We start from the raw sequence: 51,668 nt of genomic DNA, 5'->3' as shown, positions 1-51,668 counted from the left end.
CCGAGGGCGGTCCCCGCCCCGACGTCGTGCTGATGGACCTGCAGATGGGTTCCGGCATGCACGGGGTGGAGGCCACCCGGCGGATCACCGCGCTGCCCGATCCTCCGGCGGTGCTGATCCTGACCACCTACAACACGGACGCGGACATCCTCTCCGCCGTCGAGGCGGGCGCGACGGGCTACCTGCTCAAGGACGCCCCGCCGGAGGAGCTGGCCTCAGCGATCCGCGCCGCCGCCAAGGGCGACACGGTGCTGGCGCCGCCGGTCGCGGCGCGGCTGCTGGGCCGTTCCCGCGCCGGAAGGCCGGTGCTGTCGCCGCGCGAGCTGGAGATCCTGGAGCTGCTGGCGGAGGGCCTGCCCAACCGTCAGATCTCCAAGCGGCTCTTCATCAGCGAGGCCACGGTGAAGACCCATCTCGTGCACATCTACGACAAGTTGGGCGTCGACAGCCGCACCTCCGCGATCGCCGCTGCCATGCAGACGGGGCTGATCCGGGCCCGGTAGTCGGCCGGGCGGCCGGATCAGCCCCGCGGGGCGCGCTGAGATCAGGAGTCGCCGATCAGGAGCGGCCGATCAGGAGTCGCCGATCAGGAGTGGCCGCCGCTCGCGGACGCGGGCGGGTTGTTGTGGGCCGTCGGCGACGCCAGAGCCTCGGCGCTGGCCGAGGGCATGCTCGCCAGCGGCTTGCCCTTGTTGGCGTTGTCCACCCACGCGGTGAAGTTGGCCGGCGAGATGTCCTGGCTGTTGTAGGTCGGGTAGGCGGGCGTGCCGTTGAGCAGCACCGTCGGGGTCGAGTTGTAGCCGGACTTGTCGAAGTCCGACTGCACCGCCGTCACCCAGCTGCCGTAGGAGTTGTTGTTGACGCAGGCTTCGAAGCCGGGCGAGTCCAGGCCGGGCACCTGCTTGGCCAGGCTGATCAGGATGGACCTGTCGGCCCAGGCGTCGACCGTCTCCTGCGGCTGGTTGGCGTAGAGGACGTCGTGGTAGTCGTGGAAGCGGCCGACGTTCTGGGCGCAGGCCAGCGCGTTCGCGGCGTTCTTCGAGCCCTTGCCCCCGTCGTGGCGGTCGATGAACGAGGCGATGTGGTACTGGATCTGGATCTTGCCCTGGGCCAGCAGCTGGTTGATGGTCGCCCTCATGCCCGTCTCGAACTGCTCACAGGCAGGGCAGCGCGGGTCCTCGTAGATGGTGACCGTGCTGGGCGCGGCGGTACCGCCGACCGGGACGAGCAGCCTGGTGTTGCCGACGGTCCCGCCGGGTGCGTCGGTTCCGGCGTTGTAGCTGCTGGTGCGACCGTTCTGCACCACGATGCCGATCACGACCGCGGCCGCGATGACGACCAGCGCCGTGAGGATGACGGCGAGTTTGCGCTTCTTGCGGGCCGCGACCTCTTCCCTGGCGCGTTCCTCCTGCATGCGCTCGCGGGCGCTGCGCTTGCCGACGTCGTTCTTAGTGCTCATCAGATCTTCTGTTCTGTCGGACTGTTGACGTAACCGGGATCCGCCCCGACCGTCGGTCATGCGGCCAGCCAGCCGTCGAGCGACAGCCGCGTCCTCGGGTGCCGGATCAGCCAGCCCGCCAGCAGCAGGAAGCCGCAGTCGCGGAGGATCTCCTGCCAGTACTGGGTCTGCGAGGCGGCCACCGAGCCGCCGCCGCCGAAGCAGCCGCAGTCGATGGAGATCCCGCGGGCCCACACCGAGGCGATCGAGGCGATGTAGACGAGCAGCAGCACGGCCGAGAGGGCGGCGGCGATCCGCGTCCCGAGGCCGACCAGGAGCAGCAGCGCGAGCGCCAGCTCCAGGAACGGCAGGCCGTAGCCGAACGGCTTGACCAGCGCCTCGGGCAGGATCCGGTAGACCCGTACGGCCTGTGCCGCGGCCTGCGGATCGGAGATCTTCGCCAGCCCCGCCCAGGCCCACACGATCGCCAGGCCGATGCGCACGGCCGTGCCGATCGAGGCCGCCACAGCGGTCACCCTCCCTGCTCCGGGCGCTCCTCGCCCGGCCCGGTCGATTGGGAGCAATCCTGCCTTATGTTCCTTAACGGGCATGCGTCATTCTCCGCGATTCGCAGCATTCTCCACATAGCGCTGGAGCGCTGACGGGTCGTCGAGCAACTCCGGATGCACCCACAGGTCGACCTCGCCGCCGTTCAGAAGCATCGACGGAGTGCCGTGGTGCACCCCCGCGGTGTCGTAGAGGTGCTGCGCGGCGTCGACCCACGGCTTCCAGTAGAGCGTGCGCACCTCGGAGTCGAACGCCGCCGACCGCAGGCCGGGAACCTGCGCGGCCAGCGTCAGCAGGCGATCGGTGGTGAACCCGTCCACCTCCTCCTCGCCCTGGTTGGCCAGGAGGAGGGCGTGGAACAGCGGGAATCCCCCGTGGGCGAGCGCGGCGCGCGCGGCGTCGGCGGCGGCCACGGCGCCGGAACCAGACAGGCGTTCGTCGAGTGAAGACTCGATCACGTAGTGGACGAGCACGCGGTGACGGGCGATCAGCTCGCGCAGCGTCGGACCCTGCCGTGCCTCGAAGGCGGCGGTGTCGGAGCAGCGGTAGTCCTCGAAGAGGGTCAGCTGCACCGGCGCGTCCGGGTAGCCGACGTCGACGGTCACCCCGTCCGGGTCCAGGAAGGCCGGCAGAGCGAGTGCGACGGAGCGGTCCGGCAGGTCCACGAAGGCGGGCTCGGGGCTCGTGGCGGAGGCCGGCGCGGAGCCGGGTCCGGGTCCGGCTCCGGACCCGGACCCGGGCTCGGGCTTGGCAGCACCAGAAGCAGCGGCGGGCGTGGGCTTGGCCTGCGGCGCGGAGGACGGGACCGCGGGGTGGTGGTGGCGATGGGCACGGTGGTGCGCCCTCGCCTCTCCCAGCGCCTGGTTGACGGTCGATTCGGCGGCGACCGCGACGCTGAGCGCCACCGCCGCGAGAGCGGCCCGCGCCGCCCTGCTGTGCTGGGGGTTCGGCACGGGTCCTCCTCGACGGGCGTCACGAGGGGCAGAACCGGCTTTCGACGCACGCCCCGAGCGCGATCATCAGCGAGCCCGCCGGGCGTGTCCGGGCACGCCACGCGTCGCTTCACCTGATCGAGGGAGCGCGCTCAGCAAGACGGAGGGGGCGTGGACCCAAGTCCACGCCCCCTCCGGATAGCACCTCTGGCGGCTGCCTGTCCGGTCGCCCGAACGCCCGTCAGCCGTCAGCGTCAGCCGTCAGCCGTCAGCGCTTGCGCACGCCCTGGGCGAGCTCGGCGGTCAGCTCGCGGACCGCTGCGTAACCCGCCTCCGGCGAGGACGCGTCCAGGATCCGCTGCACGAAGGCCGAGCCGACGATGACGCCGTCGGCGAAGGCGGCCACCTCGGCCGCCTGGACGGCGTTGGAGACCCCGAGGCCGACACAGACCGGCAGCTCGGTGGTGGCCCGGGTACGCGCGACCAGGTCCTCGGCCATGTCACCGACCTGGGCGCGGGTGCCGGTCACGCCCATGACGGCGGCCGCGTACACGAAGCCGGTGCCCTTGGCGGTGATGACCGCCAGCCGCTCGTCACGGCTGGACGGCGCCACCACGAAGACGGTCGCCAGGCCCTGCTCAGCGGCAGCGGCGAGCCACTCGTCGGCCTCCTCGACGGGCAGGTCGGGCAGGATGCAGCCCGCGCCGCCGGCCGCGGCGAGGTCGGCGGCGAAGCGCGCCTGCCCGTACCGGTCGACCGGGTTCCAGTACGTCATGCACAGCACCGGAACGGTCGGGTTGGCGGCGGTGACGGTGCGGATCGTCTCCAGCACGTCCTTGGTCCGCACGCCCCCGCGCAGCGCGATGTCGTCGGCGGTCTGGATGGTCGCGCCGTCCAGCACCGGGTCGCTGTGCGGCAGGCCGATCTCGACGACGTCCGCGCCGCCGTCGATGAGCGCCTGCACGGCCTGCGCGGCGCCCGCGACGGTCGGGAAGCCGGCCGGCAGGTAGCCGATCAGGGCCGCTCGGTTCTCCGCCTTCGCGGCGGCGAGGGTCTGGTCCAGCAGTGCGTTCGTCACTTGGCACCACCAGCGGCATCGGCAGCGGAATCGTCGAGCAGCCCGAAGTACTGGGCGGCGGTGTGCATGTCCTTGTCCCCGCGGCCGGAGAGGTTCACCAGGATGACCGCGTCGGGGCCGAGTTCCCGGCCCAGCTTCAGGGCGCCGGCCAGCGCGTGGGAGGACTCGATGGCCGGGATGATGCCCTCCGTGCGGGAGAGCAGGCGCAGCGCCTCCATGGCGTCGGCGTCCGTGCAGGGCCGGTACTCGGCGCGGCCGGAGTCCTTGAGGAACGCGTGCTCCGGGCCGACGCCCGGGTAGTCCAGACCGGCGGAGATCGAGTGGGACTCGATCGTCTGCCCGTCCTCGTCCTGGAGGACGTAGGTGCGCGAGCCGTGCAGCACGCCCGGGTCGCCCTTGGTGAGCGTCGCCGCGTGCTTCGGCGTCTCCACGCCCTCGCCGGCCGCCTCGATGCCGATCAGGCGCACGCCGGCGTCGGGGATGAAGTCGTAGAACACGCCCATCGCGTTGGAGCCGCCGCCCACGCACGCGACGACGGCGTCCGGCAGCTTGCCGGTGCGGTCCAGCACCTGCGCGCGCGCTTCTTGGCCGATCACCCGGTGGAAGTCGCGGACCATCATCGGGAACGGGTGCGGACCGGCGACGGTGCCGAACAGGTAGTGGGTGGAGTCGACGTTGGCCACCCAGTCGCGGAACGCCTCGTTGATGGCGTCCTTCAGCGTGCGGCTGCCGGACTTCACCGGCACGACCTCGGCGCCGAGCATGCGCATCCGGGCGACGTTCAGCGCCTGGCGCTGGGTGTCGACCTCGCCCATGTAGATGGTGCAGTCCATGCCGAAGAGCGCGGCGGCGGTCGCGGTGGCGACGCCGTGCTGGCCCGCGCCGGTCTCGGCGATGAGGCGGGTCTTGCCCATGCGCCTGGTGAGCAGCGCCTGGCCCAGCACGTTGTTGATCTTGTGCGAGCCGGTGTGGTTGAGGTCCTCGCGCTTGAGCAGGATGCGGGCGCCGCCCGCCTCCGCCGAGAAGCGGTGGACGTCGGTCAGCGGGCTCGGGCGGCCCGTGTAGTCCTTGAGCAGGGTGTTCAGCTCGGCCGCGAACGCCGGGTCGGCCTTGGCCTTCTCGTACTCGTCGGCCACCTGCTCGACGGCGGCGACGAGCGCCTCCGGAATGAAGCGGCCACCGTACGCGCCGAAGTAACCGCGCGCGTCGGGGACGGATGTCACGTCGGACATGAGTGTTCCCTTGGGGATGTGAACGGACGTGGGCAGGCGTGCGCGAAGCGGCGCACCCACGTCGAGACCATGGTCTCAGTGGTGCGCGACGCTCCGCACGCGCTGCCATCGCCGCCCGGGAACCTGGCCCGGCTCGGCACCGATCACGTACCGCACGCGACGCCCGAGGACGCGCCGAGCGGGCGCGCGACACCCGCGCGGCTTGCAGCCGCGCTGCAGACCGGCGTAGCCGGGCTGGTGGAGGGCGTCGAGGGTCACGTGTCCGATCCTAGCGGGAAGGGTGGGGCGCACTGCCCAGAGGCGCGCGCCCGCGGGGGCGCGAGATCAGCGCCCGTGCCGCAGCGCCGGGTGCGCGCCGGCGGCGACGAGGTCCGCGACGGCGGCCTTCGGGTCCTTGCCGGTGACGAGGGACTCGCCGACCAGGACCGCGTTCGCGCCCTCGTTCGCATAGGCGATGAGGTCGTGGGGACCGCGGACACCCGACTCGGCGACCTTCACGACGTTCGACGGGATCGCGTGGGCCACGTTGGCGAACGTGTTGCGGTCGACCTCGAGGGTCTTCAGGTTGCGGGCGTTCACGCCGATGATCCGCGCTCCGGCGTCGACCGCGCGGGCGATCTCCTCCTCGTCGTGGACCTCGACCAGCGGGGTGAGACCGATGGACTCGGCCCGCTCGATCAGGGAGACCAGCGCCTCCTGGTCCAGCGCGGCCACGATCAGCAGGGCCAGGTCGGCGCCGTAGGCGCGGGCCTCCCACAGCTGGTAGGAGGTGACGATGAAGTCCTTGCGCAGCAGCGGGGTGTCGACCGCCGCACGGACCGCCTTGAGGTCCGCCAGCGAGCCGCCGAAGCGTCGCTGCTCGGTCAGGACCGAGATGGCGGCGGCGCCGCCGGCCGCGTAGTCGCGGGCCAGCGCCGCCGGGTCGGCGATCGCGGCCAGCGCGCCCTTGGACGGGCTGGAGCGCTTGACCTCGCAGATGACCGAGACGCCCTCGCCGCCCAGGGCGGCCACGCCGTCCTTGGCCTCGGGGGCCTTGGCCGCGAGCTCCTTGAGCTCGTCGAGCGAGACCCGGGCCTGACGCTCGGCGAGGTCCTCACGGACTCCGGCGATGATCTCGTCGAGCACGGTCACTCGGGGCCCCCATTCGTCGGGTCGGTTGGTGGTCTCGCACAATTCGGCGTCTCTCGGATGCCTGTCTGTGCATGACCTGGATCGATGGTATCCGTCCGGCCGCGTCGAACCTGAATCGAGAGGCCGCCGGTCTCGCTCTCCGGACAGTTCCGAAGGCCTTACGGAGCCAGAAAAGCGCCGGTGGGAAGGTTGCGCACAAGGGTGAACGCGAGGACGAGGACCGCCGCCGCGAGCAGCCACGGACGGCCCACGCGCAGCGCGGGACGGGGGCGTCCGCGCACGGCCCGCAGCGCCCACAGGGTCCAGAAGGAGACGGTCAGACCGCACAGGGCGACCACGAGCACGTTGTCGTGCAGGGCGGTGCCGAGCTCGCCACGGGTCAGCGCGTGGACGGCGCGCAGTCCGCCGCAGCCGGGGCACCACCAGCCGGTCAGCGCCAGGAACGGGCAGACCGGGTAGTGACCGGGCCGGTCGGGATCCACGACGCCGACATACGCCGTCGCGGCCGCGCCGAGGCCCAGCAGCCCCAGCGGGACGCGGGCCGATGCCGATGCCGATGCCGAGGTCTGCACCGGAGGCGACGCCGGAGTGTGCGCCGAGGCCGCAGCGCCCGGGCCACCGGGGTCGCGGGGGTCACCTGGGACGGCTGTCACGCCCCGATTCTGGTACCGGACCGGCGGCGGTCCCGGAAGGGCGCGCCGCCGTGTCGGCAGAAGCGTGTCGGCGGAAGAACGCTCCGCGAGGAGCCCCTCAGCGTCGGCTCAGGCGGAGACGCTGCTGGAGATCGCGTCCTTGGAGGTCGCGACGGCGTGGGTGTCGGGCTTCTTGCCGAAGCCGGCCGCCGACAGGACCTTGCCGACCACGGCGCCACCGGCGGCGACCACCAGGCCGATGATGACGAGGACCGGGATCGAGTAGACCATCGCCACGCCCGCCAGCATGAAACCGACGAAGGAGACGGTGACACCGGTCCAGGCGGCGACGGTGTGTCCGTGGGCGTTTGCCGACATTAACTGCTCCTAGATCTGGGACTCTCCCGCCCGGGGAGAGTTCTTCCGCTCCATTGTCCCGTATCGGCGAGCTCAGCTCGCAGTGGGGTCCTCGCCGCGGTCCAGCGCCTTCCACAGGTCGGCCGGGCTCGACTGCCCTGCGGACGCCGTGGCCGAGGACCCGCCCCGCGGTCCGGCGGCGGACCGCTTGCCGGCCGGGGCGTCGTACCGGGCCGACATGCCCGGCCAGGCGGCGCCGCGCAGCGTCGTCAGCACCCCGGCGACGACGACCAGCAGCCCGCCGAGCGCCGCGATCCACGGCCACGCCGAGTGCGTCACCGAGCCGACCGTGACGTCGGTGAGGCCGACCGAGCGGGCGGCCTTCTCGTCCAGGGCGCCGGTCTCCGAGCCGAGCGCGGCGGTCGCGGCGAAGACCGCGCCCGCGCCGGCGAGCGTGACCAGGCCGCCCAGCACTCGGCGCGCCGTGCCGCGCACCGCGAAGACGGCGACCACCGAGGCGAGCGCGACCAGCGCCATGGCGCCGGGAACGCCGCTGACCTCGCTGCCGTGGGCGGTGACGGTCCTGGTCGCGCCCTGCGCCTGGACCGTGCCGGAGACCCACGTCTGCCCGGACGCGACCAGCAGCAGCGTCGCCCCCACGACCGAGAGCAGCAGCGTCACCGCGAGGGTGCGGCGCCAGGACGTCGCGGGCCGCTGCTCGGCGGCCTGCTCCGCGGTCTGCTCCGCGTCCTGTCCGGCGTTCGACTGGGCTGCGGTCCCGGCAGCCGTCTGGTCTGCGGCCTGGACTGCGGTCTGGACTGCGGTCTGCTCTGGGGTCTGCTCGGGGCTCACCGCTCCAGTGTGCCCTGCGCCGCCGGACCCGCCGGACGCAGGGTCGCCGCGGCGGCGACGGCGCGGAGCACGGCGGCGGCCTTGTTGCGGCACTCCGTGTCCTCGCTCGCCGGATCGGAGTCGGCGACGACGCCCGCGCCCGCCTGGACGTAGGCCCTGCCGCCGCGGATCAGCGCGGTGCGGATGGCGATGGCGGTGTCGGAGTCCCCGGCGAAGTCGAAGTAGCCGACGCAGCCGCCGTAGAGACCGCGGCGGGTGGGCTCGAGCTCCTCGATGATCTGCATGGCGCGCGGCTTGGGCGCACCGGAGAGCGTCCCGGCGGGGAAGCAGGCGGTGAGCACGTCGAAGGCGGTGCGATCGGGGGCGACCCGGCCGGTGACGGTGGAGACGATGTGCATGACGTGGCTGTAGCGCTCGACGGTCATGAAGTCGACGACCTCGACGCTGCCCGGCGCGCAGACCCGGCCCAGGTCGTTGCGGCCCAGGTCGACCAGCATCAGGTGCTCGGCGCGCTCCTTGGGATCGGCGAGCAGCTCGGCGGCGAGCTCCGCGTCGCGCTCGGGCGTGGCGCCGCGCGGACGGGTTCCCGCGATGGGGTGCAGCATCGCCTCCCCGTCCTCGACCTTGACCAGCGCCTCCGGGCTGGAGCCGACCACGTCGAAGGGCTCCGCGTCCGGGCCGGGGGCGCCGAAGCGGAAGAGGTACATGTACGGGCTGGGGTTGGTGGTGCGCAGCACCCGGTACACGTCCAGCGCGCTCGCCGGGCAGTCGACCTCGAACCGCTGCGAGGGGACCACCTGGAACGCCTCGCCCGCGCGGATCTTCTCCTTCACCGCCTCGACGGCCGCCCGGTAGGGCGCGCCGCCGAACGGCGAGACCGCCGTGACCGCGGGGGCCGGGGTGAGCACGGCGGCTCCGGCCTCGGTCGGCCGGGCCAGGTCGGCGGTCATCCGGTCGAGCCGGGCGACGGCGTCGACCCAGGCGGCGTCGACGCCGGTGGGCTGGTCGTCGCGGTTGACGGCGTTGGCGATCAGCAGCACGGAGCCGTCGGTGTGGTCGAGGACGGCGACGTCGTCGGCGAAGAGCATGGTGAGCTCGGGCAGCCGCAGGTCGTCCGGCGCGATCTCGGGCAGCCGCTCCAGCCGCCGCACGATGTCGTAGCCGAGGTAGCCGACCATTCCGCCGGTGAACGGCGGCAGTTCACCGCCGGCGTGCAGGTCGCGCGGTCCGCGCAGGGCCTCGATGGTGGCGCGCAGCACCTGGAGCGGGTCGCCGGACGTCGGGACGCCGACGGGCGGGGTGCCGATCCAGCGGGCGTGGCCCTCGGCGTCGACGGTGAGCTGGGCGCTGCTGCGGACGCCGACGAAGGAGTAGCGCGACCAGTGGCGGCCCTGCTCGGCGCTCTCCAGCAGGAAGGTGTTGGGACGTTCCCCCGCGAGCTTGCGGTAGACGCCGACGGGCGTGTCCCCGTCGGCCAGCAGCCGCCGGGTCACCGGGATCACCCGGCGGTCCACGGCGAGCTTGCGGAAGGTGTCGAGGTCGGGGGTGACGCTGCCGCTGGTCATGCCCAGGAAGCGTACCGGCTCGGCGTCCGCCGGGCCGTGCCGTCCAGGCCCCGGGAGGGAGGCTGCCTCAGCCGCCGGTGACCGGGAGCGTGCCGGCGTCGAAGCAGGTGCGGTCGCCGGTGTGGCAGGCCGCGCCGAGCTGGTCGACCTTGACCAGGAGGGTGTCCCCGTCGCAGTCCAGCGCCACGGACTTGACCAGCTGGACGTGGCCGGAGGTGTCGCCCTTGACCCAGTACTCGGACCGGCTGCGGCTCCAGTAGGTGCAGCGGCCCGTGGTGAGCGTGCGATGCAGCGCCTCGTCGTCCATCCAGCCCATCATCAGCACCTCGCCGGTGTCGTACTGCTGGGCGACGGCGGGGACCAGCCCGTTGGCGTCGCGCTTGAGGCGGGCGGCGATCGCCGGGTCGAGCTCGGTGGTGTTCGGGGCGGCGGGTGTGGCGGACATACGACCAATGCAACCACAGTGACGCACCCTGTCGCGGACACGGCCGGAGGCGGCATGCTGGGGCGCATGGGGCTTGCTGGGGGGTTCGGACGGCTGCGCGGCTCTCGTTTCGGCCTGGCCGCGACGCTGGTGGCGGTGCTCGCCGCGGTGGCGCTGGTCCTGGTCTTCGCGCTGCGCTCGAAACCGGCGACACCGCAGGCGAAGGCGTCGCCGTCACCGACGAAGGCCGCGCCGTCCCCCTCGCCGTCGCCCTCGCCCACGCTGCCGAACACCTTCGCCTACATCTCGCTCCAGCCGGGCGACTGCTTCGACTCCCCGGCCTTCAGCAAGTCGCTCACGCTGCTGGTCAAGCGCGCCTGCACGGGCCCGCACGACGCCGAGGTCACCCGGCTGACCACGCTGCCGGACGGCCTGACCGACTACCCGACGATCGTGCACAGGTCGCTGGAGCTGTGCGAGCCGCTGAACGCCGCGGCCTACCGGAAGCAGAGCGTGAAGGAGCTCCAGTACTACCAGCTCTATCCGAGCCTGGCCGAGTACAAGGGCGGGCGGCACACCGTCACCTGCGCTCTCTCCGGCGGCAGTTACCAGGGCGCGCGGAAGTTGACAGCACCGCTCCAGCGCTGAGTGCGGGCAAGTTGGTCTAGTCCTATTGACGCGGACCCGGGAACGCTGTTTGGTGGACCCGCCAGGCCTGGACGCATCAACTCCCCCACACCCCCGCACCCTTGGGGCATCCCCGAAGGGAACACTGTCATGCGCTTGGCGAGACTCACCGGCTCAGCGTGCGCGCTCGCGCTCGCCACCGCCGGAGCGGTCGGCCTGCTGGCCCCCACCAGCAGCTCCGCCGCGACGAGCGTCTACTCCGTGGCGCCGTACGTCGACATGTCGAACGGCCAGGAGGGCATGCTCGACACGGCGATCACCGGCCACCACCTCAAGGCGTACACCGCCGCCTTCGTGCTCGGCGAGGGCTGCAACCAGATCTGGGGCGACACCCTCCCCATCGGCGCCGACTCCTACACCGACCCGGAGATCGCCAAGGCGAAGTCCGAGGGCGCCTCGGTGATCATCTCCTCCGGCGGCGCCAGCGGCGAACCGCTCGCCTGGACCTGCACCACCCAGAGCAGCATCGACGCCGGCTACCAGGCCATCATCAACGACTACGGCGTCAACCAGCTCGACTTCGACGTCGAGGGCGCGGCCGTGGCCGACACCGCCTCGGCGGCCCGCCAGATGCAGGCCATGAAGGACCTCAAGGCGTCCAACCCGGGCCTTCAGTTCTCGATGACGCTCCCGGTGCTGACGAGCGGCCTGACCGGCGACGGCGTCAACATCCTCAAGGCGGCGAAGAACGCCGGGATCAAGATCGACGTGGTCAACATCATGGCCATGGACTACTACGCGGGCACCGGCACCGAGATGGGCCAGGGCGCGGTCTCCGCCGCCGAGGCCACGCTCGCGCAGATGCAGTCCGTCGACCCGAGCTACAGCTACGCCAACCTCGGCATCACGCCGATGATCGGCAAGAACGACGACGGCTCGACCTTCACCCTCGCGGACGCGCAGACGGTCGAGAACTTCGCCGCCCAGAACGGCGTGGGCCGCCTGGCCTTCTGGTCGGTCGACCGCGACCAGCCGTGCAGCGGCAGCGCCAACTCGCTGTCGACCTGCAGTGAGATCAGCCAGAACAGCCTCGCCTTCACCGACGCCTTCGTGCCGTACGAGGGCAGTTCGGGCGGCGGTGGCGGTGGCGGGAGCTCCAGCGACTTCTCGCTGTCCCTCTCCCCCGGCTCCGCGTCCGTCGCCCAGGGCGGCAGCGCGACCGCGTCCGTCGCCACGGCCGTGACGGCCGGCAGCGCGGAGAGCGTCAGCCTCGCCGCCTCCGGTGCTCCGTCCGGCGTCAGCGTCTCGTTCAGCCCCGGCTCCGTCACCTCCGGCGGCAGTTCGACGATGACGGCCACGGTCGGCTCCTCGGTGGCGGCCGGGACCTACCCGATCACCGTCACCGGCACGGCGGCCTCGGGCAGCCACACCGCGACCTACTCGCTCACCGTCACCTCCTCCGGTGGCGGAGGCGGCGGCTCCGGCGCGCTGACCAACGGCGGGTTCGAGAGCGGCAGCCTCAGCCCGTGGACCTGCCAGTCCGGCAGCGCCGTGGTCTCCTCCCCGGTCCACTCGGGCAGTCACGCGCTCCAGGTGGTCCCGTCCTCCAGCACCACCGGCGAGTGCGACCAGAGCCTGACCCTGCAGCCCAACCACAGCTACACGCTGACCGGTTGGGTCCAGGGACCGTATGCCTACATCGGCGTCAGCGGCGGCGCGAGCGCCAGCACCTGGTCCAACAGCAGCAGTTGGAACCAGCTGACGGTCTCCTTCACCACCGGCAGCAGCGGCGCCGTCACCGTCTACGTCCACGGCTGGTACGGCCAGGGCGACGTGGTGGCGGACGACTTCTCGGTCGCCTAGCGGGCCCCGGCGTCGTCACGGTGCCCGGCCGCCTCGGCGGCCGGGCACCGGCGCGCGCGGCTCAGTCCGAGAAGTCCTGCGTCATGTAGACCGTTCCCGAGGCGGTCCGCTGGACCACGATGCCGATGTGGCGGAACGAACTGCTCAGGATGTTGCGGCGGTGGCCGTCGTTCGGCGGCTGCTCCGCCAGCATGCTCCGGGTGAGGCCCACCGCCATCTGGGCGATCGCCGCGTCGGTGTCCGCCATCGGGCCGCCCTCGCCTATATTCTCGCCGCAGGCGCCCCAGTGGACGCCCGCGTCGGTGATCCGGGTGCCGAGGTCGGCCTCGCCTGGGCACTGGTGCGACAGGCCGCAGCCGCTCATCATCACCGCGTTGTGCGCTCCGGCGCTGGCGGTGAGGCCGCTGGTCAGCGTGTAGGCGGGCAGACCGGCCTGGGCGCGGGCCTGGTTGATCACCGCGAGCACCTGCTGGACGGCGTAGGAGGAGCCGGGAACCGACCGGGTCGACCCCGAGCCGCCCGACCCGGCGGGGGCCTGCGGGGTCGGCGCGCCCGGGTTCGACGCCTGAGCGGGCCCGCTCGCCCCGGAGCCCGCCTTGGGGCTCGGCTTGGCGCTGTGCGTCGGGGTCGGGGTCGGCCGGGCCGACGGCGTCGGCGAGGCGGACGGCGACGACGCCCCCGTGCCCGACGCGGCGGACGAGGCGCCGTCGGCCGAGTCGACCGCGGCCGCGCCGACCGCGGGGGCGGCCTGCGGGTTGCCGACCGGGCTCTGGGAGGCGGCCGGGTACAGCGCGACTGCGCCGACCGCGCCCGCTCCGACGACCGCGGCGGCGACCACGAGCGGGGTGAACGACCAGCGCGCCCGTTTGCGGTGCCGACTGCCGCCGTGCGCCACGCGCCCCTGGGACGCCCGGCGCCCGGTGCGGGGTCCGACCGCCCGCCCCTCCGTGTCCTCGGTCCCTCGCCCGTCCATCTGCCAGTCCATGCGCACCCCTGTGTCGTCCCTGTGTCGTCGGTCCGGTTTCGTCCTGTCACATCGGAGACCCGCCAGCGCGATGCCAGGTCACACAAAATGACGATCGGATCCGCGACCGGCTCCCGCAGTCCGGACCCCCCCATCGGCGGCCGTTCGCTCTACGCTTGGGTCATGTCGAATCTGGGGCGGCGTGAGCGCCTGCTGCTGGCCGATCTGCTGGAGGGCGTCGGCCCGGACGCGCCCACGCTGTGCGAGGGCTGGCGCACCACGGACCTGGCCGCGCACGTGGTGGTGCGGGAACGGCGGCCGGACGCCGCCGGGGGCATCCTGATCAAGCCGCTGGCCGCGCGGCTGGAGCGGGTGCAGACGGAGTACGCGGCCAAGCCCTACGCGGAGCTGGTCGAGGCGATCCGGGTGGGGCCGCCCGCTTACTCGCCGTTCCGGCTCCCGGGCGCGGAGGAAGCGGGCAACACCGTGGAGTTCTTCGTCCACGGCGAGGACGTGCGGCGCGCCCAGCCGGGCTGGTCGCCCCGCGTGCTGGACGCGGAGCTGAGCGAGTACCTGTGGAAGCGCCTCGCCGGAACGGCCCGCCTGAACGGACGGCGGTCGCCGGTCGGCCTGGTGCTGCGCCGCCCGGACGGGCAGACGGCGGTGGCCCGCAAGGGCGCCCCGGTCGTCACGGTGACCGGCGAGCCGGGCGAGCTGCTGCTGTTCATGATGGGCCGTCAGAGCGAGGCGCACGTCGAGTACGACGGGCCCGAGGACGCCGCGGCGCAGGTGCGCGAGGCGAAGTTCGGCATCTAGTGCCGCGCCCGCCAGCCTTTGCCCGGCCAGCCGCGGCGTCGTGGGAGCACCTCCCAGCCGAAGGCTGGGGGAGCGTGCAGCTGCCAGGCGGCGGACCGCCCTCGTACTGGATGGACTTGGGCGGTTCGCCAACGCAGCAGACGGGCGTGCCAGGCGTAGCGGCAGGGCAAAGGTTGGCGGGCGCGGCACTAGCCGTCCCCTTGCTCGTCCCGCGCGCGCAGCGCGATCTCCAGTTCGAAGCGGGCGTCGGCGTCGGCGAGTGCCGGGCCGAAGACGCGCTGCACCTGGTGGAGACGCTGCCGCGCGGTCTGCGGGTGGATGCCGAGCCGGGCGGCCACGTCCGGGGCGCTGCCGCGGTCGGACTGGAGCCAGGCGAGCAAGGTGTCGCCGAGGCGGCGGCGCTGCTTGGGCGTCAGTTCGTCCAGGGGGCGCAGGCGTCGCGCGGCGATCAGGCGGACCAGGGCCGGGTCGGCGAGCAGCAGCAGCGCGGCGAGATGGGACTCGCCGTCGACGGGACACGCGGACGTCCCGGGCGGGCGGGCGCGCAGGGTGCGGGCCCAGCGCAGCGAGTCGCCGGCCTGTTCGGGCGGGACAGTCGGGCCGATGACGCCGCCACGCATCTCCATCAGGGCGCGGACCTGCCCGTCGCGTAGGTACAGGTCGGGCTCGGGGATCACCAACCAGGGCTCGGGTCCGTCGAGTTCGGCAAGCACGAGGTCGGGCAACGGCGGTCTTCGGCCGCCCGTCGGCCGGTTGTCGGAGTCCGGCCGCAGCGCGACCGCGCAGAGCTCCCAGGGCAGCGGCCAGTCGGCGAGGTCCGCGGCGGTCTCCAGTTCGGCGCGGCTCCCGCCGCGGGCCAGCAGCGCGAGCAGGTGCGAGCGGGAGCGGCCGAGCGCCCCGGCCTCGTCGGCCTGGGCGCGGGCGTAGCCCTGGACGGACGCGGCGGCGAGCTCGTCGATATGCGCGAAGATCGCCTCCGCCAGCACCACCAGCTGCTCGGTGCCGAGCCCGACCCGTCGGGCGACACGCGCGTAGCGGCGCCAGGCGACGCGCGCGCCGAGGCGGTAGGCGGCCTGCAACGCGTCGAGGCTGCGCCCTTCGGCGAGCTCGCCGCGGCCGAGCGCGCGGTAGACGCGCATGCGTTCGGGATTGTCGCTCCGCGCACCCTCGATCAGTTCGGTGAATTCGGCGAGCGCGGTCTCCACTCCGTGCTGGATTCCCGCGCCGAATTGACCCGCGAGCGGCCGGGAGAATTCCGGGACCTGCTTCCTGATCTCCCTGATGATTTCCGCGGCGATCGTCTGCTGCTCCCGGCGCAGTTCTGCCGCGAGCCCTCTGGGCAGGGCGTTCCACGGGCCGCTCAACGACTGCTCCCTTGCTGCTCCCTCCGACGTTACCGGCCAGTATGCGGCGATGTTACCGGCTGGTCAATAGGCGTGGACGTGCGCGTTTCACTAGGTTTCGTGAGTGTTTCGAGACCAGGCCGGACGAGTTGCGCACGCTCTCGTGCACGATTCGCCTTCGCACTGTTTTTCTTCTTGACCCCGCCCCGCCGCCGGCCCCACCATCACCGCCGGAATTGACGCGCAATACCGGACCGGGACGGAGTCCACGATGCGTAGCAGAACCCGAATCAGAACCCTTGGCGTGACGACGGCCGCCGTGATCGGAATCGCCGCCCTCGCGGCGCAGCCCGCCGCGGCCGCCTGGTATCCCGTGAACTTCCACTTCGCCACCGGATTCACCGCCGGCTTCTTCTTCCCCGGCAGTGCGCCCGCCGGGGCGAACGACTGGAGCTGCCGGCCCTCCGCCGCCCACCCCGAGCCGGTCGTCCTGGTCCACGGCACCCTGGAGAACCAGAACGACAACTGGGGCGGCGCGGCGCCCCTGCTCGCCGACAACGGCTACTGCGTCTACACCTTCGACTACGGCGGCCCCTCCGCCTCCTCCCCGGTCCAGGGCGTGGACTCCATCGAGGGCGGCGCCGCCGTGCTCGCCTCCTTCGTCGACCAGGTGCGCGCCGCGACCGGCGCCGCCAAGGTCGACCTGGTCGGCCACTCCCAGGGCGGCATGATGCCGCGTTACTACATCAAGAACCTCGGCGGCGCGGGCAAGGTGGCCAAGCTGGTCGCGCTCTCCCCGAGCAACAACGGCACCACGCTCGACGGGATCACCGAACTGGCTAGCAAGCTCGGCGCGTTGGAGCCGGGCAACGCGTTCCTCTCGGGCCCCTGCGACGCCTGCGTCGAGCAGGAGGTCGGCTCGCCGTTCCTCACCGCGCTGAACGCCGGGGGCGAGACCGTGCCCGGCATCGACTACACCGTCGTCTCGACCGAGGACGACGAGGTGGTGACGCCCTACACCAACGCGTTCCTGCCCGCCGCACCGAACGTCACGAACATCACCGTCCAGGACCAGTGCGCGCTGGACCAGTCCGACCACCTGGAGATCGCCTACGACCCGGTCGCCCTGACCGACATGCTCAACGCCCTGGACCCGGCCCACCCGCAGCCGATCCCGTGTCAGATCGTGCTGCCGGTGACCGGGCCCGTGATCGGCTAGGCCCTGTCGGGCCCGGCCCACCGGCCCGCCGCCGACGCGCGGCTACTTCTTCGACATCTGCTGCGTCGCCTGGTGGAGCGCCGCCTCGCCCTCGGTGTCGAGGTGCGGCAGGATCCGGTCCAGCCACCGGGGCACCCACCAGGCGCGCCGCCCGAGCAGCGTCATCACGGCCGGGACCAGCAGCAGCCGGACGACGGTGGCGTCCACCAGGACGCTGACGGCCAGGCCCAGGCCCAGCATCTTGACCACGATGTTGTCGCTCAGGATGAAGGCCGCGAAGACGCTGAACATGATCAGCGCCGCACAGGTGATCACGCGGGCGGTGATCTCCAGACCGTAGGCGACGCTGTCCTCGGCCCGCCTGGTCCGGATCCACGCCTCATGGACCCGGGACAGCAGGAAGATCTCGTAGTCCATGCTCAGTCCGAAGATGATCGCGAACATCATCATCGGCACGTAGCTCTCGATCGGCACCTTCCCGGAGACGCCCAGGGCCGTGCCGCCCCACCCCCACTGGAAGACCGCGACGACGACGCCGTAGGAGGCGCCGATCGAGAAGAGGTTCAGCACGGCCGCCTTGACCGCGACCAGGAGGCCGCGGAAGACCGCGAGGATGATCAGGAAGGCGAGGCAGACGACGACCACGATGATCAGCGCCAGCCGGGAGCTGATGATCTCGGTGAAGTCCTGCTGGGCGGCGGTCACCCCGGTCACGTAGGTCGTGGCCACCGTCCCCGAGGCGCCCTGCGGCAGTGAGACGTCCTTGAGGTGGTTGAACAGATGGGTGGTGTCCGCGGCCTGCGGCCGCTGGGTCGACAGCGCCGTGCCGGTCAGCACGTTGCCGTTGCTGGTGGGCTGGAGCGGGCTGATGCTGGCCGCGTTCGGGACGCCCGTGAGCGACTTCTGCAGGTTGGCGAGCAGCGTGGAGCGCTGGCTCGACGGCACGTTGGTCTGGTCGATCACGAGAGTGAACGGCCCGTTGGCTCCCGGCCCGAAGCCCTGGCTGATCAGGTCGAAGGCGCGGCGGTCGGTGAAGGAGGTCGGGTCGGCGCCGTCGTCGATGTGGTCGAGCCGCATCGAGAACAGCGGGATCGCCAGGATCCCCAGCACCACCACGCCGCTGGCCAGGAACCACCACGGTCGGCGTTCGACCCGCTTGGCGTAACGGTGCCAGAAGCCGTGCTGCTCCTCCTCGGCCTTCTCCGCCTTCGCCCCGGCGTCGTCGCCGGCCACGGGGCCGCCCTCGGCCACCGGGGTCTTCAGGCAGAACCGGTCGATCCGGCGCCCGATCAGCCCGGCCAGCGCCGGCACCAGGGTGAGCGCGCCCGCCACGGCGGTGACCACCGTGACCGCGGCGGCGATGCCGAGCCGTCCGATGAAGCTGAGGCCCGACACGTACAGGCCGGCCAGCGCCACGATGACGGTGCAGCCCGAGACCAGGACCGCGCGCCCGCTGGTGGTGACCGCGATGCCCGCCGCGACGTGCGGCTCCACCCGGTCCATGATCAGCTGCCGGTAGCGGGTGATCAGGAACAGCGCGTAGTCGATGCCCACGCCGAGGCCGATCATGGTGGCCAGGGTCGGCGAGACGCTGGCGAAGTCGATGGCGGCCGCGAGCAGGCTCAGGCAGCTGAGGCCCACGATCACGCTGATCAGGGCGGTCACCAGGGGCAGGCCGGCCGCGATCAGACTGCCGAAGCCGATGACCAGGACCACGATGGCCACCGCGAAGCCGATGGCCTCACTGGTCAGGTCCTTCGCGTGGGGTCTGGCCGCCTCGCCGAGCGGTCCGCCGTACTCGACGTCCACGCCGGCCGAGCGCAGCGGCTGGACCGCGGCGTCGACGCTGTTCAGGTAGTCGCTGCCCAGCGCGGTGGGGTTCTCGTTGAAACGGACGGTGATGTAGCCGATCGTGCCGTTGCTGGACAGCGCTCCTGTCGGGGTCGTGCCCCCGGAGGAGTTCGGCTGCGGCAACGGGTTCTGCACGGACAGCACGTGGTCGAGCTTCTGCAGGTTGGCGACGACCTGGTTCACCTCGGTGGTGAAGTCCGTCAGCGGCTTCGCGTCCTGCATGACCACCGTCGAGCTGGTGCCGCCGATGCTCGGGGCGTTCGCCTGGAGGACGTTCGCACCCTTCTGCGACTGGGCGTCGGGGAGGTTGAAGTCGTCCGAGTAGGTGCCGCCGAAACTGTTCTGCAGTCCGTGGAGCACGCCCAGGACCGCCAGCCACACCACGATCACGATGATCGCGTGGCGTGCGCACCATTCGCCGAGTCGCTGCAGGATTCCTTTTCGCACCTGTTCAGTATCAGAGCGTCACCATCCGGTCCCGCAATTCGGACACGGCCGTTCGGTGGTCGCTCCTGACACCGCCTCAGAGCCGAACGGGGTGCCCGGCCTCGTGCAGGGACCGCTTCACCTCAGCGATCGTCAGATCGCCGAAGTGGAAGACGCTCGCGGCCAGCACCGCGTCCGCGCCCGCGCCGACAGCCGGGGCGAAGTCGGCGACCTTGCCCGCGCCGCCGCTGGCGATGACCGGGACGGAGACCGCCTTGCGCACGGCGGTGATCATCTCCAGGTCGTAGCCGTCCTTGGTGCCGTCGGCGTCCATGGAGTTCAGCAGGATCTCGCCCGCGCCCAGCTCGGCGGCGCGGGTGGCCCACTCCACCGCGTCGATGCCGGTGCCGGTACGCCCGCCGTGCGTGGTCACCTCGAAGCCGGACGCCGTCTCCGTCCCCTCCCCCACGCGCCGCGCGTCCACCGACAGCACCAGCACCTGGCGCCCGAAGCGCCGCGCGATCTCGCGGATCAGCTCGGGCCGGGCGATGGCCGCGGTGTTGACCCCGACCTTGTCCGCACCCGCGCGCAGCAGCCGGTCGACGTCGTCGACGGTGCGCACGCCGCCGCCCACCGTCAGCGGGATGAAGACCTGCTCGGCGGTGCGGCGCACGATGTCGTACGTCGTCTCCCGGTCGCCGGAGGACGCGGTGATGTCCAGGAACGTCAGCTCGTCCGCGCCCTGGGCGTCGTAGAGCTTCGCCAGCTCGACCGGGTCCCCGGCGTCGCGCAGGTTCTGGAAGTTGACGCCCTTGACCACCCGCCCGGCGTCGACGTCGAGGCAGGGGATCACGCGGACCGCGAGGGTCATCAGGGAAGCTCCAAATTCTTCTTGTACGCGTCGACCTCGACCTCGACGCTCATTCTCGAGTCGACGAGGGCGTTGATGACGACCATCGTGCAGGCCGGCCGGACCTCCCCCAGGATGTCCCGGTGGGCCCGGCCGACCTCGTCGGTGTCACGGGCGTGGGTGACGTAGAGCCGGGTGCGGACCACGTCCGCCTTGCCGAGGCCGAAGCGGGAGAGCGCGTCCAGGGCGACCCCGAAGGCGGCCACGGTCTGGTCGTAGGGGGAACCCTCGAACCGGACCGAGCCGTCGTCCCAGGCGGTGCAGCCGGAGACGAAGACGAAGTCCCCTATGGCGACGGCGCGTGCGAAACCGTACTGGTCCTCCCAGGGGGAGTAACCGCCCACGTGCCGTCGATCCTGCGTCATCCCGCGACCTCCATCGGTGTCAGGACACTGCTGCGAGAGCCTCTTCGAGCGTGAACGCCTGCGCGTAGAGGGCCTTGCCCACGATGGCCCCCTCCACACCTTCGGGCACCAGCGTCGCGATGTCACGCAGGTCCTGAAGCGAGGACACGCCGCCGGAGGCGACGACGGCCCGGTCGGTGGCGGCGCAGACGTTGCGCAGCAGCTGGAGGTTGGGGCCGGTCAGCGTGCCGTCCTTGTCCACGTCGGTGACGACGTAGCGGGCGCAGCCCTCGGCGTCGAGACGCGCCAGCGCCTCGTACAGGTCGCCGCCCTCGCTGGTCCAGCCACGGCCGCGCAGCGTGGTGCCGACCACGTCCAGGCCCACCGCGATCCGGTCGCCGTACTCGGCGATGACCTTGGCCACCCACTCCGGGGACTCCAGCGCCGCCGTGCCGAGGTTGACGCGGGCGCAGCCGGTGGCGAGCGCGGCGCGCAGCGAGGCGTCGTCGCGGATGCCGCCGGAGAGCTCGACCTTGACGTCCAGTCGCCCGGTGACCTCCGCGAGCAGCTCACGGTTGTCGCCGGTGCCGAAGGCGGCGTCGAGGTCGACCAGGTGGATCCACTCCGCGCCCGCGTTCTGCCAGGCCAGGGCGGCCGCCAGCGGCTCGCCGTAGGAGGTCTCCGAGCCGGACGCGCCCTTGACCAGGCGCACGGCCTGGCCGTCGCGGACGTCGACGGCGGGAAGGAGAACAAGCTTGGAGGTGTCGCTCACAGCGTGTCGATCCAGTTCTTGAGGAGGGCGGCGCCGGCGTCGCCGGACTTCTCGGGGTGGAACTGCGTGGCGGAGAGCGGGCCGTTCTCCACCGCGGCGACGAACGGCTCGCCGTGCTCGGCCCAGGTCACCTTGGGCGGGCGCAGCTGCTCGATCGGGTCCATCTCCCAGTGGCGGACGCCGTAGGAGTGCACGAAGTAGTAGCGGGCGTCCTCGGGCAGACCGGCGAAGAGCACCGAGCCCTCGGCCGCCTCGACGGTGTTCCAGCCCATGTGCGGCACGACGGGCGCGCGCAGCGGCTCGACCGTGCCGGGCCACTCGTCGCAGCCCTCGGTCTCGATGCCGTGCTCGACGCCGCGGGCGAAGAGGATCTGCATGCCGACGCAGATCCCCAGCACCGGGCGGCCGCCGGCCAGACGGCGGCCGATCAGCCGGTCGCCCTTGACGGCCTGCAGGCCCTCCATGCAGGCGGCGAACGCGCCCACGCCGGGCACGAGCAGCCCGTCGGCGTTCAGCGCCTCGGTGAAGTCGGAGCTGATCACGGCGTCCGCGCCGACGCGCTCGAGGGCGCGCTGCGCGGAGCGGACGTTGCCGGAGCCGTAGTCGAGGACGACCACGCTCTTGGCGGTCATGTACGTACGTCCCTTCCGGGTCAGATGCGCAGGAGGCCTGCGGCCAGGCTCATCACGGAGCAGATCGCGAGCAGCACGATGACGCCCTTGGGCAGCTTCTGCTTCCAGAAGGAGTACGCGCCGCCGCCGAGGAACAGGCCGAGGAAGATCAGAACAAACGAGGTGCCGCTCACAGTGCGCCCTTGGTCGACGGGATGATGCCCGCCGCGCGGGGGTCCAGCTCGCTGGCGTAGCGCAGAGCGCGCGCGAGCGCCTTGAACTGGGCCTCGACGATGTGGTGGGCGTTACGTCCATACGGTACGTGGACGTGGAGGGCGACCTGCGCCTGGGCCACGAAGGACTCCAGGATGTGCCGCGTCATCGTGGTGTCGTAGGAGCCGATCATCGGCGCCATGCCCGCGGGCTCGGTGTGCACCAGGTAGGGGCGGCCGGAGAGGTCCACGGTCACCTGCGCCAGCGACTCGTCCAGCGGGACGGAGGCGTCGGCGAAGCGGCGGATGCCCACCTTGTCGCCCAGCGCCTGCCGGAAGGCGGCGCCGAGCGCGAGGGAGGTGTCCTCGATGGTGTGGTGGGTGTCGATGTGCAGGTCGCCGTCGGTCTTGACGGTGAGGTCGAAGAAGCCGTGGCGGCCGAGCTGGTCGAGCATGTGGTCGTAGAAGCCGACGCCGGTGGAGATGTCGGTCCTGCCGGTGCCGTCCAGGTCTATCTCGACCTTGACGGAGGTCTCCTTGGTGGTGCGCTCGACGCGGCCCACACGGTGCTGGTCGCTGCGGGACATTTAGCGGTTCTCCTTGAGGACAGTGCGGACGGCGTCGAGGAAGGCGTCGTTCTCGGCGGGGGTGCCCGCGGTGACCCGGAGCCGTCCGGGCACGCCGTTGTCGCGCACCAGCACGCCCTGGGCCAGGATCGCCTGCCAGATCGCGTGGGTGTCCTCGAAGCGGCCGAACTGCACGAAGTTGGCGTCGGAGTCGGTGACCTCCAGGCCCATCGCGCGCAGTTCGGTGACGATGCGGTCGCGCTCGGCCTTGAGCTTGTCGACGTAGCCGAGCAGGACGTCGGTGAACTCCAGCGCGGCCAGGGCCGTCGCCTGGGTCACCGTGGAGAGGTGGTACGGCAGCCGGACCAGCTGCACCGCGTCGACGACGGCCGGTGTGGCGGCGAAGTAGCCGAGGCGCAGGCCCGCCGCGCCGAAGGCCTTGGACATGGTCCGGGTGACCACCAGCAGCGGGCGGCCGTCGAGCAGCTCCAGCAGCGAGGGCCGGTGCGAGAACTCGACGTACGCCTCGTCGACGATGACCAGCGTCGGCTTGACGGCCTGGGCCGCGTCGTAGAGGCGGATCACCGTCTCGCGCTCCACGGCCGTGCCGGTCGGGTTGTTGGGCGAGCAGACGAACAGCACGTCCGGGCGCTCGGCCTGCAGCGCGGCCTCGGCGGCCTCCACGTCGATGGTGAAGTCCTCGCGGCGCGGGCCCTCGATCCAGCGGGTGCCGGTGCCCCGCGAGATCAGGTCGTGCATCTGGTACGTCGGCGAGAAGCCGAGCGCGGTGCGCCCGGAGCCGCCGAAGGTCTGCATCAGCTGCTGGATGATCTCGTTCGAGCCGTTGGCGGCCCAGACCTGACCCTTCGTCACCGCGTGCCCGGTGGACGCGGACAGGTACGCAGCCAGCTGCGTGCGCAGCTCGACCGCGTCACGGTCCGGGTACCGGTTGAGGTCCCGCGCGGCGTCCGCAACGCGCTCGGCGATACGGGCGACGAGGTCCTCGGGCAAGGAGTACGGGTTCTCGTTGGTGTTCAGCAGCACCGGCACGTGCAGCTGCGGCGCGCCGTAAGGGGACTTGCCCTTGAGCTCGTCGCGGATGGGCAGGTCGTCGATGTTGGTGATGTCACTCACTGGTTGGGCACACTCCAGTCGAAGCGGGCACGAATCGCGTCACCGTGGCCCGGCAGGTCCTCCGCGTTGGCCAGCGTGACCACGTGCCCGGCCACCTCGGCCAGGGCGTCGCGGTCGTAGCTGACCACATGGATGCCGCGCAGGAAGGACTGGACGGAGAGCCCCGAGGAGTGGCAGGCGCAGCCGCCGGTGGGCAGGACGTGGTTGGACCCGGCCGCGTAGTCGCCGAGCGAGACCGGCGCGAACGGGCCCACGAAGACCGCGCCCGCGTTGACCACACGTGCGGCGACCGCCTCGGCGTCGGCGGTCTGGATCTCCAGGTGCTCGGCCGCGTAGGCGTTGACGATCTCCAGGCCCTGCTCCAGGTCGCGCACGAGCACGATGCCGGACTGCGGGCCGGCCAGCGCGGTCGCGATCCGCTCGCTGTGCTTGGTCGCCTCGACCTGCTGGGGCAGTTCGGCCTCGACGGCCTCGGCCAGTTCGACCGAGTCGGTGACCAGGACGGCGGCGGCCATCGGGTCGTGCTCGGCCTGGCTGATCATGTCGGCGGCGACGTGCCGCGGGTCGGCGGTGGCGTCCGCGAGGATCGCGATCTCCGTCGGCCCGGCCTCGGCGTCGATGCCGATCCGGCCCTTGAGCAGCCGCTTGGCCGCGGCCACCCAGATGTTGCCGGGGCCGGTGACCAGGTTGACCGGACGGCACTCCCCGGCGCCGTAGGCGAACATCGCCACGGCCTGGGCGCCGCCGACGGCGTACACCTCGTCGACGCCGAGCAGCGCGCACGCCGCCAGGATCGTCGGGTGCGGGAGCCCCCCGAACTCTTTTTGCGGCGGCGAGGTCACGGCGAGGGACCTGACCCCGGCCTCCTGCGCCGGGACGACGTTCATCACGACCGAGGAGGGGTAGACGGCCAGGCCGCCCGGCACGTACAGGCCGACGCGCTCGACCGGCACCCAGCGCTCGGTGACCGTCCCGCCGGGGACGACCTGCGTGGTGTGGTCGGTGCGGCGCTGCTCGCGGTGCACCAGGCGGGCGCGGCGGATCGACTCCTCCAGCGCGGCCCGGACGGCGGGGTCGAGCGTCTCCAGCGCGGCTGTGATCGTCGCCTTGGGGACGCGGATGTCGGTCAGTCGAACCCCGTCGAAGCGCTCCGTGATCTCGATCAGCGCCTCGACGCCGCGATGATGGACGTCCTCGCAGATGGGCCGCACCTTCTCCAGGGCGGCCTCGACATCGAGCTCGGCGCGCGGCAGCACGGCGCGCGGGTCCTCGGTGGAGCTGCGGAGGTCGATTCGAGAAATCACGCTGTCAAGTCTAGTGAGGCGTGGGAAAAGACTGCCGTTGCATATCACTCTCTGATACGCGTGTTGAGACACGCGGTGACGTCGGCGGTCCGGAGCGGCCCGTGGCGGCCCGCAGCACGCCCCGAAGTGACCGACGACACGTTCGGCCGCGCCGGACTCGCCGGCACCCGGCGGTGGGGGCAGCGTGGATCAGGTCTCCGGTCCCCGAGCCGGAGACATCCGGACGCCCGTACCGGCGAGCTGCCCCGAGCGCGACCCGGTACGGGTACCGGGACCCCGCTCCGAAACCCCGGCACAGCGACCCGCCGGTAGCCCTTACGCTTGCGCACTGTGACGGAACGGCTCCCCCTCTTCCCGCTGGGCTCGGTGCTCTATCCGGGGCTGGTGCTTCCCCTCCACGTGTTCGAGGAGCGCTACCGTCGGCTGATGGCCGACCTGACCGCGCAGCCGGAGCCGCACCGCTTCGGCGTCGTCGCGATCCGCGACGGCCGCGAGGTCGCGCCCACGGGGGTCGACGCCGACTCCCCGGCGCTGGCCGGCCTAGGCCCCGACCCGCACCGGGCGCTGTTCGAGATCGGCTGCGTCGCCGAGATCGCCCAGCTCCAGTCGCACCGCGACGGCCGCTACGAGCTGATCGCGACCGGCACGACGCGTTTCCGCATCCTGTCCATCGACGCGACCGGCCCCTATCTGACCGCCGAGGTCGAGGACGTCCCCGAGGAGACCGGTCCCGAGGCGAAGGTCCTGGCCGCCGGGGTGGAGCGGGTCTTCCGCACCTACCGCAAGCGCCTGGCCGGCGCGCAGGAGAGCACCGTCGCGGGCGAGCGGGAGCTGCCGGACGATCCGAACATCCTGTCCTACCTCGTGGCCGCGGCGTCCGTGCTGGACACCAGCGACAAGCAGCGTCTCCTCGCCGCCGGCTCGGCCAGCGACCGGCTGCGCGCGGAGCTCCGCCTGCTCAGGCGCGAGGCGTCGGTCCTCGCCAAGCTCCCCTCCCTCCCGGCGGTGGAGCTCACCCGGCAGGCCTTCAGCCCGAACTAGTGCCGCGCCCGCCAACCTTGGCCCGGCGAGCCGCGGCGCCGGCCAGGCCCAGCCCTCAGCCCGAACAGGAGTGCAGCGCAGGTGGCGAAGAAGAGCAAGGGCGGGCAGGGCACGCCCGCGACCGTCGCCCTGGAGAAGGCCGGAGTCGGCTTCCGCGTGCACGACTACGTGCACGACCCGGCGGCCGAGTCGTACGGCGGCGAGGCGGTGCAGGCGATGGGCGTCGCGCCGGAGCGGGTGTTCAAGACGCTGGTGGCCGACGTCGACGGCGCGCTCGTGGTCGGCGTCGTGCCGGTCGCGGGGCAGCTGGACCTCAAGGCGCTGGCCGCCGCCCTGCACGGCAAGCGGGCCGCGATGGCCGATCCGGCCGCCGCCGAGCGCAGCAGCGGCTACGTGCGCGGCGGCATCTCCCCGCTCGGCCAGCGCAGGGCGCTGCCGACCGTGCTGGACGCGTCGGCGCTGGAGCACCCGACCGTCTTCGTCTCGGCCGGACGCCGCGGCCTGGAGGTGGAGCTCGCCCCGGGCGACCTGGCGACGCTGACCGGGGCCGTCGTCGCGCCGATCAGCCGACGCTGACCTGCGCGGCGGCGCTGGTCACCGGCACCGACCAGTCCTTGCCCGCGAAGTACCAGGCGTAGGTGCCCGTCGTGGTGGCCTTGGTCTCGGCGCGCATGTAACCGTGCGAGTCGGTCTTGGTACGGGCGACTATCCTCCACGCCGAGCCGCCCGCCGCCTTGAAGCGCAGTTGCACCGGCTGGTACGGGTTCCACACCCACAGCCAGGTCTTCCAGTTGGGCTGCATCAGCTGGCCCTCGATGTCCAGCAGCGTGCCCGGAGAGGCGGTGGGCTGGGTGCCGGTGAGGGTCGCGTAGCCGGCCTTCTTGATGAAGAACTTGCCGGCCGTGTCGGACTCGAAGCGGTCCCCGTCGTTGGCGGTCGCCGTGGCCTGCACGTACCACCGGCCGGCCATGTTGTCGTAGACGTCGTGGTCGGCCAGGTTCACGGTGAACGAGCCGGTGCAGACCGAGACCGTCCTGTTCTTCGCGACGCAGGACGCGGCGGTCGGACGCAGCACGCCGTAGTTGCTGCCCCAGACGCCGATCTTGTCGACCGACTTGATGCCCGACTTGTCCTCGGCGGTGATGGCGAAGCTGACCGTCGCCCCCTCCTTGCCCCACAGCACCACGGGCTTGCCGCCGTTCACCACCACGTGGGTGATCCGGGTGGAACCGCTGGACTGCTGCTCGCCGATCGAGGGCAGGACGATGCCGCCCACCGCGAGCACCACGAAGGCCAGCAGGAGCACGGAGCGTCTGCGCATCTTCCTCATCCTCGATCGAGCGTCGACCGCACCCATTGTCCCCGAAGCCGAGTGCGTCCCGTCCGCCCCCGGCGACATCGGCCCCCGCGGGCGGCGTAGGCTCTACGCGGTCCGGGTCTCCCCCAGCGTGCCCGGACGGTGAGGGAGCACGTGAACACGGTGGCGGCAGAACCGCAGGCGGCGAGGGCCACGCCCGCGACCGCCGTGTGCTGCGCGGTGCGGGACGTGGTCAAGAGCTACCACGTCGGCCGAGGCGCCCAGGCCACCCAGGTGCGCGCCAACGACGGCATCTCGCTGGAGATCGCCCGCGGCGAGGTCTTCGGCCTGCTCGGCCCGAACGGCGCCGGCAAGTCCACCCTGGTCCGCCAGCTGACCGGGCTGCTGCGGCCCGACTCCGGCAGCATCGAGATCCTCGGCCACGACATCGTCCGCCGCCCGGACCTGGCCGCCCGCCTCCTCGCCTACCTCGGCCAGGAGTCGACGGCACTGGACGAGCTGACCGTCCGTCTCGCCGTCGAGACCACCGCCCGCCTGCGCGGTCTGCCGACCGCCGCGGCCCGCGCCGCGACCGCCGAGGTGATCGACGAGCTGGGGCTCGGACCGATCGCCGCGCGCCCGCTGGCCAAGCTCTCCGGCGGCCAGCGCCGCCTCGCCTGTTTCGGCGCCGCCCTGGCCGGCCCGCGTCCGCTGCTGGTCCTGGACGAGCCCACGACGGGCATGGACCCGGTCGCCCGCCGCGCCGTCTGGTCCGCGCTCGACCGGCGACGCCGCGAGGACGGCGCGACCGTGCTGCTGGTCACCCACAACGTCATCGAGGCGGAGACGGTCCTGGACCGCGTCGCGGTCGTCGACGAGGGCAGGATCATCGCCTGCGACACCCCCGGCGGTCTCAAGGCGATGGTCGACGGCTCCGTCCGGCTGGACCTGGTCTGGCGCGAGGAGGCCCCGACCGGTCTTCCCGCCGTCGCCGCGCTGGCCGCCCGCGCCACCGTGAACGGCCGCCGCTGGACCGTGCGCACGGACCCGGACGAGGCGCGCGAGCTGGTCGCCGAGGTGACCGGCGGCCCCGCGTTCGCGGCGCTGGACGACTTCTCGCTGTCCACCCCCAGCCTGGAGGACGTCTACCTGCTGCTCGGCGGCCGACACGAGGGACTGGAGAAGTGAGCGTTCCCTTCGAGGGCTTCGAGCCGTTCGAGCCCGCGCCCAGAGCTGCGCTGCTGCCCTCCCTCGGCGCGGTCTACCGCGCCCAGCTGTCCCGGGCCCGGGTGGCCCGGATCCCGCTGATGTTCGTGGCGACGTTCCAGTCCATCGGCATCCTGGTCATGATGCGCGGCGTGGTCGGCGCGCACGACACCGAGGCCGCGCGCGACGTGGTCGCCGGGTCGGCGGTGCTGGTCGTCGCGTTCGTCGCGCTGAACCTGTTCGCCCAGTACTTCGGCAAGCTGCGGGCCACCGGCGGCCTCGACCACTACGCGACGCTGCCCGTCCCGGCCGCCTCCGTGGTGCTGGGCACGGCCGGGGCCTACGCCTCCTTCACCGTGCCGGGGACGCTGGTGACGGCGGCCGTGGGCTGCGCGATGTTCCAGCTCCCGTGGGTGCACGTGTGGATCGTGCTGGCGGTCATCCCGCTGGCCGGCGCGGCCCTGGCCGGGGTCGGCGCGGCGCTCGGCCTGCTGGCGCCGAAGCAGGAGATCGCGACGCTGCTGGGCCAGCTCGGCATGTCGGCCGCGCTGCTGCTCGGTGTCCTGCCCGCGAGCCACATGCCCACCGCGGTCCGGTGGCTGCGCGACCTGCTTCCGTCCACCTACGGCGTCGAGGCGTTCGCCCGCACCTTCACCGCGCGGCCGGACTGGGCGGTCGTCGTGTCGGACCTCGCCGTCTGCGCGGCGGTGGGCGTGCTGTCGCTGGCGCTGTCCACCTGGGCCTACCGCAAGGCCGCCACCCGCGCCTGACGGCCGCCGGACGCCCGCCGGACCGACGCCCGAAGCGGGTCCGTCCGCGCGGGCTCCGGACGGACGTGCGACCATGTCCCGGTGACCGCACCCAACACCCCCGAGGGCCCCAGCAACCAGCCGTCCGCACCTCCGGCCCCTCCCGGGGACGGCCCGCACTGGGAGGCCCCGGCCGAGGCGGCCGACGCCGCACGGCCGCGCCCCGACTACCGCCGCGAGATCCTCGTCGGCCTCGTCCTGGTGCTCGGTTCGGCGGTCGCCGGTCTCCTCTTCGGCCTGCTGTGGCACGCGGTCGCGCCCCGCGTCCCGCTCTACTCCGACGGCACCGCGGTCTACCTGCGCGACCCCGAGGGCGAGCAGCAGATCGCCGCGGACGGCTGGTTCGCCCTCATCGGCGGCTGCTTCGGCGTCCTCGCGGCGGCCCTCGCCTACTGGTTCACCCGCCGCCGCGGCGCGGGCCTCGCCGTGCCGATCGGGCTGACCCTCGGCGGCCTCGCGGCGGGCTGGGTCGCCTGGCAGCTGGGCGTGCACATGGGCCAGCAGGACCTGCTCAAGCTCGCGGCCTCGGTCCCGACGAACACGGACTTCTCCCGTCCCCTCGCGCTCGGCGCGAAGACCGCCATCGTGGCCTGGCCGATGGCGGCCCTGCTGACCTTCCTGGCGGCGACGGCCCTGTTCACGCCGAAGGAGCCGAGGGCCGAGCAGGACTGAGCCCGCCACCGAAGGTCCCCGTGTCACCGAGGGCGCGCTAGCGGCCCGCGCGTCACGCCGCACTCGCGGGCGAAGGCGTGCGAGAGGGCGTACGGCGTAGGGCGTGCCGTGGCCGACCTGGCGGGCGACGCGGCCAGGGCCTGCCGCGGGCGCGGGAGAGCCGGGAGCGCGCCGCCCCGAGGGGCAGTCCGAGCGCCTCGGCGACCGCCACGAGGTCCAGGCCCTGCCGGACGCACAGCGCGAACAACTCCCGATCCGCCGACCGCAGCCGCCCGGGGCGGCCTTCGCCACGGCGAGCCGCCCCGCGTCGGCCATCCGGGCAACCACTTCGACGGCGAAGTCCCGGGTGGTCTCCCGACCTTGCCGGAACCGGACCACACTCGCCGCGCGAGGCTCGCCCAGCGGGTGGGTCCAGCGGGTGGGTCCGGTCTCAGGTGTGGGGTGTGGACGTCGGGTCGCGGGGGCCGCTCAGACGGTCGCCCACGCTCCGGCGCCCAGCATGCCCTTGATGTCGCTCGCGAAGCCGTTGTCCGGGTCCACCAGGAAGCCGAGCTCGAACAGGACGCTGCGCGAGTGACCCTCCATCAGGAGGCGCACCGGGACGTCGCCCGGGTGCGCCTTCAGGGCGCGCTTGAGCTCCGAGACCAGCTGGGCGTTGATCTTCCGCTCGTTGATGTTCAGCTGGATCGGCGGCTTGCCGCCGTGCTCGGCCGCCGAGATGTCGAGCATCTGCATCTCCGAGCCGAAGATGCTCAGCGCCCCGTCGCGCTCGTTCAGGCGGCCCTTGACCGCGACGACGTTGTCCTCCACCAGCATCTCGCTGAGCAGCAGGTACGTCTTGGGGAAGAACAGCACCTCGACCGAGCCGTCACGGTCGGCGAGGGTGATCAGCGCCCACGCGTTGCCCGCCTTGTTGATCCGTCGGTCCACCGACGTGATCAGGCCCGAGAGCTTGACCTCGCCCTCCGTCCGGCCCGAACCCAGCAGTTCGGCGATGGAGGTGTCGCGGTTGCGCGCGAGGATGTGCTCCGCGCCGTCCAGCGGGTGGCTGGAGACGTACAGGCCGAGCATCTCCCGCTCGGTGGAGAGCAGGTGCTTGCGCGGCCACTCCTTGTCGTCGAGCTGGAAGTCCAGCCCGATCGTCGGGCCGTCGCTGCCGTCGTCGATCGCGCCGAACAGGTCGTCCTGGCCGATCGCCGCCTGCTTCTTCACGCCGATGACGGCGTCGATCGCGTTCTCGGCCACCGCGACGAGCCCGCGCCGGGTGTGGCCGAGCGAGTCGAACGCGCCGGCCTTGATCAGCGAGTCCACCGCGCGCTTGTTGCACACCGGCAGCTCGACCTTGTCCAGGAACTCCGCGAAGGTGGCGTACTTGCCCTTGGACTTGCGGGTCGCGACCAGCGAGTCGATGACGTTCTCGCCGACGTTGCGGATCGCCTTGAGGCCGAAGCGGACGTCCTCGCCGACGGCGGTGAAGTCGGTGACGGACTCGTTGATGTCCGGCGAGAGCACCCGGATGCCCTGGGCGCGGGCGTCGGCCAGGTAGATCGCCATCTTGTCCTTGTCGTCGCCGACGGACGTGAGCAGCGCGGCCATGTACTCGGCCGGGTAGTTGGCCTTGAGGTACGCGGTCCAGTAGGAGACCAGCCCGTACGCGGCGGAGTGCGACTTGTTGAAGGCGTAGCCGGCGAAGGGGACCAGCACGTCCCACACCGCCTGGATCGCCTCGTCCGAGTAGCCGCGCTCCTTGCAGCCCGCGTGGAAGGGGACGAACTCCTTCTCCAGGACCTCCTTCTTCTTCTTGCCCATGGCGCGGCGGAGCAGGTCGGCCTGTCCGAGGCTGTAGCCGGCCAGCACCTGCGCGGCGCGCTGCACCTGCTCCTGGTAGACGATCAGGCCGTAGGTGGGGCCGAGGACGTCCTTGAGCGGCTCCTCCAGCTCCGGGTGGATCGGGGTGATCTCCTGCTGGGCGTTCTTGCGCAGGGCGTAGTTGGTGTGCGAGTTCATGCCCATCGGCCCCGGCCGGTACAGCGCGGAGACGGCGGAGATGTCGGCGAACTCGGTGGGCTTCATCAGCCGCAGCAGCGCGCGCATGGGGCCGCCATCGAGCTGGAACACGCCCAGGGTGTCGCCGCGCTGGAGCAGTTGGAAGGTGACCGGGTCGTCCAGCGGGATCTCGTCGCAGTCGACGTCGATGCCCCGGTTGGCCTTGATGACCTTGATGCAGTGGTCGATGATGCCCAGGTTCCGCAGACCTAGGAAGTCCATCTTGATCAGACCCATGGCTTCGCACGACGGGTAGTCGAAGCCGGTGATGATCGTGCCGTCCTTGTCCCGCATGTGCAGCGGGATCAGGTCGAGCAGCGGGGTCGACGAGAGGATGACCGCCGCCGCGTGCACGCCGGTGCCGCGGATCAGACCCTCGATGCCGATACCGGTGTCGATGATCTTCTTGACGTCCGGCTCGTTCTCGTAGAGGGCGCGGATCTCGGTGCCCTCGTTGTAGCGCGGATGCTCGGAGTTGAAGAGGTCCTTGAGCGGGACGCCCTTGCCCATCACGTCCGGCGGCATCGCCTTGGTGATCTTGTCACCCATGGCGAAGGGGTAGCCGAGGATGCGCGAGGAGTCCTTGACGGCGGCCTTGGCCTTGATCGTGCCGAAGGTGTTGACCTGCGCGGTGTACGCGGCGCCGTACTTCTCGCCGACGTAGCGCACCATCTGGTCGCGCTGGCGGTCGTCGAAGTCGATGTCGACGTCCGGGGGGTTGATGCGCTCGGGGTTGAGGAAGCGCTCGAACAGCAGGTCGTGCTCGATCGGGTCGAGCTGGGTGATGCCGGTGAGGTACGCGATCATCGAGCCTGCGGCGGAGCCACGGCCCGGACCGACCGGGATGCCGTTGTCGCGGGCGTACTGGCAGATGTCCGCGACCACGAGGAAGTAGGACGAGAAGCCCATCGGGTCGATGACGGACATCTCGAGCTCGATCCGGTCGAGCACGTCCTGGCCCGGGTCGTCGCCGAAGCGCTTCTTGAGGCCCTCGCCGATCTTCTGGCGCAGGTAGCTGACCTGCGTCTCGCCCTCGGGCACGTCGAACTGCGGCATCCGGTCGACGAAGTTGAAGACCTCGTCGTACGGCTCGATCATCTCCTCGACGCGCAGCGTGTTGTCGCACGCCTCCGGGAGCTCGGCGAAGAGCTCGCGCATCTCCTCGGCGGTCTTGAGGTAGTAGCCGGAACCGTTGAACTTGAAGCGGTTCGGGTCGTCCTTGTTCTTGCCGACGCCGATGCAGAGCAGGTTGTCGTGCGCGTCCGCCTGGTCGGCGGTGACGTAGTGGGAGTCGTTGGTGGCCAGCAGCGGGATGTTCAGGTCCTTGGCCAGCCGCAGCAGGTCGAGACGGACGTCGCGCTCGATGTCGAGCCCGTGGTCCATCAGCTCCAGGAAGTAGTTCTCCTTGCCGAAGATGTCCTGGTAGGCGGCAGCCGCCGCGACGGCCTCCTCGTACTGGCCCAGCCGCAGGCGCGTCTGCACCTCGCCCGAGGGACACCCGGTGGTGGCGATGATGCCCTCGGCGTGCTGCGAGATGATCTCGCGGTCCATGCGGGGCTTCATGTAGTAGCCCTCGATGGAGGCGAGGGAGCTGAGCCGGAACAGGTTCCGCAGGCCGCCGGCGTTCTTGGCCCACATCGTCATGTGGGTGTACCGGCCACCGCCGGAGACGTCCTTGCCGCCCTCGCCGCTGGCGTCGCCGCCGGCCATCCGGCCGCCCTGCTGGCCCCAGAAGGTCTGCTTCTTGTGGGTGCGGCTGCCGGGCGCGACATAGGCCTCGATGCCGATGATCGGCTTCACCGGGTGCTTCTTGGCGATCTGGAAGAACTCGTACGCGCCGAACATGTTTCCGTGATCGGACATCGCGATCGCGGGCATGCCCTGACGCTCGACCTCGGCGAACATCTTGCCGTTCTTCGCGGCCCCGTCCAGCATCGAGAACTCAGTGTGAACGTGCAGGTGAACGAAGCTGTCGGCCACGGCGGACGGCACTCCTCACGAGGGCGGCGACTGGGGTAGAGAACAACCCTAGGGACCCGTGAGCCTGAAGGCAAAGCAGCACGCGGGACCCTATGATGCCGGGAGGATTTCCGGCTTAGCAGACATTCGAGACAGGTCCGAGCCCCGCATGTCGTGGAAGCTGATCAGCCAGCTGATCGCCCTGGCGCTGACCATCGGCCTGACCCTGCTCATCGGCTGGCTGGCCGACAAGGCGCTCCAACGCGTCGCCGCGCGGCATCCCGAGACGACCGTCTGGCCGATGCTACGACGCTGCCGCATCCCCCTCCAGTTCGTCGTGTGCCTCGCGCTGCTGCTCGCCAACGCCCCGCTGGCCCAGTTGTTCGACCGGCACGCCGGGGACGTCCGGCACGGACTGCTGCTGGCCCTGATCGCCTCCGTCGGCTGGCTGGCCGGGCGGGTCGTCGCGGCCGTGCTGACGGCCTTCTTCTCCCGCTACCAGGAGGTCGCCGACGACCCCTCCCGGGTCCAGCGGGTACGGACCCAGATCAGCCTGCTGCGGCGGACGGCCAGCGCCCTGGTGATCCTGGTCACCGTCGGCGCGATGCTGCTGACCTTCTCGGAGATGCGCGCCGTCGGCGCCTCGCTGCTGGCCTCGGCCGGGCTGATCGGCATCGTCGCGGGCATCGCCGCACAGAGCACGCTCGGCAACTTCTTCTCGGGGCTGGTCATCGCCTTCGGCGACCTGGTCCGCATCGGCGACGTCGTGGTGGTCGAACAGCAGCAGGGCACGGTGGAGGAGATCACCCTCTCCTACCTCGTCGTGCGCCTGTGGGACCAGCGCCGTCTCGTCGTCCCCGTCTCCTACTTCGTCAGCCGCCCCTTCGAGAACTGGACCCGCGCCGACCCGCACACCACCGGCTGGGTCCTGCTCCACCTCGACCACACCACCCCCGTCCCCGAGCTCCGCGAGGAGTTCCACCGGCAACTGCTGGACAGCAAGGAGTGGGACGGCCGCGACTGGGGCCTGGTCGTCTTCGACACCACCCCGTCCACGATCGTCGTCCGCGCCACGATGACCGCCCGCAACCCCGACGACGCCTTCACCCTCAAGTGCGCGACCCGCGAACACCTCCTCGCCTGGCTCCGCGACCACCACCCCGAGGCCCTCCCGCGCGTCCGGACGGCGGGGTAAGGGGACAGGGCTGCAAGAGCGGGGCACACTTTCGGGTGAGACCTCCACCGATCACCTCGACCTGTCAGTGCCGGGGGCTAGCTTCCTTGCTGTACGAAGCAGCGCAACGGACCGACCGATCGGGGGGAAGGCATGGCGCTGATGACCGCCGCGGAACGACCTGCTGTCACCTCGGACAGCGACGGCCTGCTTGAGGCGTTTCTTGACCTGTCCGTCCCGGATGGCTTTCGGGCCCAGCTGATCGAGGGCGAGATCATCGTGACCCCACCACCGGACGGCGCCCACGAGACTCTCATCAGCGTGGTGGCGAAACAGCTTTACCGACACGCGGGTCTCGATGTCGACGTCCTTCAGACCAAGGGTCTCCGTGTTCCCGGAGGCCGGTTCATCCCGGATGCCACGGTGATCGCGGCCGGCGGCTTCATGGAGGCCGAACCCTGGGCGGAGCCTGCCGGCGTGCTGCTGGTACTGGAGGTCACCTCGTCGCGCCCTGACAAGGACCGTGAGGCCAAACGCCTCGGCTACGCCAAGGCAGGTATCCCCTGCTACCTGTTGGTCGACCGAAGCGAGGGCAAGATCACCCTGTTCACCGACCCGGAGAAGGGCGACTACCAGACGGCCACCCGCGCGAGCTTCGGGAAGCCGCTCGACCTGCCCGCGCCCTTCGGCTTCACGATCGACACGACGCCCTTCACCTGACGGCGCGTCGATTGGCCAGCATCACGCCCGCCGCGACGAGCGCGGTGCCGGCCAGGACGGTGAGGGTCAGCGGTTCGCCGAGCAGCGGCACGGCCGCCGCGGCCGTCAGCACGGGGCTGAGGCTGCCGACGGTGGTGCAGCGTTCGGGGCCGAGGCGGCGGATCGCGGTGGCGTAGAAGAGGCCGGAGCAGATGCCGGTGCCGACGCCCTGGACGAGAAGGAAGACGAGCACGTCGCGCGGCTCGGCGTGGGTGAGGAGCGTGCTGGGCAGCACGCCGAGCAGGGCCAGCAGGGCGATGACGGCGAAGGTGGGGACGCAGAGCAGCCCCATGGACGCGACCGGGTCGAGTGAGATCTCACGCAGCCCGACGGTGTAGATCGCCCACAGTCCGCTGGCCATCAGCAGCAGGCCGACGCCTGCGAGGGTGTGCCCGTCGACCCCCGCCAGGTCGGGCCCCACCAGGGCGAGTGCGCCCAGACCGATGAGACCGAGGCCCGCGCCCTGGAGCCCGCGCGGCACCCGGCCGGCGCGGACCGCGAGCGCGGCGACGAAGAGCGGCACCATCCCGGGCACCAGCGCGCCGACGAACGCGGCCGAGGTGAGCGCGCCTCCGTAGGTCGCCGCCAGATAGAAGGGGACGCCGCCCCCGAGGACGATCTTCAGTGCCGGCGCCCAACGCAGGCCCGCCACGCGGGTGAACTGCCCGCGCCGACGCCACAGCGCCGGGGCCAGCACCAGCGCCGGAAGCCCGAAGCGGATCAGCGCCGCATCCGCCGGGCGCAACGAGGACGCGGCGAGCGCCCGGTCGCTGAGCGCGAACGCGCTCCACAGGCACACCGTCGCCACCAGCGCGGCGACGCCGAGCGGGTCGGCCACCCGCCGGCCGACGAGGCGGCGGGCTGAGGGCTCGGCGGTCACCGTCTGCCCGACAGCGGGCACGGTCGTCAGGGGCGTGGCGGGCATCGAGGGCATTGCGGGGTGACTCCACTGGCTGCCAGAACGGCGGAACAGCGGCAATGCTATGGCGACAGGCGCGGCACGCGATTGCTAAAAATGTCTCCAGAGACCACCCAAGAGGCAGGATCTGCCAAGATCTGCCAAAGAAGGCAGGAGAACCCATGGACGCCGTCGACCGGTCGATCATCCGCGAGCTGCAACAGGACGGCCGTCTGACCAACCAGGAGCTGGCCGACCGGGTCCGGCTCTCCCCCTCGCCCTGCCTGCGCCGGGTGCGCCGGCTCGAGGAGGCGGGGGTGATCGAGGGCTACACCGCCCTGGTGGACCAGTCCGTCTTCGGCCTGCCGGTCACCGCCTTCGTCCGGATCGGACTGGAGCGGCACAACGCGGCCAGCGTGGAGGCCTTCGAGGAACACGTCCAACGGATCGACCACATCCAGGACTGCTATCTGATGGCGGGCAGCACCGACTACCTGCTCCGCATCGTGGTCGAGGACCTCCAGGCCTACGAACGCCTGGTCCGCACCCGCCTCCACGCGATCCCCGGCATCGCCTCCATCGAGTCCGAGTTCGCCTTCGGCAGCGTCAAGCACACCCGGGTCTTCCCGCAGCCGGCGCCCTCCCGGCCGGCTGGGGCGACGACGGGGGCGGACTGATCCTCAGGCGCGGCGACGGATCGCGTACCAGCCCGCCGTCAGGGCCGCCGCGATCGGGAGGATCAGCAGCACCGTCCAGCGGCCGACGGTGCCGCCGGAGACGCCCATCTCGACCACGACGAAGAGCAGGAAGGCGATCGTCACCAGCTCGATCCACGGCGAGAAACCGAGACGGTAGGCCGGGCGTTCCGCGTGCCCGGCACGCGCCCGGCGGACGAAGAGGGCATGGCAGACCATGATCATGATCCAGGTCGAGATCACGCCCAGCGAGGCGATGTTGACCACGATCTCGAAGGCCTCGCCCGGGAGCCAGGCGTTGAGGGCGACGCCGAACAGGGCCGCCGTCGCGGTCAGCAGGATGCCGCCGTAGGGCACCTGGGTGCGGCTCATCCGACCGGTGAAGGCGGGGGCGGAGCTGGCCGCGGCCAGCGAGCGCAGGATCCGGCCGGTCGAGTAGAGGCCGGAGTTGAGGCTGGACATCGCCGCCGTCAGCACGACCGCGTTCATGATGCCGCCGATGCCCGGCACGCCCAGCTTGGAGAAGACGGTGACGAACGGGCTCTCGCCGGCCGAGTACGCGGTCCACGGGAGCAGCAGCACCAGCATGACGATCGAGCCGACGTAGAAGACCAGGATGCGCCAGGAGATCGAGTTGATCGCCCTCGGGACGACCTTGGCCGGGTCCGCCGTCTCGCCCGCCGTGACGCCGACCATCTCGATCGCCGCGTAGGCGAACACCACGCTCTGCAGCACGACGATCATCTGCAGCACGCCGCGCGGGAACCAGCCGCCGTTGTCGCTGATCATGTGCAGGCCCGGCGTCTGCCCGGCGATGGGGTGCGCGGTCGCCAGCAGCACGATGCCGACGACGAGGAACAGCACGATCGCCGCGACCTTGACGATCGCGAACCAGAACTCCATCTCCCCGAAGAGGCGGACCGAGATGAGGTTGACCGACAGCACCACCGCCAGCGCGACCAGTGCCAGCACCCACTGCGGGACCGCCGAGAAGGCCGACCAGTAGTGCACGTAGAGGGCGACGGCCGTGATGTCGGCCATGCCGGTGGTCGACCAGTTCAGCACGTACATCCAGCCCGCGATGTACGCGCCCTTCTCCCCCAGGAACTCGCGCGCGTAGCTGACGAAGGAGCCCGAGGAGGGCCGGTGCAGCACCAGCTCGCCGAGCGCCCGCACCACGAAGAAGGCGAAGACGCCGGCGACGGCGTAGGAGATGGCCAGCGACGGTCCGGCCTTGGCCAGGTTGCCGCCGGCGCCCAGGAAGAGGCCGGTGCCGATCGCCCCGCCGATGGCGATCATGCTGATGTGACGGGGCGCCAGGGTCTTGGCGTAGCCGGCGTCCCCGGAGTCGTCGAGTTCGACGTCGGACTGCTGCGCTGCGATGTCGGACGTCGTCCGCGGGTCGGTGCTCACACGTGCCTTTCGTGACAGGGTTTCAACGTTCGCTGCGCAGGTCCAGCGTGCGGATCACGCGGTCGACCAGCTCCGGATCGGCGCCCGGCTCGGTCCGCGCGACCTGCATCTCCTCGCGGGAGGCCGCGAGCATCTCGCCCTCGACCCGGCGCAGGGTCTTGACGACCTTGACCCGCTTCCTCCACTCCTCGCGCTGCTGCTCGTCGTAGAGGTCGGGTCGACTGCGGGCCAGCCGGTCGACCTGACGCTGCTTGAGCCGGTCGACGAGCTCCTCGGGCAGCTCCTCGTTCGCCGCCATCTCCTTGAGCCGCATCAGCCCGGCCCGGGAGGCCCGGTACCACAGGCGGCGCTCCTCGTGGTCCTCGGCGCTCTGGTCCCGGCTCAGGCCCGCCCAGCGCACCACCAACGGCAGCGTCATGCCCTGCACCACCAGCGTGAAGATGACGACGGAGAAGGCGATGAAGACGACCTCGTACCGCAGCGGGAAGGCGGCGCCGCCGTGCACGGTGAAGGGGATGGCCAGCGCCAGCGCCACCGACGCCACGCCGCGCATCCCCGCCCACCACAGCACCACCGACTCCCGCCAGCCGAGCGGCGTCACGTCCTCACGGCGGCCCAACCGCCGGTCCAGCCAGGCGGCGAACCACGAACCGGGCAGCAGCCACAGGAAGCGGACCCCGACCACGACGACGATGACCAGGGCCGCGTCGCCGATCATCGACGGCCAGGTGCGGCCGGCCTCGTGCAGCACGGTGGACCACTCCAGGCCGATCAGCCCGAAGGCCATGCCGGAGATGAGCAGCTCGACCACGTCCCAGAAGGCGGAGCCGACCAGCCGGAAGGCGACGTCGTCCGCGCCGACCGCCCGGTCGTTGATCCACAGGGCGCAGACCAGCACCGCCAGCACGCCGGAGCCGTGCAGTTGGTCGGCGAGCACGTAGGCCGCGAAGGGGACCAGCAGGCTGAGCCCGACCTGGAGGGTGGCGTCGCTGAGCAGCGCCATCAGCTTGCCGCTGAGCCAGCCGATGCCGATGCCGAAGACGAGGGCCAGCACCGCGGACAGCAGCAGCCTCAGCGCGGCGTGGGCGGTGGAGAAGTGACCCGTCACCACGGCGTCGATGGCGAGCCCGTAGACGACCAGCGCGGTGACGTCGTTGAAGAGACCCTCGGTCTCCAGGATGCCGAGCAGGCGCCGGGGCAGTCCGACGCTCTGCGCCACCGCCCCGGCCGCGATCGGGTCGGGCGGGGAGATCAGCGCGCCGAGCGCGACGGCGGCGGCCACCGGCATCGCCGGGGTGATCCAGTGCATGGCGCCCGCCACCACGGCAGTGGTCAGCAGCACCAGGACCACGGCCAACAGCACGATGACCCGTGCGTTCTGCCAGTAGTAACGCGCCGTCGAGCGCTGCGCGGAGGCGTAGATGAGCGGCGGCAGCACGAGCGGCAGGATCAGTTCCGGCTCGATGCTGATGTTCGGCACGAACGGCAGCAGGGCCAGCACGATGCCGATCATGGTCATCAGCACGGGCTGCGGAATCCGGACCCGCTCGGCGAGCGGGGTGGTGATGATGGCGCAGAGGAAGACCGTGAAGAGAAGGGTCAGCTGCGCCACATAAGCATCATGCCAGACGCTTCAGCATGCTCTGGTGCGGAATGCCCGCGTCAGGGTATTCCTCTCCAAAAGCGACATAACCCAGCCGTTCGTAGAAGCCCAGCGCCTGCACCTGGGCGTGCAGTTCCAGCTCCAGACCGCCGTGTTCGCGCCCCGCGGCCTCGATCGCGCGGACCAGCGCGGCCCCGAGCCCGGTGCCGCGCGCGGACTGACGGACCGCCAGGCGGCCCAGCAGCACGACGCCCTCGCGGCCGGTCGCGGCCAGCGCCTGTGGACCGTGAATGAGGCGGCCGGTCCCCAGCGGGGTCCCGTCGGCGGCGCGCGCGAGTACATGCACGCTGGTCGCGTCGAGCTCGTCGTACTCCAGCTCGACGGGGACCTGCTGCTCCTCGACGAACACCTCGTGCCGGACGACGCGGACGTCCGGCATGTCGGCCTCGGTGGCCACCGAGATGCGGACGTCCTCAGCTCTCGGCACTGATGATCTCCAGAGCCTTGGCCAGGTCGGCCGGGTACTCACTGGTGAACTCGACCCACTCCCCCGTCGCCGGGTGCTCGAAGCCGAGCGAGACGGCGTGCAGCCACTGACGGGTCAGGCCGAGGCGCTTGGCCAGCGTCGGGTCGGCGCCGTAGGTGGTGTCGCCGACGCAGGGGTGGCGCAGCGCCGACATGTGGACGCGGATCTGGTGGGTGCGGCCCGTCTCCAGCTTGATGTCCAGCAGCGAGGCGGCCCGGTAGGCCTCGATCAGGTCGTAGTGGGTGATCGACGGCTTGCCGCCGGCGACGACGGCCCACTTCCAGTCGTGGCTGGGGTGGCGGTCGATCGGGGCGTCGACCGTGCCGGACAGCGGGTCCGGGTGGCCCTGGACCAGGGCGTTGTAGCGCTTCTCCGGGATCCGGTCGCGGAACTGCTGCTTGAGCGAGGTGTACGCCTGCTCGGACTTGGCGACGACCATCAGGCCGGAGGTGCCGACGTCCAGGCGGTGCACCACGCCCTGGCGCTCGGCCGCGCCGGAGGTGGAGATGCGGTAGCCGGCTCCGGCGAGGCCGCCGATGACGGTCGGGCCGGTCCAACCCGGGCTCGGGTGCGCGGCGACGCCCACCGGCTTGTCGACGACGACGAAGTGCTCGTCGTCGTAGACGATCTTCATGTCGTCGATCTTCTCGGCGACGACCTGCACCGGCGCCGGCGGGGCCGGGATCTCGACCTCCAGCCAGGCCCCTGCGGTGACCCGCTCGGACTTGCCGACCTCGGCGCCGTCCACGGTGACCTTGCCCTCGGCGGCCAACTCGGCCGCCTTCGTGCGGGAGAAGCCGAACATCCGGGCGATCGCGGCGTCGACGCGCTCCCCCTCGAGGCCGTCGGGCACGGGCAGGGCGCGGATCTGGGGAACGGTGCTCACCGTCACGAGTATGCCGTATGGACGAGGGGCGCCCGGCCGAGCCGGACGCCCCTTACCCCCTGCTCATACCCGTCGGCTCACTTGTCGCGCTGGACCGTGCCGTCCGGGTTGGTGCCCAGGAAGGACAGGAGGACGACGAGAATGCCGCCGCAGACGATCGCGGAGTCGGCCAGGTTGAAGACGGCGAAGTGTTTGACCGAGATGAAGTCGACGACGGCGCCACGGAACAGCCCCGGCGAACGGACGATGCGGTCGGTCAGGTTGCCGAAGGCGCCGCCGAGCAGCAGGCCCAGGGCGACGGCCCAGGGCAGGCTGTAGAGACGCCGGGACAGCCGGATGATCACGACGATGACGGTGGTCGCGATGAGGGTGAACACCACGGTCAGCGCCGCGCCCATGCCGAAGGCCGCGCCGGGGTTGCGGATGACGGTGAACTGCACCCAGTCGCCGACGACCCGGATCGCGTCCTTGTGCTCCAGCTGCGACACGACCAGCAGCTTGCTGCCGAGGTCCAGCAGGTAGGCCAGCAGCGCGACGCTCAGCAGGACGCCGATACGGCGCTTCTTCACGACCGGCGTCGACTCCACCGCCTCGTCCGTCTCGACCGTCTCGTCCGTCTCGACCGCGTCCGAGGCGGGAGCGGCGGCCTCGGCGTTCTGGTGACCCTGGGTACTGATGATGCGCTCCGCGTGACCGTATCGGTTGGGCTGTCGCCGTCGAGGGTACGGCACGCGATACCCCAGGCGCGGTGTGGGGCCGCACCCGGGGCCGTGCCTTACCGAGCGGTAGGGAAACCGTTCCGGCTCAGTAGCGACGTTCCTGCTTCTGCTTGCACTCCACGCAGAGCGTGGCGCGCGGGAACGCCTGGACGCGCGCCTTGCCGATGGCCTTGCCGCAGGACTCGCAGAGCCCGAACTGCGGACCGGCCATGCGCAGCAGCGCGCGCTCGGTCTGGGCGAGCATGTCGCGAGCGTTGGCGGCCAGCGAGAGCTCGTGCTCGCGTGAGATGTTCTTGGTGCCGGCGTCGACCTGGTCGTCGCCCGCGCCGTCGCCGGAGTCGCGCATCAGGCCGCTGACGGCCTCCTCGGCCGTGTGGATCTCGGCCCGCAACTCGGCCGCCTCCGCGGTGAGCTCGGACTGGAGCTCCATGACCTCCTCGGCCGTCCACGGGTCCTCGCCGGGCCGGACCGGGAGCGCGGCCGGATCCAGACGGGCGCCGGTGGCCTGGTGCGTCGTCCGGGTGGCGGCCGTGGTCTTGTTGCGCGTCACGATGCTCTCCCCCGGGTCGCCCACGGACACCCCGGCGCGGCGTGTCCCGCCAGCTCGGCTGCTTGCCTTGTCCGCCATTCCCTCGACCCCTTCGTGCATGACTGACCGGCCTTCTGTCGGTGCCGGAACGATAAACCGTGGCGAATGCCACCACAACGGGACATACCGAAGTACGCCCTTCCACTCGCCTGGCTGCACCAGTGCGGTTGCCCGGGCCGCGTGGTCCTGCAGCATGTAGGACGACTGGACGAAGGAAGTTGTGCCCAGAACGTGACGCGATAATCGCCCGGTGTGTCCGTTACCGGCGCGTCACCCCACAAGGGGCGCGCGGGGGCGCGCGTCCCTCGCACGCGTATTGCACGCGAAATCGCGGCAGCGATCCCTATAGACTGCACCTGCAGCAAGGCGTGGATGGGGACGAGTACCGCCGCACGCAGCCACGAGAGACCCGGGGACGGTGGAAGCCCGGGGGTGTGCGCAGCGGGAAGATCACCCCGGAGCCGCCGGAGGAACGGCACACGGTGCCCAGTAGAACCGGCCGCTGACCCCAATGAGGGGGCTGCACGCAGATGGGTGCAGCCAAGGAGGGTGGTACCGCGGGGCCCGTTCGGCCTCGTCCCTCCGTCGGAGACAGCAGTGGAGCCGTTCCGCCGGAGGAAGCATGACCGCGCAGTATCGCGCCGTACCCGCCCAAGTCGACCTGCCCGCGCTCGAGCACCGGATCCTCTCCTTCTGGCAGGACCACAAGATCTTCGAGCGCAGCCTGGAACAGTCCGAGGGCCGCCCCGAGTGGGTGTTCTACGAGGGCCCGCCGACCGCCAACGGCATGCCCGGCGCGCACCACATCGAGGCCCGCGTCTTCAAGGACGTCTTCCCGCGCTACCGGACCATGAAGGGCTACCACGTCGCCCGCAAGGCCGGCTGGGACTGCCACGGCCTGCCCGTCGAGCTGGCCGTCGAGAAGGAGCTCGGCTTCTCCGGCAAGCAGGACATCGAGGCGTACGGCATCGCCGAGTTCAACGCCAGGTGCCGCGAGTCCGTCACCCGGCACACCGACGCGTTCACCCGGCTGACCCAGCGCATGGGCTACTGGGTCGACCTCGACGACGCCTACCGCACCATGGACCCGGACTACATCCAGTCCGTGTGGTGGTCGCTGAAGCAGATCTTCGACAAGGGTCTGCTGGTACAGGACTTCCGCGTCGCCCCCTGGTGCCCGCGCTGCGGCACCGGCCTGTCCGACCACGAGCTGGCCCAGGGCTACGAGACGGTCGTCGACCCCTCCGTCTACGTCCGCTTCCCGCTGACCGGCGGCCCGCTGGCCGGCCGTGCCTCGCTGCTGGTCTGGACGACGACCCCGTGGACGCTGGTCTCCAACGTCGCGGTGGCCGCCCACCCCGAGGTGACCTACGTCGTCGCCACCGACGGCACCGAGCAGGTCGTCGTCGCCGAGCCGCTCGTCGAGAAGGCGCTCGGCGAAGGCTGGACCGTCACCGGCGAGCGCTTCACCGGCAAGGAGATGGAGCGCTGGACCTACCAGCGTCCGTTCCAGCTCGTCGACGTGGACGGCGAGGCGCACTTCGTCGTCAACGCCGAGTACGTGACCACCGAGGACGGCACCGGTCTGGTCCACCAGGCCCCGGCCTTCGGCGCCGACGACCTCGCGACCTGCCGCGCCTACGGCCTGCCGATGGTCAACCCGGTCCGCGCCGACGGCACCTTCGAGGAGAGCGTCCCGCTGGTCGGCGGCGTCTTCTTCAAGAAGGCCGACGAGGCGCTGACCGCCGACCTCAAGGACCGCGGCCTGCTCTTCCGCCACGTCGCCTACGAGCACAGCTACCCGCACTGCTGGCGCTGCCACACCGCGCTGCTCTACTACGCGCAGCCGTCCTGGTACGTGCGCACCACCGCGGTCAAGGACGCGCTGCTGCGCGAGAACGAGCGCACGAACTGGCACCCGGAGACGGTGAAGTACGGCCGCTTCGGCGACTGGCTGAACAACAACATCGACTGGGCGCTCAGCCGCAACCGCTACTGGGGCACCCCGCTGCCGATCTGGCGCTGCGAGGACGACCACCTCACCTGCGTCGGCTCGCTGGCCGAGCTCTCCGAGCTCACCGGCGCGGACCAGAGCAGCCTCGACCCGCACCGCCCGTTCATCGACGACGTCACCTTCGCCTGCCCGGCGGACGGATGCGGTGGCACGGCCGTGCGCGTCCCCGAGGTCATCGACGCCTGGTACGACTCGGGCTCCATGCCGTTCGCGCAGTACGGCTACCCGCTGAAGAACAAGGAGCTGTTCGAGAAGCGCTACCCGGCGCAGTTCATCTCCGAGGCCATCGACCAGACCCGCGGCTGGTTCTACACCCTCATGGCCGTCGGCACCCTGGTCTTCGACCGCAACTCCTACGAGAACGTCGTCTGCCTCGGCCACATCCTGGCCGAGGACGGCCGCAAGATGTCCAAGCACCTCGGCAACATCCTCGAGCCGATCGAGCTGATGGACACCAACGGCGCGGACGCCGTGCGCTGGTTCATGGCCGCAGGCGGCTCCCCGTGGTCGGCGCGGCGCGTCGGGCACGGCACGATCCAGGAGGTCGTCCGCAAGACGCTGCTGACCTACTGGAACACCGTCGCCTTCCAGGCCCTGTACGCCCGCACCGCCGGCTGGGCGCCGTCCGCGAGCGACCCCGCGCCCGCCGACCGCCCGATGCTGGACCAGTGGGTGCTCAGCGAGCTCAACTCCCTGGTCCGGGACGTGGACGCGGCACTTGAGGCGTACGACACCCAGCGGGCCGGCAAGCTGCTCTCCTCCTTCGTCGACGACCTCAGCAACTGGTACGTCCGCCGTGGCCGCCGCCGCTTCTGGCAGGGCGAGCCCGCCGCGCTGGCCACCCTGCACGAGGCGCTGGAGACGGTGACCCGGCTGATGGCCCCGCTGACCCCGTTCATCACCGAGCGGGTCTGGCAGGACCTGGTCGTCCCGGTCGTCCCGGACGCCCCGGAGTCGGTCCACCTCGCGACCTGGCCGGTCGCCGACGAGACGCTGATCGACCCGGCGCTCTCGCGCCGGATGGCGCTGGTGCGCCGCCTGGTCGAGCTCGGCCGCGCGACGCGCGCCGACTCCGGCGTCAAGACCCGCCAGCCGCTGTCGCGCGCGCTGGTCTCGGCGCAGGGCTACGAGGAGCTCCCGGCGGAGCTGCTCGCGCAGATCGCGGAGGAGCTGAACGTCACCGCGATCGAGTCGCTGGCCGAGGTCGGCGGGTCGCTCGTCGACACCACGGCCAAGGCCAACTTCCGTGCGCTGGGCAAGCGCTTCGGCAAGGGCGTGCAGGACGTGGCCAAGGTCGTCGCGGCGGCCGACGCGGCCGCGCTCTCGGCCTCGCTGCGCGCGACCGGCACCGCGACGGTCGAGGTGAACGGCGAGACCGTCGAGCTCACGCCGGAGGAGGTCGTCGTCACCGAGACCCCGCGCGAGGGCTGGGCCGTCGCCAACGAGTCCGGCGCGACCGTCGCCCTCGACCTGCACATCACCCCGGAGCTGCGCCTCGCGGGCGTCGCCCGTGACGCCATCCGCCAGGTTCAGGAGGCCCGCAAGAACTCGGGCCTGGAGGTCTCCGACCGGATCGTGCTCCGGTACGTCGCGTCGACCGACGAGACCGCCGAGGCGCTCGCCGCCCACGGCGCGCTCCTCGCGGACGAGGTCCTCGCCACGGACTTCGCCTCCGGCGAGCCGGACTGGGCCGACGCCGCGCCCTTCGCGGACGAGGCCCTCGGCCTCACGTTCTGGCTGCGCAAGGCCTGACCCATGACGGACATTCAGGTCCTGCGCGCGGCCGACCGCGTGGCCAGTCCCTGGAAGAACGGCGGCGGCGTGACCCGCGAGGTCGCGTCGTCGCCGTCGGGGGCGGGCGAGTTCGACTGGCGGGTCTCCCTCGCCGATGTCGCCTCCGGCGGTCCGTTCTCGTTCTTCGAGGGCGTCGACCGGATCATCACCGTCGTCCGGGGCGAGGGCATGGCCCTCACGGTCGACGGCGCCCTGACGGTCGTCTCGGAGCGGTACCGGCCGTTCGCCTTCTCCGGCGACGCGCAGACGGACTGCCGTCTTCTCGGCGACCCGCTGGTCGACTTCAACGTGATGACCCGCCGCGGCGCGGTCTCCGCGGACGTCCGGTTCGTCACGACGAGCACCGCTCTGACGGGCACCACCCTCTGCGTCGTCTTCGAGGGGACCGCCACCGTCGACGGCACCGCCCTCGGCCCGCTCGACGCCGCACTCGTGACCGGTGACGCGGCACTCGACCTCCACGGCGTGGCCGCAGTCGTCACTCTCTCCTGAGCAACGCAAAAGGGCCCCGCTCCGGTTTCCCGGAGCGGGGCCCTCTCGTGTGACGACTCTAGTTCTCGTCGTCCTGGTCGATCAGGAACCCGCGCATCGGCTGGGGCGCCTGCTGCAGCGGGGGCTGCGGACGGACGGCCGCCATCGGCTGCGTCATCGCCGCCGGAGGCGTCGGCTGGCCGCCGGCCGGCTGGAACGCGTTGCCGCCGAAGGACGGGCCGTTCTGGCCGCCGCCGAAGGACTGCTGGCCGCCGAACGTCTGGTTGCCACCGAAGGAGGGGCCACCCGCACTCATCGGGGAGGCGCCGACCGGGCTCATCGCGGGCTGGGGCAGGGGTGCAGCCGGCGGGAGCGAGGCCGTGGCCGGGGTCCGCGGCGGCGCGAGGCTGTCGTCCGCCTGGGACTCCAGCTGACGCAGCTGCGTCTCCAGGTAGGACTTCAGACGCGTGCGGTACTCACGCTCGAACGCACGCAGGTCCTCGACCTTGCGCTCCAGCGTGGCACGCGCGGACTCCAGGGAGCCCATCGCGACGCGGTGCTTCTCCTGCGCGTCCCGCTCCAGCGCGTCCGCCTTGGCGCGGGCGTCGCGCTCCAGACCCTCGGCGCGGCTGCGGGCCTCGCCGACGATCTTGTTGGCCTCGGAGCGGGCCTCGGCGATCGCCTGGTCGGCGGTCTGCTGGGCCAGAGCCAGGACGCGGGCAGCGGAGTCGTTGTTCTGCTGCTGCGGCATCATCGGCTGCTGCTGCATGGGGGCGAGGCCGCCGCCCATGGTGTGGCCGCCCATGGGGCCGCCCATCTGCGGAGCCGGCTGCAGCTGCGGGCCGCCCGGGCCGGGGAGCGCGGGCTGACCGGGGTGGCCGCCCATCTGCTGCTGCATGTGCGGCGGCATGCCCTGCTGCGGCATACCGGGCTGGCCCATGCCCTGCGGCATGCCCGGCTGCATGCCCTGCGGCATACCGGGCTGCATGCCCTGGGGCATGCCCTGCTGCGGCATGCCCTGCTGCGGGACCGGCGGACCGGATATGGCAGCGGGCACGGGCGCGCCGGGGCGCTGCTGCTGCGGACCGTCCTGCGGGCCGGGCAGCTCCTTGCGCATGTTCTGCTGGTTCTGCGCCTGGGCGGCGGCACGGGTCGCCGCGGCCAGCTTGGCGCGCAGATCCTCGTTCTCGCGCAGGAGGCGGGTCAGCTCGCCTTCCACCTCGTCGAGGAAGGCGTCGACCTCGTCCTCGTCATAGCCTTCGCGGAGGCGGACGGTCGTGAACTGCTTGTTCCGAACGTCCTCGGGGGTCAATGCCATTTCTTCACCTCAACGTGATCGTCGGACAGCCGGGCATCTGCGTCGGTCACAGCGCCCCCACGACCTGGATCAAGATCAACACAATGATGATCAGCAGCATGAAGGCAAGATCGAGGGCCGCTCCCCCGATCCGCACCGGATGGATCCACCGCCGCAGGAGCTTGAGCGGCGGATCCGTGACGGTGTAGATGCTTTCGAGCAGGACGACCATGGCCCGCCCTGGCCGCCAGTCGCGAGCGAAGAACTGGACCCAGTCCATCACCATGCGGGCCAGGAGCAGGACGAAGAAACACATCAGGACGATGTACAGCACCTGCCATACAACGCTCACCGTGTCTCCCCTCGCCCTTCATGCCTGTCAGCTCTGGTTGAAGAACCCGCCCTCGGCGATCCGTGCCTTGTCCTCCGCCGTTACATCGACGTTAGCAGGAGACAGCAGGAACACCTTCTGCGTCACGCGCTCGATGCTGCCGTGAAGCCCGAAGACGAGTCCAGCCGCGAAGTCTACGAGGCGCTTGGCGTCCGTGTCGTCCATCTCCGTGAGATTCATGATCACAGGGGTGTTCTCACGGAAGTGTTCCCCGATGGTACGGGCCTCGTTGTAGGTTCGCGGATGCAGCGTGGTGATGCGGTAAGGCTCCCGCTCCGACGCGGTCTTGGACGTGATCACCGGGGCGCTCTTCTCGACGAGACGACGTTCGGGTGTGATGGACGCCACTGGCGCGATGCGCGGCTCGGGCGCCCGCATCGGGGCGACGACCGCCGAGGCGGCCACCGGTGCGGCGGCGACCGGAGCGGCCACGGGCGCGGCCGGGCGACGGACCTCCTCGGTCTGTCCGGTCCTCAGCGGCTCGGGCTCGTGGTCGTAGTCGTCGTCCGGGTCGTAACCCTGGGCGTCGTAGCCATCGTCCTCCACGAGACCGAGGTAGACCGCCATCTTGCGCATTGCGCCGGCCATACTCCTGTCCTCCGCTCTGTGGTGGATCGGTCCGGGAGGTACTACGATCCACGGTTCCCCTCCGGTCCCCGGAGAGATTCTGGAATGTCCGGATTTGTTCTCCGGTCTGATCTTCTAACCGGTGACGTTACCGGAGCGTCGGCCGCGCACCCAGTACCGCCGTACCGATGCGTACGTGTGTCGCACCCGCAGCAATGGCCTCTTCCAGGTCTCCTGACATCCCGGCAGAGACCATCGTGGCAGCAGGATGGGTCTCCCGTACGCGGGATGCGATTTCCGCGAGACGCCCGAAGGCGCGGCGTGCGTCGCCTGCGAACGGACCCACCAGCGGCGCCACCGCCATCAGACCGTCAAGTCGCAGGCCAGGGGCGGCTGCTACGGCCTCCGCCAGTGCCTCGACCTCACTCGGCGCGGCTCCGCCGCGGTGCGCCCCCTCCGGCGTCTCCGACTCCAGCCCCACCTGGATCAGGCAGCCCAGGTCGGCTCGTCCGGATTTGACCACTTCCGCGGAGAGGGCGTCGACCAGCCTGGACCGGTCCACGGAATGCACACGGTCGGCGTACCGGAGAACGGAACGGACTTTGTTGGTCTGCAATTGACCGACGAAATGCCAACTGAGCGGCAGATCGCGACATTCCTCTGCTTTTGGCGCCGCGTCCTGATCGCGGTTCTCGGCGACGTCGGTCACCCCGAGTCCGGCCAGCAGCCGGGTGTCGGAGGCCGGGTAGGTCTTCGTGACGACCACGAGGGTCACCTCGTCGCGCCGGCGCCCGGCGGCGGCGCAGGCCGCGGCGATGCGCGCCTCCACGGCCTCCAGGTTTGTCCGGAGTTGAGCCGAGCGCTCCGCCGATGTCAGATTTGTCACTTTGGATCCAGCCAGACGTAGCTCGCCAGGCGTCCCGTCCGCGACGCCCGCCGGTAGGAGAAGTGGTCCTCGGACTCGAGGGTGCAGACGTGCCCGCTCGCCCGGACGGTCACCCCGTGGAGCGCGAGCTGCGCGGCCACCCCGGCCGGGATGTCGAGGGACGGCGTCCCCCACGAGGTCTCGGCGAAGGCCTCCGGCACTCCCGCGGCCACCTCGGCGCGGAGCGCCTCCGGCACCTCGTAGCAGCGACCGCACACACTGGGGCCGATCGTCGCCTCGATGGCGTTGGCCCCGAGTTCACGCATCAGCGCGACGACGGTGTCGGCGACCCCCTTCGCGAGACCGGGGCGCCCGACGTGCGCGGCCCCGATGACGCCGGCCTCGGGGTCGGCGAGGAGGATCGGCGTGCAGTCCGCCGTGAGGACGGCGAGGGCGAGGCCGGGCGCCCGGGTGGCGACGGCGTCGACGCTCGGCGCCTCCCCGTCCGCCTGCCGTCCGCCCGCGATGAAGCCCTCGGCGCCGTGGACCTGGTTCATCCAGACCACGTCCGCCGGGTCGATCCCGAGTGCCCCCGCCGCAAGCCTCCGGTTCTCCCGGACGGCGGTCGGGTCGTCCCCGACCGCTCCGCCGAGATTCAGCTCCGCGTAGGGCTCCGCGCTCACTCCGCCCCACCGGTCGGTGAAGGCGACGTGGACTCCATGTCCCAGGTCAATCCGCTGGCCGATCATGGGATCACCTTATGGCACGCGGGAGGCACGACAGGGGCGCGAGCTGCCGCCCCGCGGC

Annotated in this window: 53 protein-coding genes; 15 read left to right on the top strand and 38 right to left on the bottom strand. The window is 71.4% G+C overall.

The annotated features are described in order from the left end of the window. Nucleotides 1-503, top strand: a 503-nt coding sequence (locus TR50_RS20375; RefSeq protein ID WP_236654498.1) for a LuxR C-terminal-related transcriptional regulator, incomplete at its 5' end; no start/stop codon positions are given. Nucleotides 504-586: 83 nt separating this feature from the next. Here the strand turns inward: TR50_RS20375 and TR50_RS20370 are convergent. From TR50_RS20370 to hisI, 12 genes are all read right to left on the bottom strand, one after another. Beyond that, complete coding sequence (locus tag TR50_RS20370; protein WP_042423268.1) at nucleotides 587-1,459, bottom strand: DsbA family protein; 873 nt, start codon at nucleotides 1,457-1,459, stop codon at nucleotides 587-589. Nucleotides 1,460-1,515: 56 nt separating this feature from the next. Further along, nucleotides 1,516-1,974, bottom strand: a complete 459-nt coding sequence (locus TR50_RS20365) for a MauE/DoxX family redox-associated membrane protein (protein ID WP_236654497.1) — start codon at nucleotides 1,972-1,974, stop codon at nucleotides 1,516-1,518. Between the two features lie 78 nt (nucleotides 1,975-2,052). Next, on the bottom strand, nucleotides 2,053-2,958 hold the full coding sequence (locus TR50_RS20360) for a DsbA family protein (protein WP_052441135.1): 906 nt from the start codon (nucleotides 2,956-2,958) through the stop codon (nucleotides 2,053-2,055). Between the two features lie 247 nt (nucleotides 2,959-3,205). Further along, nucleotides 3,206-4,015 carry a tryptophan synthase subunit alpha gene (gene trpA, locus TR50_RS20355; protein ID WP_042423265.1) on the bottom strand — a complete coding sequence of 270 codons (810 nt, stop codon included), beginning with the start codon at nucleotides 4,013-4,015 and terminating at the stop codon, nucleotides 3,206-3,208. After that, nucleotides 4,012-5,247, bottom strand: coding sequence for a tryptophan synthase subunit beta (gene trpB, locus TR50_RS20350; RefSeq protein ID WP_042423263.1), 1,236 nt, complete (start codon nucleotides 5,245-5,247; stop codon nucleotides 4,012-4,014). The genes trpA and trpB overlap by 4 nt, the downstream gene beginning before the upstream one ends. Nucleotides 5,248-5,322: 75 nt before the next feature. Continuing rightward, on the bottom strand, nucleotides 5,323-5,514 hold the full coding sequence (trpM, locus tag TR50_RS44325) for a tryptophan biosynthesis modulator TrpM (protein ID WP_084700630.1): 192 nt from the start codon (nucleotides 5,512-5,514) through the stop codon (nucleotides 5,323-5,325). A 57-nt stretch (nucleotides 5,515-5,571) separates the two neighbouring features. Beyond that, nucleotides 5,572-6,378: an indole-3-glycerol phosphate synthase TrpC gene (trpC, locus tag TR50_RS20345; RefSeq protein ID WP_042423260.1), complete on the bottom strand. Its 807-nt coding sequence runs from the start codon at nucleotides 6,376-6,378 to the stop codon at nucleotides 5,572-5,574. A 158-nt stretch (nucleotides 6,379-6,536) separates the two neighbouring features. Next, entirely contained in the window at nucleotides 6,537-7,031 is a 495-nt protein-coding gene (locus TR50_RS20340) for a DUF2752 domain-containing protein (protein WP_084700622.1), read from the bottom strand. A gap of 108 nt (nucleotides 7,032-7,139) precedes the next feature. Then, entirely contained in the window at nucleotides 7,140-7,388 is a 249-nt protein-coding gene (locus TR50_RS20335; RefSeq protein ID WP_042423255.1) for an HGxxPAAW family protein, read from the bottom strand. 72 nt (nucleotides 7,389-7,460) lie between these two features. Further along, the gene (locus tag TR50_RS20330; protein ID WP_084700620.1) at nucleotides 7,461-8,219 is read right to left on the bottom strand and encodes a TIGR02234 family membrane protein; all 759 of its coding nucleotides are present in this window, start codon (nucleotides 8,217-8,219) and stop codon (nucleotides 7,461-7,463) included. After that, complete coding sequence (locus TR50_RS20325) at nucleotides 8,216-9,784, bottom strand: anthranilate synthase component I (RefSeq protein WP_042423252.1); 1,569 nt, start codon at nucleotides 9,782-9,784, stop codon at nucleotides 8,216-8,218. Before TR50_RS20325 ends, TR50_RS20330 begins: the two co-directional genes overlap by 4 nt. Nucleotides 9,785-9,851: 67 nt before the next feature. After that, nucleotides 9,852-10,229, bottom strand: coding sequence for a phosphoribosyl-AMP cyclohydrolase (gene hisI, locus TR50_RS20320; protein WP_042423249.1), 378 nt, complete (start codon nucleotides 10,227-10,229; stop codon nucleotides 9,852-9,854). Between the two features lie 66 nt (nucleotides 10,230-10,295). Here hisI and TR50_RS46815 point away from each other — a divergent pair, with 66 nt between their 5' ends. Beyond that, on the top strand, nucleotides 10,296-10,856 hold the full coding sequence (locus TR50_RS46815) for a hypothetical protein (RefSeq protein ID WP_160311139.1): 561 nt from the start codon (nucleotides 10,296-10,298) through the stop codon (nucleotides 10,854-10,856). 129 nt (nucleotides 10,857-10,985) lie between these two features. Further along, nucleotides 10,986-12,698: a carbohydrate binding domain-containing protein gene (locus tag TR50_RS20310; RefSeq protein WP_042423244.1), complete on the top strand. Its 1,713-nt coding sequence runs from the start codon at nucleotides 10,986-10,988 to the stop codon at nucleotides 12,696-12,698. A 61-nt stretch (nucleotides 12,699-12,759) separates the two neighbouring features. Here TR50_RS20310 and TR50_RS42680 read toward each other — a convergent pair whose 3' ends face one another. Continuing rightward, nucleotides 12,760-13,683: a CAP domain-containing protein gene (locus tag TR50_RS42680; RefSeq protein WP_052441134.1), complete on the bottom strand. Its 924-nt coding sequence runs from the start codon at nucleotides 13,681-13,683 to the stop codon at nucleotides 12,760-12,762. A 162-nt stretch (nucleotides 13,684-13,845) separates the two neighbouring features. On the opposite strand from TR50_RS42680, the gene TR50_RS20300 reads away from it, so the two are divergent. Next, nucleotides 13,846-14,478, top strand: a complete 633-nt coding sequence (locus TR50_RS20300) for a TIGR03085 family metal-binding protein (protein ID WP_042423388.1) — start codon at nucleotides 13,846-13,848, stop codon at nucleotides 14,476-14,478. 188 nt (nucleotides 14,479-14,666) lie between these two features. Here TR50_RS20300 and TR50_RS20295 read toward each other — a convergent pair whose 3' ends face one another. After that, entirely contained in the window at nucleotides 14,667-15,842 is a 1,176-nt protein-coding gene (locus tag TR50_RS20295; protein WP_042423241.1) for a PucR family transcriptional regulator, read from the bottom strand. A 283-nt stretch (nucleotides 15,843-16,125) separates the two neighbouring features. Between TR50_RS20295 and TR50_RS20290 the strand changes: the two genes are divergently transcribed. Next, on the top strand, nucleotides 16,126-17,040 hold the full coding sequence (locus TR50_RS20290; protein ID WP_236654496.1) for an esterase/lipase family protein: 915 nt from the start codon (nucleotides 16,126-16,128) through the stop codon (nucleotides 17,038-17,040). Nucleotides 17,041-17,082: 42 nt separating this feature from the next. Here TR50_RS20290 and TR50_RS20285 read toward each other — a convergent pair whose 3' ends face one another. The 9 genes from TR50_RS20285 to hisD all read right to left on the bottom strand — a co-directional run bounded on the left by TR50_RS20285 (nucleotide 17,083) and on the right by hisD (nucleotide 25,170). Continuing rightward, nucleotides 17,083-19,338 (bottom strand): MMPL family transporter, encoded by a 2,256-nt coding sequence (locus tag TR50_RS20285; protein ID WP_174514843.1) that lies wholly within the window; start codon nucleotides 19,336-19,338, stop codon nucleotides 17,083-17,085. A 76-nt stretch (nucleotides 19,339-19,414) separates the two neighbouring features. Continuing rightward, complete coding sequence (gene hisF, locus TR50_RS20280) at nucleotides 19,415-20,188, bottom strand: imidazole glycerol phosphate synthase subunit HisF (protein WP_042423235.1); 774 nt, start codon at nucleotides 20,186-20,188, stop codon at nucleotides 19,415-19,417. Continuing rightward, complete coding sequence (locus TR50_RS20275) at nucleotides 20,188-20,592, bottom strand: RidA family protein (RefSeq protein WP_042423232.1); 405 nt, start codon at nucleotides 20,590-20,592, stop codon at nucleotides 20,188-20,190. Before TR50_RS20275 ends, hisF begins: the two co-directional genes overlap by 1 nt. Nucleotides 20,593-20,611: 19 nt before the next feature. After that, nucleotides 20,612-21,343 carry a bifunctional 1-(5-phosphoribosyl)-5-((5-phosphoribosylamino)methylideneamino)imidazole-4-carboxamide isomerase/phosphoribosylanthranilate isomerase PriA gene (gene priA, locus TR50_RS20270; RefSeq protein ID WP_042423229.1) on the bottom strand — a complete coding sequence of 244 codons (732 nt, stop codon included), beginning with the start codon at nucleotides 21,341-21,343 and terminating at the stop codon, nucleotides 20,612-20,614. Beyond that, entirely contained in the window at nucleotides 21,340-21,975 is a 636-nt protein-coding gene (gene hisH, locus TR50_RS20265) for an imidazole glycerol phosphate synthase subunit HisH (protein ID WP_042423225.1), read from the bottom strand. The genes priA and hisH overlap by 4 nt, the downstream gene beginning before the upstream one ends. A gap of 20 nt (nucleotides 21,976-21,995) precedes the next feature. After that, entirely contained in the window at nucleotides 21,996-22,148 is a 153-nt protein-coding gene (locus TR50_RS47610; RefSeq protein WP_042423222.1) for a CG2302 family histidine operon protein, read from the bottom strand. Next, complete coding sequence (gene hisB, locus TR50_RS20255; protein WP_042423219.1) at nucleotides 22,145-22,753, bottom strand: imidazoleglycerol-phosphate dehydratase HisB; 609 nt, start codon at nucleotides 22,751-22,753, stop codon at nucleotides 22,145-22,147. The genes TR50_RS47610 and hisB overlap by 4 nt, the downstream gene beginning before the upstream one ends. Further along, nucleotides 22,754-23,857 (bottom strand): histidinol-phosphate transaminase, encoded by a 1,104-nt coding sequence (locus TR50_RS20250; RefSeq protein WP_042423382.1) that lies wholly within the window; start codon nucleotides 23,855-23,857, stop codon nucleotides 22,754-22,756. A gap of 5 nt (nucleotides 23,858-23,862) precedes the next feature. After that, entirely contained in the window at nucleotides 23,863-25,170 is a 1,308-nt protein-coding gene (gene hisD / locus TR50_RS20245) for a histidinol dehydrogenase (RefSeq protein WP_042423216.1), read from the bottom strand. 330 nt (nucleotides 25,171-25,500) lie between these two features. On the opposite strand from hisD, the gene TR50_RS20240 reads away from it, so the two are divergent. Further along, nucleotides 25,501-26,211 carry an LON peptidase substrate-binding domain-containing protein gene (locus TR50_RS20240; RefSeq protein WP_042423213.1) on the top strand — a complete coding sequence of 237 codons (711 nt, stop codon included), beginning with the start codon at nucleotides 25,501-25,503 and terminating at the stop codon, nucleotides 26,209-26,211. Between the two features lie 81 nt (nucleotides 26,212-26,292). Beyond that, the gene (gene ybaK, locus TR50_RS20235) at nucleotides 26,293-26,787 is read left to right on the top strand and encodes a Cys-tRNA(Pro) deacylase (RefSeq protein WP_042423209.1); all 495 of its coding nucleotides are present in this window, start codon (nucleotides 26,293-26,295) and stop codon (nucleotides 26,785-26,787) included. Here ybaK and TR50_RS20230 read toward each other — a convergent pair. Beyond that, the gene (locus TR50_RS20230) at nucleotides 26,774-27,532 is read right to left on the bottom strand and encodes a hypothetical protein (protein WP_042423205.1); all 759 of its coding nucleotides are present in this window, start codon (nucleotides 27,530-27,532) and stop codon (nucleotides 26,774-26,776) included. The two genes, ybaK and TR50_RS20230, sit on opposite strands and share 14 nt — an antisense overlap. A gap of 159 nt (nucleotides 27,533-27,691) precedes the next feature. On the opposite strand from TR50_RS20230, the gene TR50_RS20225 reads away from it, so the two are divergent. The 3 genes from TR50_RS20225 to TR50_RS20215 all read left to right on the top strand — a co-directional run bounded on the left by TR50_RS20225 (nucleotide 27,692) and on the right by TR50_RS20215 (nucleotide 30,195). Beyond that, nucleotides 27,692-28,696 (top strand): ABC transporter ATP-binding protein, encoded by a 1,005-nt coding sequence (locus TR50_RS20225; RefSeq protein ID WP_042423379.1) that lies wholly within the window; start codon nucleotides 27,692-27,694, stop codon nucleotides 28,694-28,696. After that, nucleotides 28,693-29,484: an ABC transporter permease gene (locus TR50_RS20220; protein WP_042423201.1), complete on the top strand. Its 792-nt coding sequence runs from the start codon at nucleotides 28,693-28,695 to the stop codon at nucleotides 29,482-29,484. The genes TR50_RS20225 and TR50_RS20220 overlap by 4 nt, the downstream gene beginning before the upstream one ends. 81 nt (nucleotides 29,485-29,565) lie before the next feature. Further along, nucleotides 29,566-30,195, top strand: a complete 630-nt coding sequence (locus tag TR50_RS20215) for a hypothetical protein (protein ID WP_042423198.1) — start codon at nucleotides 29,566-29,568, stop codon at nucleotides 30,193-30,195. Nucleotides 30,196-30,247: 52 nt separating this feature from the next. Here TR50_RS20215 and TR50_RS48975 read toward each other — a convergent pair whose 3' ends face one another. Both TR50_RS48975 and dnaE read right to left on the bottom strand, forming a co-directional pair. Beyond that, a complete protein-coding gene (locus tag TR50_RS48975; RefSeq protein ID WP_439654233.1) occupies nucleotides 30,248-30,463 on the bottom strand; it encodes a sigma factor-like helix-turn-helix DNA-binding protein in 216 nt (71 codons plus the stop codon). 200 nt (nucleotides 30,464-30,663) lie between these two features. Beyond that, on the bottom strand, nucleotides 30,664-34,221 hold the full coding sequence (gene dnaE, locus TR50_RS20210; RefSeq protein ID WP_042423195.1) for a DNA polymerase III subunit alpha: 3,558 nt from the start codon (nucleotides 34,219-34,221) through the stop codon (nucleotides 30,664-30,666). A 148-nt stretch (nucleotides 34,222-34,369) separates the two neighbouring features. On the opposite strand from dnaE, the gene TR50_RS20205 reads away from it, so the two are divergent. Together TR50_RS20205 and TR50_RS20200 are read left to right on the top strand one after the other, a co-directional pair. Beyond that, nucleotides 34,370-35,395, top strand: a complete 1,026-nt coding sequence (locus TR50_RS20205) for a mechanosensitive ion channel family protein (RefSeq protein WP_042423192.1) — start codon at nucleotides 34,370-34,372, stop codon at nucleotides 35,393-35,395. Nucleotides 35,396-35,527: 132 nt separating this feature from the next. Beyond that, nucleotides 35,528-36,094, top strand: coding sequence for a Uma2 family endonuclease (locus tag TR50_RS20200; RefSeq protein WP_369405757.1), 567 nt, complete (start codon nucleotides 35,528-35,530; stop codon nucleotides 36,092-36,094). Here the strand turns inward: TR50_RS20200 and TR50_RS20195 are convergent. After that, complete coding sequence (locus tag TR50_RS20195; RefSeq protein WP_084700626.1) at nucleotides 36,087-37,058, bottom strand: DMT family transporter; 972 nt, start codon at nucleotides 37,056-37,058, stop codon at nucleotides 36,087-36,089. The two genes, TR50_RS20200 and TR50_RS20195, sit on opposite strands and share 8 nt — an antisense overlap. A gap of 155 nt (nucleotides 37,059-37,213) precedes the next feature. On the opposite strand from TR50_RS20195, the gene TR50_RS20190 reads away from it, so the two are divergent. Further along, complete coding sequence (locus tag TR50_RS20190; protein WP_042423190.1) at nucleotides 37,214-37,708, top strand: Lrp/AsnC family transcriptional regulator; 495 nt, start codon at nucleotides 37,214-37,216, stop codon at nucleotides 37,706-37,708. A 3-nt stretch (nucleotides 37,709-37,711) separates the two neighbouring features. Here the strand turns inward: TR50_RS20190 and TR50_RS20185 are convergent, their stop codons facing one another. The 6 genes from TR50_RS20185 to TR50_RS20160 all read right to left on the bottom strand — a co-directional run bounded on the left by TR50_RS20185 (nucleotide 37,712) and on the right by TR50_RS20160 (nucleotide 43,423). Further along, nucleotides 37,712-39,139 carry an amino acid permease gene (locus tag TR50_RS20185; protein ID WP_042423186.1) on the bottom strand — a complete coding sequence of 476 codons (1,428 nt, stop codon included), beginning with the start codon at nucleotides 39,137-39,139 and terminating at the stop codon, nucleotides 37,712-37,714. A gap of 22 nt (nucleotides 39,140-39,161) precedes the next feature. Beyond that, a complete protein-coding gene (locus TR50_RS20180) occupies nucleotides 39,162-40,751 on the bottom strand; it encodes a Na+/H+ antiporter (RefSeq protein WP_042423183.1) in 1,590 nt (529 codons plus the stop codon). Nucleotides 40,752-40,758: 7 nt separating this feature from the next. Then, entirely contained in the window at nucleotides 40,759-41,181 is a 423-nt protein-coding gene (locus tag TR50_RS20175; protein WP_042423371.1) for a GNAT family N-acetyltransferase, read from the bottom strand. A gap of 34 nt (nucleotides 41,182-41,215) precedes the next feature. Next, nucleotides 41,216-42,154, bottom strand: a complete 939-nt coding sequence (locus tag TR50_RS20170) for an RluA family pseudouridine synthase (RefSeq protein WP_042423368.1) — start codon at nucleotides 42,152-42,154, stop codon at nucleotides 41,216-41,218. A gap of 77 nt (nucleotides 42,155-42,231) precedes the next feature. Further along, nucleotides 42,232-42,885: a signal peptidase II gene (lspA, locus tag TR50_RS20165; RefSeq protein WP_052441133.1), complete on the bottom strand. Its 654-nt coding sequence runs from the start codon at nucleotides 42,883-42,885 to the stop codon at nucleotides 42,232-42,234. A gap of 73 nt (nucleotides 42,886-42,958) precedes the next feature. Beyond that, nucleotides 42,959-43,423, bottom strand: coding sequence for a TraR/DksA family transcriptional regulator (locus TR50_RS20160; protein ID WP_236652156.1), 465 nt, complete (start codon nucleotides 43,421-43,423; stop codon nucleotides 42,959-42,961). A 661-nt stretch (nucleotides 43,424-44,084) separates the two neighbouring features. Here TR50_RS20160 and ileS point away from each other — a divergent pair. Beyond that, the gene (gene ileS, locus TR50_RS20155; RefSeq protein ID WP_042423180.1) at nucleotides 44,085-47,228 is read left to right on the top strand and encodes an isoleucine--tRNA ligase; all 3,144 of its coding nucleotides are present in this window, start codon (nucleotides 44,085-44,087) and stop codon (nucleotides 47,226-47,228) included. Nucleotides 47,229-47,231: 3 nt separating this feature from the next. Continuing rightward, entirely contained in the window at nucleotides 47,232-47,762 is a 531-nt protein-coding gene (locus tag TR50_RS20150) for a HutD/Ves family protein (protein WP_042423177.1), read from the top strand. A 58-nt stretch (nucleotides 47,763-47,820) separates the two neighbouring features. Here TR50_RS20150 and TR50_RS20145 read toward each other — a convergent pair whose 3' ends face one another. The 5 genes from TR50_RS20145 to TR50_RS20125 all read right to left on the bottom strand — a co-directional run bounded on the left by TR50_RS20145 (nucleotide 47,821) and on the right by TR50_RS20125 (nucleotide 51,610). Continuing rightward, nucleotides 47,821-49,059 (bottom strand): DivIVA domain-containing protein, encoded by a 1,239-nt coding sequence (locus TR50_RS20145; RefSeq protein WP_042423174.1) that lies wholly within the window; start codon nucleotides 49,057-49,059, stop codon nucleotides 47,821-47,823. Nucleotides 49,060-49,105: 46 nt separating this feature from the next. Beyond that, nucleotides 49,106-49,390 carry a YggT family protein gene (locus tag TR50_RS20140; protein ID WP_042423170.1) on the bottom strand — a complete coding sequence of 95 codons (285 nt, stop codon included), beginning with the start codon at nucleotides 49,388-49,390 and terminating at the stop codon, nucleotides 49,106-49,108. A gap of 27 nt (nucleotides 49,391-49,417) precedes the next feature. After that, a complete protein-coding gene (locus TR50_RS20135; protein WP_042383658.1) occupies nucleotides 49,418-50,017 on the bottom strand; it encodes a cell division protein SepF in 600 nt (199 codons plus the stop codon). 127 nt (nucleotides 50,018-50,144) lie between these two features. After that, the gene (locus TR50_RS20130) at nucleotides 50,145-50,882 is read right to left on the bottom strand and encodes a YggS family pyridoxal phosphate-dependent enzyme (protein ID WP_084700612.1); all 738 of its coding nucleotides are present in this window, start codon (nucleotides 50,880-50,882) and stop codon (nucleotides 50,145-50,147) included. Continuing rightward, on the bottom strand, nucleotides 50,879-51,610 hold the full coding sequence (locus TR50_RS20125; protein ID WP_042423167.1) for a purine nucleoside phosphorylase YfiH/LACC1 family protein: 732 nt from the start codon (nucleotides 51,608-51,610) through the stop codon (nucleotides 50,879-50,881). The genes TR50_RS20130 and TR50_RS20125 overlap by 4 nt, the downstream gene beginning before the upstream one ends. Nucleotides 51,611-51,668: the final 58 nt, after the last annotated feature.

Origin of the sequence: Streptacidiphilus anmyonensis, assembly GCF_000787855.1 — a bacterium.
GTDB classification, from domain to species: Bacteria; Actinomycetota; Actinomycetes; order Streptomycetales; family Streptomycetaceae; genus Streptacidiphilus; species Streptacidiphilus anmyonensis.
Note: the sequence above shows the minus strand (reverse complement) of the source record. Positions and strands in the feature narration are given on the sequence as shown.

Bases quoted from the DNA above. Each gene is read 5' to 3' on its own strand.
- TR50_RS20370 (WP_042423268.1), bottom strand. From the start codon at position 1,459: ATGAGCACTAAGAACGACGTCGGCAAGCGCAGCGCCCGCGAGCGCATG.
- trpB (WP_042423263.1), bottom strand. From the start codon at position 5,247: ATGTCCGACGTGACATCCGTCCCCGACGCGCGCGGTTACTTCGGCGCG.
- TR50_RS20335 (WP_042423255.1), bottom strand. From the start codon at position 7,388: ATGTCGGCAAACGCCCACGGACACACCGTCGCCGCCTGGACCGGTGTC.
- TR50_RS20325 (WP_042423252.1), bottom strand. From the start codon at position 9,784: ATGACCAGCGGCAGCGTCACCCCCGACCTCGACACCTTCCGCAAGCTC.
- hisI (WP_042423249.1), bottom strand. From the start codon at position 10,229: ATGTCCGCCACACCCGCCGCCCCGAACACCACCGAGCTCGACCCGGCG.
- TR50_RS46815 (WP_160311139.1), top strand. From the start codon at position 10,296: ATGGGGCTTGCTGGGGGGTTCGGACGGCTGCGCGGCTCTCGTTTCGGC.
- TR50_RS20310 (WP_042423244.1), top strand. From the start codon at position 10,986: ATGCGCTTGGCGAGACTCACCGGCTCAGCGTGCGCGCTCGCGCTCGCC.
- TR50_RS42680 (WP_052441134.1), bottom strand. From the start codon at position 13,683: ATGGACTGGCAGATGGACGGGCGAGGGACCGAGGACACGGAGGGGCGG.
- TR50_RS20300 (WP_042423388.1), top strand. From the start codon at position 13,846: ATGTCGAATCTGGGGCGGCGTGAGCGCCTGCTGCTGGCCGATCTGCTG.
- hisF (WP_042423235.1), bottom strand. From the start codon at position 20,188: ATGACCCTCGCGGTCCGCGTGATCCCCTGCCTCGACGTCGACGCCGGG.
- TR50_RS20275 (WP_042423232.1), bottom strand. From the start codon at position 20,592: ATGACGCAGGATCGACGGCACGTGGGCGGTTACTCCCCCTGGGAGGAC.
- hisH (WP_042423225.1), bottom strand. From the start codon at position 21,975: ATGACCGCCAAGAGCGTGGTCGTCCTCGACTACGGCTCCGGCAACGTC.
- hisB (WP_042423219.1), bottom strand. From the start codon at position 22,753: ATGTCCCGCAGCGACCAGCACCGTGTGGGCCGCGTCGAGCGCACCACC.
- TR50_RS20230 (WP_042423205.1), bottom strand. From the start codon at position 27,532: ATGCGCAGACGCTCCGTGCTCCTGCTGGCCTTCGTGGTGCTCGCGGTG.
- TR50_RS20205 (WP_042423192.1), top strand. From the start codon at position 34,370: ATGTCGTGGAAGCTGATCAGCCAGCTGATCGCCCTGGCGCTGACCATC.
- TR50_RS20200 (WP_369405757.1), top strand. From the start codon at position 35,528: ATGGCGCTGATGACCGCCGCGGAACGACCTGCTGTCACCTCGGACAGC.
- TR50_RS20195 (WP_084700626.1), bottom strand. From the start codon at position 37,058: ATGCCCGCCACGCCCCTGACGACCGTGCCCGCTGTCGGGCAGACGGTG.
- TR50_RS20190 (WP_042423190.1), top strand. From the start codon at position 37,214: ATGGACGCCGTCGACCGGTCGATCATCCGCGAGCTGCAACAGGACGGC.
- TR50_RS20175 (WP_042423371.1), bottom strand. From the start codon at position 41,181: ATGCCGGACGTCCGCGTCGTCCGGCACGAGGTGTTCGTCGAGGAGCAG.
- ileS (WP_042423180.1), top strand. From the start codon at position 44,085: ATGACCGCGCAGTATCGCGCCGTACCCGCCCAAGTCGACCTGCCCGCG.
- TR50_RS20150 (WP_042423177.1), top strand. From the start codon at position 47,232: ATGACGGACATTCAGGTCCTGCGCGCGGCCGACCGCGTGGCCAGTCCC.
- TR50_RS20145 (WP_042423174.1), bottom strand. From the start codon at position 49,059: ATGGCATTGACCCCCGAGGACGTTCGGAACAAGCAGTTCACGACCGTC.
- TR50_RS20135 (WP_042383658.1), bottom strand. From the start codon at position 50,017: ATGGCCGGCGCAATGCGCAAGATGGCGGTCTACCTCGGTCTCGTGGAG.
- TR50_RS20125 (WP_042423167.1), bottom strand. From the start codon at position 51,610: ATGATCGGCCAGCGGATTGACCTGGGACATGGAGTCCACGTCGCCTTC.